Source organism: Burkholderia sp. AU28863, assembly GCF_002223195.1.
In the GTDB taxonomy this organism is placed as follows: domain Bacteria; phylum Pseudomonadota; class Gammaproteobacteria; order Burkholderiales; family Burkholderiaceae; genus Burkholderia; species Burkholderia sola.
The window spans coordinates 1,481,911-1,537,496 of the sequence record NZ_NKFE01000003.1 but is presented as its reverse complement, the minus strand read 5'-3'; the positions used below and the strand labels follow the sequence as shown (position 1 = coordinate 1,537,496).

Here is a 55,586-nt window from a genome sequence, read left to right as displayed (position 1 = left end):
TCAGGCCGGGATCGGCAAGCTGCAGTTCGCGCAGCATCTCGCGCAGGGCTTCCTGTGCGAATCGCCGCAGCCGAACGGCGAGCCGTGCGGTACCTGCGCGGCCTGCAACTGGTTCTCGCAGGGCAACCATCCGGACTACCGGATCGTGCTGCCCGAGGCGCTGGCGGGCGAGGCGCCGGGCGCGGCCGACGATGCGAAGCCCGCCGACGCGGACGAAGGCGGCAAGAAGACGCGGGCGCCGAGCAAGGAAATCAAGATCGAGCAGGTGCGCGCGCTGCTCGACTTCTGCGGGGTCGGTTCGCACCGCGGCGGCGCGCGCGTCGTCGTGCTGTATCCGGCCGAGGCGCTCAATGTCGCCGCGTCGAACGCGCTGCTGAAAACGCTGGAGGAGCCGCCACCGGGCGTCGTGTTCCTGCTCGTGTCGGCGCGCATCGACCGCCTGTTGCCGACGATCATCAGCCGCTGCCGGCAGTGGCCGATGACCGTGCCGGCGCCGGAGGCCGCCGCCGCGTGGCTCGCGGCGCAGGGCGTGGACCACGCCAGCGCGCTGCTCGCCGAAGCCGGCGGCGCGCCGCTCGCCGCGCTGGCGCTCGCGAGCGACGAGAACCGCCCGCTGCGCGATTACACGCTGGGGCAACTGGCCGCCGGCGCGGGCTGCGATCCGTTCGCCTGCGGTGAAGCGCTGCAGAAGCTGCCGGTGCCGCTGGTGCTCGGCTGGCTGCAGCGCTGGCTGTACGATTTGCTCGCGCAGCGGATGGCCGGCGCGCCGCGCTACTTCCCGACGCACGCGGCTGCCCTGGCGCGCTGCGCGGAAGCGGTCGACGCGAATGCATTCGCGCGCTTCATGAAGGCCGTGACGCGGCAGCGGACGGTCGAGAACCATCCGCTCAACGCGCGGCTCGTATTCGAGGAATTGTTTCTCGGATATCGGGAAATGTTTGCTTGATCCGATATTGTTTCCGATGGGTTGCGAAACGATGAGCGGATCACGCGGCGGCGCGACCGTGGCCGGCCGGCCCGCCTGCGTCGCCCGGTGCCGCATGCCGGCGGGCGCATGAGCGCCCGTCTCACGTATTCAGGAAACACGATGTTCGTCGACTCTCACTGCCACATCAATTTCAAGGGCCTGGCCGACCGCCTGCCGGCCGTTCTCGATAACATGCGCGAGCACGACGTCACGCACGCGCTGTGCGTGTCGGTCGATTTCGAGACGCTGCCCGACGTGCTCGCGATCGCCGAAGCGCACGACAACGTGTACGCATCGGTCGGCGTGCATCCCGATCACGAGGACGCGTGCGAGCCGACGCTCGCGGAGCTGGTCGAGCTGGCCGCGCATCCGAAGGTCGTCGCGATCGGTGAAACCGGCCTCGACTACTACCGTCTGGAAGGCCGCTCGATCGCCGACATGGAATGGCAGCGCGACCGCTTTCGCACGCATATCCGCGCGGCGACCGCGACGATGAAGCCGCTGATCATCCACACGCGTTCGTCGTCGGAAGACACGCTGCGCATCATGGCCGAGGAGCGCGCGGACGTGCCGGGCGGCGTGATGCACTGCTTCACCGAGCCGTGGCCGGTCGCCGAGCAGGCGCTCGCGCAGAACTTCCATATCTCGCTGTCGGGCATCGTCACCTTCAAGAACGCGACCGACGTGCAGGACGTCGCGCGGCGCGTGCCGCTCGACCGGCTGCTGATCGAGACCGACTCGCCGTACCTCGCGCCGGTGCCGTATCGCGGCAAGCCGAATGAACCTGCGTACGTCAGCCATGTCGGACGCTTTATCGCATCGGAGCGCGGGATCGCCGTCGAGACGCTCGCCGATGCGACGACGCAGAACTTTTTCCGGCTGTTCAAGATCGCCCGCTAACGACGCGCGCGCAGCCGACAACCCAGGGAAGGAGCCCACAACAATGACGAAGCCGACCAACCATCTGCCCAAACGCGCACTCGTTGCAGCCGCATTCGTCGCGAGCGGCCTGTTCGCCGCCGCCGGCGCGCATGCCGAGTCGCTTGACGCGATCGTCAAGGCCGTCAAGTTCGACGACATCGCCGATATCGGCAAGCAGCTCAAGAGCGGCAAGCTCGACCCGAACACGATCGCGCCGAACGGCGACCCGATCCTCGTGATCGCCGCACGCGAGAAGTCCGACAAGGTCGCGGCGGCGATCGCCACGACGCCGAACGTCGATCTCGAGAAGGAAGACAAGGCCGGTGAAAACGCGCTGATGCTCGCGTCGCTGAACGGCGACCTCGGCCTCGTCAAGCTGCTGATCGACAAGGGCGCGGAAGTGAGCAAGAAGGGCTGGGCGCCGCTGCACTACGCGGCGACCAACGGCCAGGACGCGGTCGTCAAGGTGCTGCTCGACCACGACGCGTACATCGACACCGCCTCGCCGAACGGCACGACGCCGCTGATGATGGCCGCGCGCGGCAACCATGCGTCGACGGTCACGCTGCTGCTCGACCAGGGCGCCGATCCGCAGGTGAAGAACCAGCTCGGCATCACCGCGCTCGAGTTCGCGAAGCACTACAACGCGCCGGACGCGATCGAGATTCTGAGCAAGCGGACGACGCGTATCGGTGCGGCGACGCCGGCAGATGCTCAAAAGAGTGCAAAATAACGGTTTTTGGTGCGGCGGCGCGTGTCCGCCCGGCCGGCTTTCCGGCCGGAGCAGGGCATCCGGCGCCGCACCGGCCAAGGCAGCAGGCGGTCTCCGGCCGCATTGACATAAGAAGGAACACCATGTTGCGCGCAATGTTTTGTGCCGCGGCGTTTGCCGTGCCGTTGTCGGCGGCGGCTTTCACGGGCGCGGATCTCGACCGGCTGTGCGCGAAGACGGACGTCAAGTCGCGGGCGTCGTGCGCGGCCTATATCGAAGGCGCCGCCGACGGCGTCTATAACACGATCGATGCGATCGGCGGCACCACGGGGCCGCGCGTCGGCCAGTACTTCTGCCTGCCGCCCGACATCCGGGCGCAACAGATGACGGACGCGGTGCGCAAGTACATCGCGGAAAATCCGAAGCTGGCCGACTACAACGCGAGCACCGCGGTGTCGCTCGGTCTCGGCAAGGCGTTTCCCTGCAGGAGCGGAAACTGATCTGACGCCGTGTCCGGGCGCGTGCGTGGCCCGGACGTCGCCGACGCATCCAGGACGAAGCCTGTGCGCTTCATCACTCGAGGGCGCCGATGATTTCAATCGAGGAACTGCAGCGCATCGCCGATGCGCCGTTGCATTCGTGGCTCGGCACGCTGGGCGTGTCGGTCATCGTCATACTGGTCGTCACGGTCGTGCACCGCCTCGGCGCACGCATCGTGAAGCGCATCGCGCAGCCGTATCCGCTGATGAGCGCGATCCTGCGCTACATCGACAAACCGTCGCTCGTCGTGCTGGCGCTGCTGGCGCTCGAGTTCCTCTGGGTCCAGGCGGACGACGGCATGTCGTTCGTGCGCGGCATGCGCACCGCGGCCGCGGTCGGCTCGATCGTGTCGCTCACGTGGCTGCTCGTGCGGCTCGCGGCCGGCGTCGGCGACGCGATCATCCAGGCCCATCCGATCGATACGGCCGACAACCTCCAGGCGCGGCGCGTCCATACGCAGGCCAAGGTGCTCGTGCGGACCGTGATGGTGCTGATCGTGATCATCGGCACCGGCGCCGCGCTGATGACGTTTCCGAACGTACGCCAGATCGGCGCGAGCCTGCTGGCGTCGGCCGGTGTGGCCGGGCTGGTCGCCGGTATCGCTGCGCGACCGGTGCTCGGCAACCTGATCGCGGGCTTGCAGATCGCGCTCACGCAGCCGATCCGGCTCGACGACGTGGTCGTGATCCAGGGCGAGTGGGGGCGCATCGAGGAAATCACCGGCTCGTTCGTATCGGTGCGGCTGTGGGACCAGCGGCGTCTCGTCGTGCCGCTGCAGTGGATCATCGAGAACCCGTTCACGAACTGGACGCGCAGCAGCGCGGAAATCATCGGCACCGTCTATCTGTCGGTCGACTACCGCACGCCGCTCGCGCCGCTGCGCGAGGAACTCGCGCGGCTCGTCCATGCCGCGCCCGAATGGGACGGCCGCGTGCAGGTGCTGCAGGTGACCGACGCGACGGAGCGCACGATGCAGCTGCGCGCACTCGTCAGCGCGGCCGATTCGTCGTCGTGCTGGGATTTGCGCTGCCGCGTGCGCGAAGGGCTGATCTCCTATTTGCAGAACCGCTATCCGCAATGCCTGCCGCGCAGCCGGATGGAACTGTATCCGCACGAATCGGCGCCGGACGCGCCGAATCCCGAACGGCCGCATGCGCGGTCGCCTGCCGCCAGCACGGCGGCCAACACCGCAGCCGATCCGCAGGCTGTCGACGGCCGCTGAGCGCGGCCCGGCGCCTGCTGCGATTCCCCGTTTCCCATTCCCATGACCGCGCTGAAGACGCTCGCCATCGCCAATTACCGCTCGCTGCGCGAGCTGATCGTGCCGCTCGCGGCGCTCAACGTCGTCACGGGGCCGAACGGCAGCGGCAAGTCGAGCGTGTACCGCGCGCTGCGGCTGCTCGCCGATACCGCGCAGGGTCGCGTGATCCCGTCGCTCGCGCGCGAGGGCGGCTTGCCGTCGACGTTGTGGGCCGGCCCCGAGCGCTTTTCGCGCGCGATGCTGGCCGGCGAGGCGCCGGTGACGGGCACCGTGCGCAGTGGCCCGGTGAGCCTGAAGCTCGGCTTCGCGTGCGACGATTTCGGCTATTCGATCGATCTCGGCCTGCCGCTGCCGAGCCATTCGCAGTTCGCGCTCGATCCGGTGATCAAGCGCGAATGCATCTGGGGCGGCGCGGTGCCGCGCCCGTCCACGCTGCTGGTCGACCGGCAGGGCGCGCAGATCCGTGCGCGCACTGCATCGGGCGACTGGCAGACGATTCCACAGCCGGTCGCGAGCTTCGACAGCATGATGACCGAATTCGCCGACCCGACCGGCGCGCCCGAGATGATCGCGATGCGCGAACGGATCCGTTCGTGGCGCTTCTACGACCATTTCCGGACCGATGCGCAGGCGCCGGCGCGCCAGTCGCAGATCGGCACCCATACGCCGGTGCTCGCCGATGACGGGGCCGATCTGGCCGCCGCGCTGCAGACGATCCGCGAAATCGGCGACGCGGCGGCGCTCGACGCGGCGATCGACGACGCGTTTCCCGGCGCGTCGGTCGAGATCGACAATCCGGGCGGCCGCGGCCGCTTCGACGTGCTGATGCGCCAGCCGGGGCTGCTGCGGCCGCTGGCGGCGGCCGAGCTGTCCGACGGCACGTTGCGGTACCTGCTGCTCGCGGCTGCGCTGCTGACGCCACGGCCGCCCGCGCTGATGGTGCTGAACGAGCCGGAGACGAGCCTGCATCCCGATCTCCTGCCGGCGCTCGGCCGCCTGATCGCGCAGGCGGCCCGGCACTCGCAGGTGCTGGTCGTGTCGCACGCGGCGAGGCTCATCGCGACGCTCGAGCGCGAGGCCGGCTGCGAATCGCTGGTGCTCGACAAGCAACTCGGCGCGACCGCGCTCGTCGATGCCGATTCGCGCGACCTGCCGGCGTGGAAGTGGCCGTCGCGTTGACAGGCCGATCGCGTGCTGGGGGGGCGGGATCCGGCGTCCGGCGGCGCCGGATCGGCCCCGGTCGGCCCCGGTCGGCCCCGGTCGGGCCCGCGGGGAAGCGGCCCGGGGCCGATCGGTCGAATGTATCCGGTCTGTAACAACCCCCAAAAAATGCAAGACCTGCGGTTCCGCTTCCCGGGATCGCGAATAATAATGAGATATCCGGCTGGCGCCACGCCGGCCGGTACGGCAGGGACAGGGAACGGCGCGCGAGTGCGGCCCGGCCGGGCCGTAACGGACAGGACACAGGAGACGTGGACCATGAGAATTGCCCAGATCGCCCCGCTGACCGAATCCGTGCCGCCGAAGCTGTACGGCGGCACGGAGCGCGTCGTGTCCTACATCACCGAGGCGCTCGTCGAGCTCGGCCACGACGTGACGCTGTTCGCGAGCGGGGATTCGACGACGCGGGCGAAACTCGAGCCCGTGTGGCCGCGCGCGCTGCGGCTCGATTCGTCGATCCGCGACCGCGTCGCGCCGCACATGCTGCTGATGGAGACGGTCGCGCGCCGCGCGAAGGATTTCGACGTGCTCCATTTCCACATGGACTATTACTCGTTCTCGGTCTTCAACCGGCAGGAAACGCCTTACGTGACGACGCTGCACGGCCGGCTCGACCTGCCCGAGCAGCAACCGGTGTTCGACACGTTCAACACGGCGCCGGTGATCTCGATTTCCAATTCGCAGCGCCAGCCGTTGCCGCAGGCGAAATGGCTGACGACCGTCTATCACGGGCTGCCCGATACGCTGTACATGCCGCAGCCCGTCGAGCCGCGCTATCTCGCGTTCCTCGGCCGCATCTCGCCGGAAAAACGCGTCGACACCGCGATCCGCATTGCCCGCCAGTGCGGGCTGCCGATCCGGATCGCCGCGAAGATCGACACGGCCGACCAGGAATACTTCGAGCGCGAGATCAAGCCGCTCTTCGCGTTGCCGCACGTCGAATACATCGGCGAGATCGCCGATCACGAGAAGGCCGAATTCCTGTCGGGCGCGCATGCGCTGCTGTTTCCGATCGACTGGCCGGAGCCGTTCGGCCTGGTGATGATCGAGGCGATGTCGTGCGGCACGCCGGTGATCGCGTTCAACCGCGGCGCGGTGCCCGAAGTGGTGGACGAGGGCGTCTCGGGTTTCATCGTCGAGGATGAAATCAGCGCGGTGGCCGCCGTGAACCGGCTGCACCTGCTGCCGCGTGCGCGCGTGCGGCAGCGTTTCGAGGAGCGCTTCACGTCGCGCCGGATGGCGCAGCAGTACGTCGACGTGTACCAGTCCGTGATCCGCGCGCAGAAACGCTCGCGCTTCAAGGTGATCGACTCGACGACCTGATCGGCCTGGCCAACCTGACCGACGTGGCGCGCGGCGCCGGCGGATAAAAAAACGGCGATGCCCGCAAGGACATCGCCGTTTGCGCATGCCCCGCGCGCAATGCGCGCCGGCAGTGCGTCGACGTCAGATCTTGAGCTTCGTGACCTTCGTGCCGTTGATCGACACATCGCCCATCAGACCGGCGTTGGTCAGCACGACGACCTGGATCGGCGCCGTGGCCGTGTTGGAGTCGACCGCACCGTTCGCGCCCATCTTCACGAGTGCGACCGATGCGCCGGCGCCGGCTGCCCAGCCGTCCGAGTTGCGGAATTCGTCGAGCGCCTGCTGCGTCATGAACAGGAACACGACCGCCTTCGACTGCGCGCCGGCCTGCAGGCCGACCGACAGCGACGACGTGTTGTAGTAGCCGACGGTGCTGCCGCCGACGCGCAGCGCGCCGTTGCCGGACTGGGCGCCGACGATGAAGCCTGCCTGGAGCACTTCGGGGAAGACCAGCACGCCGCGCGATTTCGCGACGAGCTCGCGCGAACCCTTGACGGTGGAGTACATGCGCGACAGCGTGGCGTCGACGCTCGCATCGATCGACTGGCGTTTGGACGCGTTGGTCGCGGCGTTGTCCGGCTTGTCCGGGGTGGTGGTGCAACCGGTGAGCGCGAGGCTACCGACGATCAGCGCGGCGGCGGCTTTGAGCACAAGAGTCCGTTTTTGCATCGTTGTTCTCCATCGGATGATGTTCGGAGTGAGTCTCGCTCAAGGAGCGGATCACGTCGGCAGTTATATCACAGCGGATTAGGGCCTCTTTTCGTTGCCGTGTGAAAAAGCGTCAAATCGCGCGGGGGTGTCGCGGCGCGCCAACGGACGAAGCGGCGCCAACGCGCGCCCGGCGCGGGGTCGGCGTGCGGCGAACGCGCGCGGCGAACGCGAGCGGAGAGCGGCGGCGCTTGCAGTGTGCGTCGGTGTCAGTGCGTGACGGGCGGAACGGGCGGCTTGATCGGCGGGCGGCGCAGCGCGCGGCGGATCAGCGCGATCACGACGCCGCATGCGAACAGGAACGCGGCCGGGACGACCCAGTAGCCGACGAACGCATGCCACAGGTAACCGGCGAGCGTATTGCGGCGCACCACGTATTCGTCGCGGGCCGCCTGCTGGCGCGGCGCGTTGGCGGCGAGCACGTCGGCCGGGCAGCCGGCCGCGCGCGCTTCGTCAGGATCCCCGTGGCACTTCGCGGCGGCGCCGGCGGCCTGCTGCGCGTCGGTGAGCTGCCAGGTGGTCAGCGCAAGCTGCAGGTCCGCCTTGTTGTACGCCATTTCCTCGCGGATCTCGCGCACGGCGATGATCGCGACGGGCACCGCCCAGAACACGATCACGATCAGCCAGCGGCGGAACCAGCGGTGTTGTCTCCATGCCATCCAAGCCTCCGTTTGACGCGCGTGCGCGTCTGTCTCGAGGGCGGCCCGATGGCGCTTCTTGGTCTTGGGTGGGCCGCGTTGCAGCCATCATAGAAGAAAACGCGGCGAATTGCCGCACCATGTGGCGCCGCCGCGGCGGCGGACCGGAAAAACGGGGTGGGAAGGGCAGGAATGCGTCGGTCGATGCGCGTGCAACGAAAACGAAAAATGCCGCGCCCGCCGAAGCGGGGCGCGGCATCCGAGACGGGAGCGCCGGAATTCAGGCGGCCGGCTGGTTGCTCAGGCAGCTCTTCATGAACGCCTTGCGATCGTCGCCCTTCTTGCCGGTGGCCTGCGTGTTGCACGCCTTCATCTTTTCCTGCTGCGTCATCGCCTTCGCGGGCTTCGCCGACAGGCAGTCCTTCATGAACGCCTTGCGTTCGTCGCCCGTCTTGCCGGCTGCCTGCGTGTTACAGGCCTTCATCTTGTCCTGCTGGCTGTTCGCCGCGAATGCGGGGGAAGCCAGCATGCCGCCGAGAAGCACTGCGGCTACGAGCGATTGGATTTTCATTTCGACACTCCCATGGGGTGAATTGCGTGTGATCGACGCCGTCATGAAGCACGACGCGATGAGGACAGGGCCACATCGCACCACACGTTCCGATTATGGCAAATCAAGGTGAAAACACCAGAACGGCACTTTCTATAACGTTGCGGACGCCATGCCCGTTGACGGCGCACGCGGCCGGCAGGTCGGGACAAACCATGATGCGGGGCGGCCGGCACCGGCCGCCGCGCCGGAACCTGCCGGCACATGGCCGGGAGCCATTACAATCGCGGCCATGAATACACCGAACACCGCATCCCCTTCGTCCGCGGCGGCGCTGCCGCGCATCGCCGTACTCGCCACCGGCGGCACGATCGCCGGCGCCGCGCCCGACGCGGCCAGCACGGCCGGCTATCAGGCCGGCGCGCTCGGCGTCAATTTTCTGGTCGACGCCGTGCCGGCGCTCGCGTCGGTCGCACGCATCGACGCCGAGCAGGTGGCCAGCATCGACAGCAAGGATCTCGCGCTGCCGCTGTGGAATACGCTCGCCGCGCGGATCGACGCGCTGATGGCCGATCCGGCCATCGACGGCATCGTGATCACCCACGGCACCGATACGCTCGAGGAAACCGCATACGCGCTGCATCTGGTCGTCCGGGGCGACAAGCCCGTCGTGCTGACGGCCGCGATGCGGCCGGCGACCGCGCTGTCGTCCGACGGCCCGCTGAACCTGTTGAACGCGGTGACGGTGGCCGCCCATCCGGCCGCGCGCGGGCAAGGCGTGCTGGTCGCGTTCAACAACCGGATCCATGGCGCGCGCGACGTCGTGAAGACGAGCACGTATGCGGTCGACGCGTTCCAGTCGCCGGAGCTTGGTGCGCTCGGTTGGGTGCAGGACGGTCGCGTCGAATTCGCGCGCCGCGTCACGCGCGCGCGCGACGCGCAACTGGCGATTGCCGTGACCTGGCCGACGGTCGAAGTCGTCGCGAGCTATGCGGGCGTGACGCGCACGGCCGTCGACGCGCTCGTCGCGGCCGGCGTGCGCGGCCTCGTCGTCGCGGGCACCGGCAACGGGTCGATCCATGCGACGCTGCAGACGGCGCTCGCCGATGCGGTGAGCGCGGGCGTGGCGGTGGTCCGTGCATCGCGCGTCGGTTCGGGGCACGTGATGCGCAACGGCGCCGCGAGCGACGATGCGCTCGGTTTCGTGAGCGCGGGCTCGCTCCATCCGTTCAAGGCGCGCGTGCTGCTGATGCTCGCGCTCGCGAACGGCATTCACGATCGCGACGCACTGCAACGCGCATTCGACACGCTGTGACCGATGGCCGCCGCTCGGGCGGCGCGCGGCGCGCATAAAAAAATGGCAGGCCAAGGGCCTGCCATTTTTGCGTCAGTGCTGCGCGAACGCTCAGGACTGCGGCGGAATCACGAGCTTCTGGCCCGGGTAGATCCGGTCCGGGCTCGACAGCATCGGCTTGTTCGCCTCGAAGATCGCCGGATACTTGTTCGCGTCGCCGTACACTTCCTTGGCGATCGCCGACAGCGTGTCGCCCGGCTTCACGTCGTGGTATCGCACTTCCGGATCGTCCGGCTGCAGATTGTCGTCGTTGACGCCCGCGACACCCTGCACGTTGCCGGCCGCGACCTTGACCTTCGCCTTCGTGTCGAGATCGGCGACGCTGCCCGACAGCGTGACCGTGCGCGATGCGCCATCGAATGCGACGGTCAGGTTCGACGTGTCGAGACCTTGCGAGTTGATGTAATTCTTGATCGCATCGGCCGCGGTCTGGTTCGCGGCATTCGGATCTTCCGCTGCCTGTGCATCGGCGTGACCCAGCAGTTTTTCACCCGCCTCCTTGATAAACGAAAGAAGACCCATCGTTGCACTCCTTAGGTGGTTGAAAAGAAAACGCGCCGTGAAGTGGCGAAAAAAACACCGCGCTGGATGCGGACCCCGGACGGGAACGCAGGCGCGGCGGTTTTCTCGAAAGGCGTGGCGAAAGTGTAGGCGTTCATCGCGACGAATGCATGAAAAATCGCACGCTCGAACGTAAAGAAATGTAATACGCGAAATCCGACAGGCGGACACCCGACGACGACGTCTGACCGACCAAGGCTTCCCCGGCGCCGCCGGGTGCCGCTGCGGACCCCACCACGCCGCTCTCAGCCCAGAGCGGCGTTTTTCGCCCCGTCCCGCATGCCGTTGGCGATGCAGGGCGGGGCGCCCCACCGTGATGCGCGTGATGTCGCGCACCGATGCGACCGGCCGCGGCCGGGTCGCGTGCATGCGTCGCGCGCGGCCGCCATCGCAGCACAAGCGCGCGTTGCTGCCTCCGCGTTACGCGGCCGGCGTCTGGCCGATCTCGAAGTTCGACATGATCTCGAGCGCGCGGACGAGCGCCGAGTGATCCCACGCCTTGCCGCCGTGCGATGCGCACACGCTGAACAACTGCTGCGCGCTCGCGGTGTGCGGCAGTGCGAGGCCGAGCTTGCGCGCGCCGTCGAGCGCGAGGTTCAGGTCTTTCTGGTGCAGCTCGATGCGGAAGCCCGGATCGAACGTGCGCTTGGTCATCCGCGCGCCGTGCACTTCGAGGATGCGCGACGCGGCGAAGCCCCCCATCAGCGCCTGGCGCACGCGCTCCGGATCGGCGCCCGAGCGCGCGGCGAACAGCAGCGCTTCGCCGACCGCTTCGATGTTCAGCGCGACGATGATCTGGTTCGCGACCTTGCAGGTCTGCCCCGCGCCGTTGTCGCCGACGAGCGTGATGTTCTTGCCCATCTTCTCGAACAGCGGCTTCGCGCGCTCGAACGCCTGTTCCGGCCCGCCGACCATGATCGTCAGCGTCGCTTCGCGTGCGCCGACTTCGCCGCCGGACACCGGCGCGTCGAGGTAGTCGCAGCCGAGCGCGTTGATCTGCTTCGCGAATGCCTGCGTGTCGAGCGGCGAGATCGAACTCATGTCGATCACGAGCTTGCCGGCCGTCAGGCCCTTCGCGACGCCGTCGTCGGCGAACAGCACGTTACGCACGTCGGGCGTGTCCGGCACCATCGAGATGATGATGTCCGCGTGCTGCGCGACTTCGGTCGAGTTCGCGACGACCTTCGCGCTGCCGCGCAGATCCTCCGGAATCGGGAACGCGCCGTTCACGACGAGCCGATGATCGCCCTTGAGCAGGTTGCGCGCCATGTGCGCGCCCATGATGCCGAGGCCGATGAAACCGATGGTTGCCATGTGAATGTCTCCTATAGGGCTGAAAACGGGAAGGGCGCGACTCAGGCGGCGCGACGCGCCGAGGCCGGTGCGCAGCCGGCCACGCTTTGCAGCCAGCCGAGGCCTTCCGTCGTGGTGGTGCGGGGCTTGTATTCGCAGCCGACATAGCCGGCATAGCCGAGCCGGTCGAGCAGCGCGAACAGGAACGCATAGTTGATCTCGCCGGTGCCCGGCTCGTTGCGGCCCGGGTTGTCCGCGAGCTGGACGTGGCCGATCGATGCGAGGTTGCGTTCGATCGTCGCGGCCAGTTCGCCTTCCATGCGTTGCATGTGATAGATGTCGTACTGCAGGAACAGGTTGTCCGAACCGACCGCGCGGATCACGTCGAGCCCTTCCGACGAGCGGTTCAGCGCGAAGCCGGGGATGTCGAAGCGGTTGCACGGCTCGACGAGCAGGCGGATGCCTTCGCGCTTGAGCGCATCGGCCGCGAAGCGCAGGTTGTCGACGATCGTCACGAAAGTCTTGTCGCGCGCGGTGCTCGCCGACGGGATGCCGACGAGGCAGTTCAGCTGCGGCACCTTCAGCGCCTTCGCGTAGTCGATCGCACGGCCGACCCCTTCCTGGAACTCGCCGACGCGATCGGGCAGGCACGCGATGCCGCGCTCGCCCTGATCCCAGTTGCCGGCGGGCAGGTTGTGCAGCACGAGACGCAGGCGGTGCGACTCGAGCCGCTCGGCGAGGGCCTCTTTCGCGTACGGGTAGGGGAACAGGAACTCGACGGCGTCGAAGCCCGCGTCCGCGGCCGCCTTGAAGCGGTCGAGGAACGGCACTTCGTTGAACAGCATGGTCAGGTTTGCAGCAAACTTCGGCATGAGCTAAGCCTCTTCGGTCGGTCAAGAATGTCGTGCGGTTCAGTCGAGCATCGAGATCGCAGTCGGTGCGTGCGCGGCCTTTTCGGCGAGATCCTCGAATTCGTTGATCGCGTCGATTTCGGTACCCATCGAGATGTTCGTCACGCGTTCGAGAATCACCTCGACGACCACCGGTACGCTGAACTCTTCCGCGAGCGTTTGCGCCTGGCGCAGCGCCGGCTCGATCTCTTCCGGCTTGAACACGCGCAGCGCCTTGCAGCCGAGGCCTTCGGCAACCGCCACGTGGTCGACGCCGTACCCGTTCAGTTCCGGCGCGTTCACGTTGTCGAACGCGAGCTGCACGCAGTAGTCCATGTCGAACGCGCGCTGCGCCTGTCGGATCAGCCCGAGGTACGAGTTGTTCACGACGACGTGCACGTACGGCAGCTTGAATTGCGCGCCGGCCGCGAGCTCCTCGATCATGAACTGGAAGTCGTAGTCGCCGGACAGCGCGACGATCGGTCGGCTCGGGTCGGCCGCACGCACGCCGAGCGCGGCCGGGATCGTCCAGCCGAGCGGGCCGGCCTGGCCGCAGTTGATCCAGTTGCGCGCCTTGAACACGTGCAGGAACTGCGCGGCGGCGATCTGCGACAGGCCGATCGTGCTGACGTAGCAGGTATCGCGGCCGAACACCTTGTTCATCTCTTCGTACACGCGCTGCGGCTTGACCGGCACGTTGTCGAAGTGCGTCTTGCGCTGCAGCGTGCGCTTGCGTTCCTGACATGCCGCGACCCACGCGCTGCGATCCTTCAGCTTGCCGGCGGCCTTCCATTCCCGAGCGACCGCGACGAACAGCTCGAGGGCGGCCTTCGCGTCGGACACGATGCCGAGATCCGGGCCGAACACACGGCCGATCTGGGTCGGTTCGATATCGACGTGCACGAACTTGCGGCCCTTCGTATAGACGTCGACGCTGCCCGTGTGGCGGTTCGCCCAGCGGTTGCCGATGCCGAGCACGAAGTCGGCCGCGAGCAGCGTCGCGTTGCCGTAGCGGTGCGACGTCTGCAGGCCGACCATGCCGGCCATCAGCGGGTGGTCGTCGGCAATCGCGCCCCACGACATCAGCGTCGGGATCACCGGCACGCCGACCGTTTCCGCGAACTGCACGAGCAGCTCTTCGGCCGCCGCGTTGAGCACGCCGCCGCCCGACACGATCAGCGGCTTGTCCGCGTCGTTGAGCATCGCGAGCGCCTTCTCGATCTGCGCGCGGGTGGCCGCGGGCTTGTAGACCGGCAGCGGTTCGTACGTGTCGATGTCGAATTCGATTTCGGCGAGCTGCACGTCGATCGGCAGGTCGACCAGCACCGGGCCCGGACGGCCCGAGCGCATCAGGTGGAACGCCTGCTGGAACACGCGCGGCACGAGCGCCGGTTCGCGCACGGTGACGGCCCACTTCGTGACCGGCTTCGCGATCGATTCGATGTCGACGGCCTGGAAGTCTTCCTTGTAGAGACGCGCGCGCGGCGCCTGGCCGGTGATCGCGAGGATCGGAATCGAGTCGGCGGACGCGGAGTAGAGGCCGGTGATCATGTCGGTGCCGGCGGGGCCCGACGTGCCGATGCACACGCCGATGTTGCCCGGCGTTGCCCGCGTGAAACCTTCGGCCATGTGCGATGCGCCTTCGACGTGGCGCGCCAGCACGTGGCTGATGCCGCCCGACTTGCGCATGGCCGAATAGAACGGGTTGATCGCGGCGCCCGGCACGCCGAACGCGGTCTGGATGCCTTCCTTCTCGAGCACGAGTACGGCTGCGTCGACGGCTCTCATCTTGGCCATGAATGTCTCCTTGGATAGTCGGATCTTGCGAATCGGTCTGTTGGGAACACTGTAGGGATGCAGGAAAGGTTTGATAAGATCAGCCGAAGTTGCTTATTTCGAAACTAAAAGTATGGAATGACGGCCGGACGGGCTTCGCGCCGGTGTCGGAGCCGGGACGGAGGCAGCAAATGGATCGTTTCAAGCAGATCGAGACGTTCGTGCGGGTCGCGGACGCGGGTAGCCTCGCGGCGGCCGCGCTCGAGGAGGGCGTGTCGCCGGTGGTGCTCGGGCGGCGCATCGACGCACTGGAGAAGCGCCTCGGCGTGAAGCTGATGTATCGCTCGACGCGGCGGCTGGTGGTGAGCGAAGAGGGCGCCGCGTTTCTCGAACGCTGCCGCGGGCTGCTGTCCGAATGGGATCAGGCCGAGAACGAGCTGGCCGCCGGGCGGCGCGCGGTCAGCGGGCACCTGATCGTGTCGGCGCCGGCCGCGTTCGGGCGCAAGCACGTCGCGCCGCACGCGCCCGGCTTCCTGGCCGACAAACCGGAGATGCAGCTGTCGTTCAACCTGACCGACCGCGTCGTCGATCTCGTGCGCGAGGGTTATGACCTGTCGATCCGGATCGGCGGCGCGGTCGATCCGAACTTCGTCGCGGTGAAACTCGCGTCGAACCGGCGCGTGGTGTGCGGCACGCCCGGGTATTTCCGCCAGCACGGCCGGCCGAAATCGCTCGACGACCTGCTCAGGCACAACTGTCTCGCGTTCAACCTGCAGGGCGGGCAGAACCGCGGCTGGTATTTCCAGCGCCACGGCAAGATCGCGACGATCCGCGTGACCGGCAATCTCGACTGCAACGACGGCGAGCTGCTGCACCGCTGGGTGGCCGAAGGGCTCGGGCTCGGCTGGCGCTCGACGTGGGAAATCGCCGCGCAGCTCGAAACGGGCGAACTCGAGACCGTGCTCGACGAGTACGCGCTGCCCGACTACGACATCCTCGCGGTCTACCCGCAGCAGCGCTACGTGCCGGCGCGCGTGCGCTATTTCATCGACTATCTGCGCGAAGCGTATGCGCGCCCCGGCTATTGGAGCACCACGCCGTAACGCGACGGGCCGCCCGGCCATTCGGCGATTTTTTACGCTTCATGCGCGCGGCGCGGGAATAAACTCGACGCAGCAGCGGTAAGGTCATCGAGCGCGCACGTTGCCGGTCTGTCCGGGCGCCGTGCGCGCAACGGGCGCGGCGTCGGCCGCCGGGACCAGGGAGGCCATGTGGGGCAAGCCGGACAGGCGGTCGATGACCGGGCGGCGGACGATGCACTCGCGCGCGGCGAGCGGTTTCGCGCGCTCGTGCTGCCGCATCTCGACGCCGCGTACAACCTCGCGCGCTGGCTGAGCGGCAGTGCCGGCGACGCGGACGACGTCGTGCAGGACGCGTGCATGCGCGCGCTGCGTTTCGTCGACTCGTGTCGCGGCGACAACGCGCGGCCGTGGCTGCTGACGATCGTGCGCCACACCTGGTACACCGAATGGCGGCGGCGCACGCATGCGCACGAGGTCGCGCTGCCCGACACGCTCGACGACGCCGACGTGCCCGACGACTGGCAGCCGTCGACGGAGGACCCGCTCGCGCACGTGCTGCGCGGCGAGAACGTGCGGCTCGTGAACGCGGCGCTCGCGAAGCTGCCGCCCGAATACCGCGAGGTGCTCGTGCTGCGCGAGATGGAGGACCTGAGCTACCGCGAGATCGCCGCGATCGCGGACGTGCCGGTCGGCACGGTGATGTCGCGGCTCGCGCGCGGCCGGCGCAAGCTTGCCGCGCTGCTGGGCGGGGCGCCGGCGACCGAAGGCCGGCCGGGCCGTGCGCCGGCGGGCGGAACCGCATCGGAGGCTATCGATGGACTGTAACGAAGCGCGAGCGTTGCTGGACGCGGACGTCGACCGCGAGCTGTCGGCGCCTGATGCGTTGCGGGTCCAGCAGCATGTCGAAGGGTGCGAGGCGTGCCGCCGCGAACGCGCGCGGATCGTCACGCTGGTGCAGGCGGTGCGCCAGGCCGACTATCACCGCGCGCCGGACGCGCTGCGGGCGAGCCTCCTCGCGAGCCTGCCGGCAGCGGCCGACGCGCCTGCCCGTGAGCCGTCGCGGGCCGCGACGTGGCCTGAACGGCAGTCGGCGCCGCCCCGGCGGCCGCGTGGACGCGACTGGTTCTCCTGGCTGACCGGGCGGGGCGGGCCGGCACGCCCTGGATCGACCGGCGCCGGGCCGCGCGTGGCCGCGTGGCCGGGCCTCGGCTGGGGCGTCGCGCTGCTGATGGCGGTCGCGGCGGCGGGCGGAATGGCATGGTCCGGCCGGCACGCCGACACCGACCGGACGGTCGACGAGCTCGTCGCGAGCCATGTGCGGGCCGACCTGTCGGCGCGCGACATCGACGTGATCTCGACCGACCAGCACACGGTCAAGCCGTGGTTCAACGGCCGGCTCGACTACGCGCCGCCGGTCGAGGATCTCGCCAAGGACGGCTTCGCGCTGGTCGGCGGCCGGCTCGACTACGTCGGGCGGCGCCGCGTCGCGGTGCTCGTCTACCGCCACCGCCAGCACGTGGTCGACGTCTACGTGCAGCCGGACGGCGAACGGCCGGCGGCCCCGTACGCGACCGTGTCGCAGGGGTACGCGCTGGACCGCTGGAACGCGGCCGGAATGACGTGGTGGGCGGTGACCGACGCCGAGCCGTCGGCGCTCGCGGCGTTCCGGACGGCGCTCGACGCGCGGCTTGCCGGCGCGCGCGGCGAATGACCCTGCGGGCCAGGGCGCGGCGCGCCTGTGTTCCGACCCCGGCCGCGGAAGGGGGCCAGGGCGGTCACGGGCCCGCATACCGTTCAAGTCTTTGAAAACACGGCCGAATCAGTCGGCGAATCGTCGATTGGCCTTGCATGCGCCCCGTAACCGGGTTAGAATCTCCGGCTTCTCACTTGCCACACCGGTTCAGACGCCCGGGTGGCTTTAATCCACAAGGAGTGTGTATGCGTCATTACGAAATCGTATTCATCGTGCACCCGGATCAAAGCGAGCAAGTGCCCGCGATGATCGAGCGCTACAAGTCCACGATCACGTCGCACGGCGGCCAGATCCACCGTGTCGAAGACTGGGGCCGTCGCCAGCTGGCCTACATGATCGAGAAACTCGCGAAGGCTCACTACGTCTGCATGAACATCGAGTGCGACCAGACGACGCTCGACGAACTCGAACACGCGTTCAAGTTCAACGACGCCGTGCTGCGTCACCTCATCGTCAAGATGAAGAAGGCCGAAACCGGCCCGTCGCCGATGATGAAGGAAGTTCAGCGCGAAGAAGCCAAGAAGGCGGCTGCCGCTCAGCCGGCCGAAGCGCAGGCTTAAGTTCGTCACTTATTAAGCCATCAAGGAGCGCGCCACTCACGTGAACAGGTTGCAATTGACGGCGAGCGTCGTCGAACGCGCACCGGTGCGATACACGCCGGCCGGCGTTCCGATCGCAAGCGCCACGTTGCATCACCGCACGGAAGTCGTCGAAGCAGGCATTCCCCGTCAGGTCGAAATGACGATCGAGGCGGTGGCGGCCGGTGAGGCGAGCGGCAAGCTGGAAAGTCGTGAAATGGGCGTCGAAACGCTGTTCACGGGCTTCCTGGCCAAGAAAAGCCGCAACGCGAGAACCTTGGTGTTTCACATCACTGCATTGCAGGACACAGGAAAGGACTGAAATCATGGCCCGCCCGACTGGTAAGAAATTCGACAAGCGTCGTCAGCAACAAAACCCGCTCTTCAAGCGCAAGAAGTTCTGCCGTTTCACGGCTGCCGGCGTCGAGCAGATCGACTACAAGGACACGGAAACGCTGAAGGACTTCATCGGCGAAAACGGCAAGATCACGCCGGCTCGCCTGACGGGTACGAAGGCGCACTATCAGCGTCAGCTGGATACGGCGATCAAGCGTGCGCGTTTCCTCGCGCTGCTGCCGTACACCGATCAGCACAAGGCGTAATCAGGCGACGCAATAAGGAGAATTCGAATGCAAATCATTCTGTTGGAAAAAGTCGCCAATCTGGGCAACCTCGGCGACATCGTCAAGGTCAAGGACGGTTACGCTCGCAACTTCCTGATCCCGAACCGCAAGGCTCGCCGTGCAACGAAGGAAGCGATCGCCGAATTCGAAGTGCGCCGCGCTGAACTCGAAAAGATCGCGGCTGAAAAGCTGGCGGCATCGCAGGCAGTCGGCGAGAAGCTGAACGGCCAGTCGTTCGAAATCACGCAGAAGTCGGGCGTGGACGGCCGTCTGTTCGGCTCGGTCACGAACGGCGACGTCGCGGAACTGCTGAAGAAGGCAGGCTACGAAGTCGAGAAGCTGCAAGTGCGCATGCCGGAAGGCCCGCTGAAGATGATCGGCGAGCACAACGTGCAAGTCGCGCTGCACACGGACGTCGTCGTCGACGTCACGATCAACGTGATCGGCGACCACGCGTAAGCGTGCGCAAGCTTGCCGGGCGGCTTCCGCCGTCCGGACAAGGGCAGGCGCCCGGGTAACCGGGGCCTGCCTTTTTTATTGCCCGCTCGCCGGCAAGCGGTGGTAGCGCTGCCGCCATCTATTCGCGATAATCCCAACCCATGAACGCGCCGCAAGATCCCCAAATCGAATCGCTGAAAGTCCCGCCGCATTCGGTGGAAGCCGAGCAGTCGGTGCTCGGCGGCCTGTTGCTCGACAACGCGGCCTGGGACCGGATTGCCGATTTCCTGTCGCAAGGCGACTTCTACCGCTACGACCACCGGATCATCTACGAGCACATCGGCCGCCTGATCGCGTCGACGCGCCCGGCCGACGTCGTGACCGTGTACGAAGCGCTGACCACGTCCGGCAAGGCCGACGACGTCGGCGGGCTCGCTTACCTGAACGCCCTCGCGCAGAACACGCCGAGCGCGGCGAACATCCGCCGCTACGCGGAAATCGTGCGCGACCGCGCGGTGCTGCGCCGGCTGGTGTCGGTCGCCGACGAGATTTCGGCCGACGCGTTCAATCCGCAGGGCAAGGAAGTCCGCCAGCTGCTCGACGAGGCCGAATCGAAGGTGTTCTCGATCGCCGAAGAGGGCGCGCGCGGCAACCAGGGCTTCCTCGAGATCGGCCCGCTGCTCACGCAGGTGGTCGAGCGCATCGACACGCTGTACCACACCGCGAACCCGAGCGACGTCACCGGCACGCCGACGGGCTTCGTCGACCTCGACCGGATGACGTCCGGGATGCATGGCGGCGAACTGATCATCGTGGCGGGGCGCCCGTCGATGGGTAAGGCGCAGCCGCTCGACGCGCGCGTCAGGACGTTGACGGGCTGGAAGCCGATGGGCGAGCTGGCGGTCGGTGATGCGCTCGCTTCGGTCGACGGCGCACCGTCGATCGTGACCGGCATCTACCCGCAGGGCGAACGCCAGGTGTATCGGGTCCGCTTTTCGGATGGGCGTTCGGCCGAATGCTGCGACGAACACCTGTGGTGCGTCCATTTCCGCGAGTGGGAAAAGCCCCGTGTGCTGTCGACCGCGGAGATTCGCACGTTGCTGACGCGCGAACGCTACCGGAACCGGTTGTGGATCGACATGCCGAGCGGCGAGTTTGGTCATCGCGAGGCGCTGCCGGTTGACCCGTGGGTACTCGGCGCGCTGCTGGGCGACGGTGCGCTCGGCGGGACTGCCGTGCGTTTCAGCGTGAAGGCCGAGGAAACGTTGAACCGGATGCGCGAGCGTGTCGACGCGTCGCTCGAACTTGAATACGCGGGCCAGTACGACTGGCGCATCAAGCGCCGGCCGTCGACGGCCACCGCGGCCCGGCCGTCCGCCAACCCGCTCAAGGCTGCGCTCGAGCAACTCGGTGTGTGGGGAAGGACGAGCTACGACAAGTTCATCCCGCGTCTCTACCTCGATGCGGACAAGGACACGCGGCTGGATGTGTTGCGCGGGCTGCTCGACACGGATGGCTGGGTCGAATCGTGGGGTACGGTGCGTTATTCGACCGCCAGTGCGCAGTTGGCGAGCGACGTGCGCGAACTGGCGCGTTCGCTCGGTGCGTGGTGCCAGGTTGCCGAAAAGGCGACGAGCTTCACGGTCGACGGCGAACGCAAGGCCGGTCCGACGGCTTACATTTGCATGATCAGTCATCCGGATCCGCAGAACCTGTTCCTGTTCGAGGGCAAGCGCGAGCGGCTGACGGCCGGGCGGACGCGCCGCAAGCTGCCGGTGATTACGGGTATCGAGCCGTCGCGCCGGACCGCCACGCAGTGCATCTCGGTTTCGCATCCGTCTCGGCTGTACGTGACCGACGATTACGTCGTCACGCACAACACGGCCTTCTCGATGAACATCGGCGAATATGTCGCGGTCGAGTACGGGTTGCCGGTCGCGGTGTTCTCGATGGAAATGCCGGGCACCCAGCTCGTGATGCGTATGCTTGGCTCGATCGGCCGGCTCGATCAGCACCGGATGCGCACGGGCCGCCTGACGGACGAGGACTGGCCGAAGCTGACGCACGCGGTGCAGAAGATGAGCGAGGCGCAGCTCTTCATCGACGAGACGGGCGGCTTGAACCCGATGGAGCTGCGCTCGCGCGCGCGACGCCTGGCGCGTCAGTGCGGCAAGCTCGGCCTGATCATCGTCGACTACCTGCAGCTGATGTCGGGTTCGTCGCAGGGCGAGAACCGCGCGACCGAAATTTCGGAAATCTCGCGCTCGCTGAAGAGTCTCGCGAAGGAGCTCGACGTGCCGGTGATCGCGCTGTCGCAGCTGAACCGCGGCCTCGAACAGCGCCCGAACAAGCGCCCGGTGATGTCGGATTTGCGCGAATCGGGCGCAATCGAACAGGACGCGGACGTGATCCTGTTCATTTATCGCGATGAGGTCTACAATCCGGACAGCCCCGACAAGGGGACGGCCGAAATCATCATCGGCAAGCAGCGTAACGGTCCGATCGGGCCCGTTCGGCTCACGTTCCTGGGGCAATACACGAAGTTCGACAATTTTGCCGGGGCGCAGACCTTCTACGGCGAGTAAAGCCGGTTGTAAACACCTATTTCGCCAATTGTTGTATCCAATCCCGGCGTGCGCATATGCGCACGTCGCGTCGGGACCGAAACCGGTACAATGTCGCCCGTTTTCGTGACAGTAGTTTGACAATCTCTCAGGAATCCCATGTTCGGTCGATTCATGCCCACCGAGGGCAAGTTCTTTGAACTCTTCAACGCGCACGCGAAGCACATCGTTTCCGGTGGCCGCGAACTCGAACTGCTGATCGACAATCTCGCCGACGCCGAGATTCACAAGCAAAACGTGCAAATTGCCGAGAAGGCCGCCGACAAGCTCACGCACGAGGCGATCGATCTGCTGCACAAGACCTTCATCACGCCGCTCGATCGCGACGAGATCCATAAGCTCATCACGACGATGGACGACATCCTCGACCTGATGGAAGACGTCGCGACGGCCGTGTCGCTGTACGACGTGCAGTCCGTCACGTCCGAGGCGAGCCAGCTTGCGCACATCGTCACGCAGTCGGCACAGCACGTGCAGCAGGCCGTCGGCTTGCTGTCCGACATGAAGCAGTCGGCACAGATCCTCAAGCAGTGCGAGGAAATCGACCGCTGGGAGTCGGAGGCCGATCGCGTGCTGCGCGCGGCAATGTCGAAGCTGTTCCGCGAGGAAGACGACGTGAAGACGCTCATCAAGCTTAAGGCGATCTACGAGCTGCTCGAAGAGATCACCGACAAGTGCGAAGACGTCGCGAACATCATCGAAGGCATCGTGCTGGAAAACGCCTGAGCGGACCACGATGCATTCGATACAACTCGCCCTATGGATGGTCGCGACGCTGGTGCTCGTCGCGCTCGTATTCGACTTCATGAACGGCTTTCACGACGCGGCGAACTCGATCGCCACCGTCGTGTCGACCGGGGTGCTGAAGCCCCAGCAGGCCGTGGTGTTCGCGGCCGCGTTCAACGTGATCGCGTACTTCATCTTCCACCTGAAAGTCGCGCAGACCGTCGGTAAAGGCACGATCGATCCCGAGATCGTCGACCATTACGTCGTGTTCGGCGCGCTGGTCGGTGCGATCGGCTGGAACGTGATTACCTGGTATTACGGGATTCCGTCGAGCTCGTCGCACGCGCTGATCGGCGGCCTCGTCGGCGCGGCGCTCGCGAAGTCCGGCTGGGGTGCGCTGAACGTCGACGGTCTCCTGAAGACGATCGCGTTCATCTTCATTTCGCCGCTGCTCGGTTTCATCCTCGGTTCGCTGTTCATGCTCGGCGTGTCGTGGCTGTACTTCCGTACCGCGCCCAGCAAGGTCGACCGGCGCTTCCGCCGGCTGCAGCTGCTGTCGGCCGGCCTGTACAGCCTGGGCCACGGCGGCAACGACGCACAGAAGACGATCGGTATCATCTGGATGCTGCTGATCGCGAGCGGCTACGCGTCGGCTGCCGCCGATGCGCCGCCGGCTTGGGTGATCGGCGCATGCTATCTGTCGATGGGCCTCGGCACGCTGTTCGGCGGCTGGCGTATCGTGCGCACGATGGGCCAGAAGATCACGAAGCTCAAGCCGGTCGGCGGCTTCTGCGCGGAAAGCGGCGGGGCGATCACGCTGTTCGTCGCGTCGTTCCTCGGCATTCCGGTGTCGACCACGCACACGATTACCGGCGCGATCGTCGGTGTCGGCGCGACGCAGAAGCTGTCGGCCGTGCGCTGGGGCGTCGCCGGCAACATCGTGTGGGCGTGGGTGCTGACGCTGCCGGCAGCCGCGCTGTTCGCGGCCGGCGGGTGGTGGCTCGGGCATCAGATCTTCTGATCGACGACGCTGTCGGGTCGACATGAAATGCGCCGCAAGCCGAAAGGCTGCGGCGCATTTTTTTTGGGGGGGGGCCAAAGCGCGCTGCGACGCGGATGGGCCGACTGCGAATGCCGTCGACGTCACCGTCGCTCGGTAAGCAACAACCGGTCAGTAACTGCCGTTCGCGAACCGCGCGATCGGATCGTCGGCCGTACTCGTGCGCGGGCTGACGGGTGCGGACTGCGTCGACGCGCGCCATACCTGCACGGGCGCGGGCTCGATACTGCGTGGGGGCGCCGACGCGGCGGCGGGCGGCGGTTCGGCATCGAACGCGGCGGCCTGGGCGGCCGTCAGCGCGGTCGTCGGAATCTGCGTGCCGACTTCCGCCGGCGCGGCCGGTGCGGCATTGGCCGTCATCGCGGCCGCGTCGTCATTCACCGACGTGGCCTGCTGCTGGGCCGCCCGCATCCGCGGTGGCGGCGGTTCGTACGGATCGGCGGTCGAGGTTGCCGGTGCGGCTGCGGCAGCCGTCACGACGGGCGTGCTCGGCGCGGCCGGAGCGGGAGCCTGCGCCGGCGTCGCTCTCGCTTGCGACGGCGCAGGCTGCCGCGGCATGGCCGCAGCCGTCACGACCACCGGAGCGGCCGCGACCGCCGGCGAATTGCGCGGCTCGTCGCGCTTGGCCTCGTAGGTCGGCGCATCGAACGGCGTCGGGGCCGAGCGCGGCGGCGCGACACGGCGAATGCCGTCGAATCGCTTGGCCCAGTACGGGTTCGTCAGATAGTCGAGCCGCACGGTGCCGCCCGTCGACGGCGCGTTGACGAAGCGCAGCTTGCCGACATAGATGCCGACGTGCGAATGCGGCCGTCCGGTCGTATTGAAGAAAATCAGGTCGCCCGGCGCGATCTCGTCGGGTTCGATCGACACGCCGCGGCCGCTCATGTCGGCGGTCGTGCGCGGCAGGTTCACGTCGGCCGCGCGGCCGATCACGTAACGCACGAGCCCGCTGCAGTCGAAGCCGCTCGTCGGCGTGTTGCCGCCCCAGCGATACGGCACGCCGACGAGGCTCATCGCCTGGATCGAGATTTCTTCCTGACCGACGCTGTGGTCGACGAATTTCGGGAAATTGGCGGGCGCCGGGAAGGCGCGCGGCGTCGTGATCTTCATGCCCGACGCGGAACGCGATGCCGACTGCGGCGGCACGCTGGAGCAGGCCGCAAGCAGGGAGACGACGGCGACGGGAACCCAGATTCGAAGCATGGCAAGGCGGGCGAGCGCGACCGCTCGCGAATCGTATGACAACAGACAGACCCGATGGTAGACGCTCCGGCGGGGCTTAAGCAACCATTCTTGAGAATTTACTTGAAGTTTCGCGCGTAAACTGCATGGTTGCGTGACGAAGCGTTACCTTTGTCTTCGACCCCAAATAAAAACGGCGCTCCGAAAACGGAGCGCCGCGTGGCGTCGAAAGCCGGCCGACGGGCCGGCGTGCGCGTTACAGAATGTCCGACGCGTAGTCGGCGAGCCGCGAGCGTTCGCCGCGCGCGAGGGTCACGTGGCCGCTGTGGCCCCAGCCCTTGAAGCGGTCGACGACGTAGGTCAGGCCCGAGCTGCCTTCGGTCAGGTAGGGCGTGTCGATCTGCGCGATGTTGCCGAGGCACACGATCTTCGTGCCCGGGCCCGCGCGCGTGACGAGCGTCTTCATCTGCTTCGGCGTCAGGTTCTGCGCCTCGTCGATGATCAGATACTTGTCGACGAACGTGCGGCCGCGCATGAAGTTCATGCTCTTCACCTTCAGACGCGAGCGGATCAACTCCTGCGTCGCCGCACGGCCCCATTCGCCGGCCGCGTCGTCGGTCTTCTGCAGCACTTCGAGGTTGTCGTCGAACGCGCCCATCCACGGCTGCATCTTCTCTTCCTCGGTGCCCGGCAGGAAACCGATGTCCTCCCCGACGGGCACGGTCGCGCGCGTCACGATGATCTCGTTGTAGCGCTTGTCGTCGAGCACCTGCGCGAGGCCGGCCGCGAGCGCGACGAGCGTCTTGCCGGTGCCGGCCTGGCCGAGCAGCGTGACGAAGTCGATCTCGGGGTTCATCAGCAGGTTCAGCGCGAAATTCTGCTCGCGATTGCGCGCGGTGATGCCCCACACGTTGTTCTTGTGGTGGCTGTAGTCGCGCAGGGTCTGCAACAGCGCCGTCTTGCCGTTCAGCTCGCGGACGATCGCATGGAACGTCGGCTCGCCGTTCTGCGGCTCGAGATAGACGAACTCGTTGACGAGCATCGACGCGACGAGCGGGCCGGTCACGCGGTAGTACGTGGTGCCCGTCTTCGTGTCCTGCCAGCTCTCCATGCCCTTCGCATGCTTGGTCCAGAAATCCTGCGGCAGTTCGCGCACGCCGTTGTACAGGAGATCCGAATCCTCGAGCACCTGGTCGTTGAAGTAGTCTTCCGCCGGCAGGCCGAGTGCGTGCGCCTTGATCCGCATGTTGATGTCTTTCGACACCAGCACGACCTGGCGATCGGGCCGGTCGCGCTGCAGCGCGCGCACGACGCCGAGGATCTGGTTGTCGGCCTTGCCTTCGGGCAGGCCTTCGATGGGCGCGATGTCGGCGAGCTTCGTCTGGAAGTACAGGCGGCCGAGCGCGTCGCGGCTGCCGAGGCGCGACAGCGGAATGCCGGCCGAGATCGGGCCGCCGTCGGCGACGAGCGCGTCGAGCGTACGGCTGACCTGACGGGCGTTACGCGCGACTTCGGACATCCCCTTCTTGTGGTTGTCGAGTTCCTCGAGCGTCATCATCGGCAGATAGACGTCGTGTTCCTCGAAGCGGAAGAGGCTGCTCGGGTCGTGCATCAGCACGTTGGTGTCGAGCACGAACAGCTTCTGCAGTTCGGCTTCGGCGGGCTTGCGGCTGCGCGACTTCGTCGCGGCGCCTGCATCGCGCGCGGGCGCGGCGGCCGGTTTGTCGGCAGCCGGCTTGTCGTTGCGTGCGACGACTGGCGCCGCGGGTTCGGCCGGCGCCTGCAGCGGCTGCAGCAGCGCGGCCGTCTGCCTCGTCTTGCGGCCGCGCGCGGGGGCGCTCGCGGCCTCGGGCGCCGAAGACGCGACGGCGCGCAGCGGCGCGGCCGTGTTCGCGGCTTCGATCATCGGTTGGGCCACGCTGGCCGGACCATAGTCACCGGCTGTGGATGCGTCCCCTTCGGCGGATTTCTTCGCGGCTTTCGCGGGCCGCGCTTTCGCCTTGTATTCGTCGGGCGGCAGCAGGCTGCCGAGCTTGCTGGGGGGGGTAGGCAAAGGCATGGTGTCCCTCGGGAGGAATCGTGTCGCATGGCGTGCGCCGCTGATCGCATCCTGCGTGACGTAGACGCATGCAGTTTGCGCGCGGTGGCGCACAGGAATTTCGTCTAGCCGGTTCGCCTAAGTGTCGATCAGCTCCTCGATGCGGTAAGGGCCGGACCGGGGTGGGCCGGCGCGCGTTCCATAAAAAAAGCCGCTGCCCCGTCGACAGGGGCATGCGGCTCGGCTGATGCCGTCGTGATGCGCGTCAGGTGCCGGGAAGCAATGCAACGGGCACCGGCGCAGCTACGAGAAATATGGGGCGAACTGGCATTCATTGCGGCCCAATATAACGCGCCTCAAAGCGCTTGTACAGCCTTTAGCACGTCGTCCACGTGACCCGGTACCTTGATGCCGCGCCATGCCTGGCGAAGCACGCCGTCGGCGTCGATCAGGAACGTCGAGCGCTCGATTCCGCGCACTTCCTTGCCATACATTTTCTTCATCTTGATGACATCGAACAACGCGCACAGCGCTTCGTCGGCATCGGAGATCAGCGGGAACGGCAGTTCGAGCTTGGCCTTGAAATTGTCGTGCGAGCGCAGGCTGTCGCGCGACACGCCGATGACTTCCGCACCGGCTTTCTTGAACTTCGGATAGAGATCGCGGAACTGCAGCCCTTCGGTCGTGCAGCCCGGCGTGTTGTCCTTCGGATAGAAGTACAGCACGAGCTTCTTGCCCTTCAGGCCGGACAGCGAAATGTCGCCGCCCGTGGCCGGTGCGGTGAAATCGGGAACTTGACGGTCAACTTCGACGGACACGTGCTTCTCCTGTTGTTATGGAATGGCGCCGCTGCGGCGGCGCGGTTCGGCGGGGCGTCGCGGCAGCGCGCCGCAAGGGCGGAGCGGCGACGCCGGCTCGCGGCGAATTCAATCAGGCTGGACGACCAGTTCGCCGGAGCGGCCGGGGATTTCGCCCCACGCGACAGGGTACGATGGCAGCGAGTCGCGGTCCAGCGTCGCGTAGTAGTCGCCCATCGTCGCAAACGTGTGACCTTGCGCCCGCCAGCCGGCGAGCAGTTGCTCGAACACCGGCGCGAGCTTCTGGCCTTCCAGCTCCGCATGCAGCGTGAATACCTGGTCGTGCGGATTGGTTTCGGTGAACTTGAGGATGTGCGCGGCGACGTTGTGCACATCGACGCCGTCGACGCCGAGCACTTCGTCGAGCGTCGGCAGCGTGGTCGGCATCTGCACGTGCGACAGCGTGCGGCCGCCGACGACGGGCAGGTACGGCGAATGGCCGCGACCGTCGGATGCGTAGCGCATCCCCCATGCGTCGATCTGCTCGAATGCGGCGTCGTTCATCTGCCAGCCGGCCGCGCCGTGCGTGACGGGCGACGCGCCGAAGATCTCGATGAAGCGCGCGTGACTCTTCTGCATTTCACGCGCGGTCCAGTCGCGATCGCGCACGCGCACGTTGTCCTGCCAGACCACGTGATCCCACGTGTGGATCCCGCATTCGAAGCCGGCCTCGTGAATCGCGCGCATGTCGGCGATCGCGCGGCGGCCGATGTCGGGGCCGGGCAGCAGCACGCCGTACATCAGCTGCTTCACGCCGTAGTGTTCGACCACCGACGTGCGCGACACCTTCTTCAGGAAGCCCGGGCGGAACACGCGCCGCAGCGCCCAGCCCGTGTGATCGGGCCCGAGGCTGAAGAGGAAGGTCGCGCGCGCGTTGAAGCGCTCGAAGATGCGCGCGAGGTTCGGCACGCCTTCGCGCGTGCCGCGCAGCGTGTCGACGTCGATCTTGAGGACGATGCGAGCCAAGCGAACGTCCCGGTCAGCCTTGCTGTTCGACGAGCGCGCGCGCGTCGGCGACGTGGCTGCGATACGCTTCGAAGATGTTGCGCAGCGCGTCGTCGAACGTCGCCTGCGGCGCCCAGCCGAGTTCCTGCATCGTGTTGTCGATCTTCGGCACGCGGTTCTGCACGTCCTGGTAGCCGTTGCCGTAGTAGGCGCCGGACGTCGTTTCGACGAGCTTCACCTGCTTGGCCGAATCGGCGTACTCGGGGAATTCCGCGGCCAGTTCGAGCATCTTGTGCGCGAGCTCGCGAACCGAGAAGTTGTTCTTCGGATTCCCGATGTTGTAGATCTTGCCCGACGCGACGCCGCCCTTGTTCTCGATGATCTTCATCAGCGCGCTGATGCCGTCGCCGATGTCGGTGAACGCGCGCTTCTGCGAGCCGCCGTCGACGAGGCTGATGTTCTCGCCGCGCACGATGTGGCCGAGGAACTGCGTGACCACGCGCGAGCTGCCTTCCTTCGGCGTGTAGATCGAGTCGAGGCCCGGGCCGATCCAGTTGAACGGACGGAACAGCGTGAAGTTCAGGCCTTCCATCCCGTAGCCCCAGATCACGCGGTCCATCAGCTGCTTCGAGCACGCATAGATCCAGCGCGGCTTGTTGATCGGGCCGTAGGTGAGCGCCGACGCGTCCGGGTCGAACTGCTCGTCCGAGCACATGCCGTAGACCTCGGAGGTCGACGGGAACACGAGGTGCTTGCCGTACTTGACGGCCGAACGCACGATCGGCAGGTTCGCCTCGAAGTCGAGTTCGAACACGCGCAGCGGCTGCTGGACGTAGGTCGCCGGCGTCGCGATCGCGACGAGCGGCAGGATCACGTCGCACTTCTTCACGTGATACTCGACCCACTCCTTGTTGATCGTGATGTCGCCTTCGAAGAAATGCATCCGCTCGTGGTTGACGAGGTCGCCCAGCCGGTCGGTCTGCATGTCCATGCCGAACACTTCCCAATCGGTGGTTTCAAGAATGCGCTTCGACAGGTGATGGCCGATGAAGCCGTTCACACCCAGGATCAGGACTTTTTTTGCTTTCATGAATGACGGGAAGAATGAATGAACTGCGCGAATTCCGCGGGCGTCACGACGGTTTCGCTGCCGTCGCGTTGCTGCCGGAGCTCGAGAATGGATAGGGCACGGCTGTCGCCGCAGACGCCGAATAGCGCATTATCGCTTACGTGCAGGCCGGGCGGCAAATCTGCCGCGGCGGCCGCTGCCGCGCTGCCGGGCGCCGCGAGGCGCGCGCGCGCGATCACGAAGCGGGCGCCATCGACGTCCGTGAATGCGCCCGGATACGGGGGCGCGACCGCGCGCACCAGGTTGTAGACCTGCGCGGCCGGTTTCGACCAGTCGATGCGGCCGTCCTCGGGCTTGCGCCCGCCGTAGTAGCTGCCGGTCGCGAGATCGTTCGGCAGGTGCGGCGCCTCGCCCGCGAGCAACGCGGGCAGCACGCGCCACAGCGTCTGCTCGGCGGCCACCGTGACCTTGTCGAACACCTGCGCGGCCGTGTCGTCCGGCAGGATCGGCACCGCCGTCTGGCCGATGATCGCGCCCGCGTCGGGCTTCGCGGCCATCTCGTGCAGCGTCGCGCCGGTCTCGGTCTCGCCGTTCAGCACGGCCCAGTTGGTCGGCACCCGACCCCGGTATTTCGGCAGCAGCGAACCGTGCATGTTGTATGCGCCGCGCGGCGCGATCGCGAGCAGGTCCACCGGCAGCATGTGCCGGTAGTAGAACGAGAAGATGAAATCGGGCCGCGCGTCGGACACCGCGCGGCGCAGCGCCGGATCGGCGGGGTCGGCTGGCGCGAGCACCGGAATGCCGTGCTCGGCCGCGACGGATGCGACGCTGCCGAACCAGATGTTCTCGTTCGGATTGTCCTCGTGCGTGACGACCAGTGCGACGTCGACGCCGCGCGCGAGCAGCACCTGCAGGCACCGCACGCCGACGTTGTGATACGCGAAGACGACCGCGCGCGGCTTCATTGCGCGGCTCCCGGGCGGTTCGCGCCGGCGGGCACCGGCGGCATGCCGTCGTGCTGCTCGAGCACCGCCTGGATCAGGTAGCGGGGACGCGCGCGCACCTGCTGGTAGATGCGGCCGACGTATTCGCCGAGCAGGCCGAGCGCGAAGATGATCACGCCGAGCAGGAAGAACGTGATCGCGAACAGCGTGAACACGCCTTGCACTTCCGCGCCGACGATGAAGCGGCGCACGAGCAGCAGCACGAACAGCGCGGCGGAGCCGAGCGACAGGATCACGCCGATGAACGACAGCCACTGCAGCGGCACGACCGAGAAGCCCGTCACGAGGTCGAAGTTCAGCCGGATCAGGCTGTACAGCGAATACTTCGATTCGCCCGCGAAGCGTTCCTCGTGCGCGACCTCGATTTCGGTCGGGTTCTGCGCGAACGTGTACGCGAGCGCGGGGATGAACGTGTTGACTTCGCCGCACACGTTGATCGTGTCGATGATGCGGCGGCTGTACGCGCGCAGCATGCAGCCCTGGTCGGTCATCTTGATGCGCGTGATGCGCTCGCGCAGCCGGTTCATCATCTGCGACGCCTTGCGCCGCCACAGGCTGTCCTGGCGCTGCTTGCGGATCGAGCCGACGTAGTCGTAGCCCTCGCGCATCTTCGCGATCAGCTTGCCGATTTCCTCGGGCGGGTTCTGCAGGTCGGCGTCGAGCGTGATGACGATCTCGCCGCGCGACTGCGCGAAGCCCGCGAGGATCGCCATGTGCTGGCCGTAGTTGCCGTTGAGCAGCACGACGCGCGTCGTGTCGGGCCGTACGTGGAACTGGTCGGCGAGCATCGCGGCCGAGCGGTCGCGGCTGCCGTCGTTGATCAGGATCACTTCGTACGACGCGTCGAGTGCGTCGAGCGCCGGATACAGTCGCGCGAACAGCGCGGCGAGGCCGTCTTCCTCGTTGTACACGGGGATGATGACCGAGACTTCGGGTCGGCCGGCGTCCAGGTGCGCGGCGCCCGGGTGCCCGGCGCCCGGATGCCCGGCGCGTGCTTCAAGGTGACTCATGTACGCTTATTTTCCGTATTGTTCGCAAATCTGATTGACGGCGTCGGCCACGCGACGCACGTCGCCTTCCGTCATCTGCGTAAACAGCGGCAGCGTGACGGTCGACGCGCCGTACCGTTCGGCGTGGGGGAACATCCCCTCCTTGAAACCGCGCGCACGGTACAGCGTGAAAAGATGGATCGCCGGGTAGTGGATGCCCGTGCCGATGCCGCGTTCCTTCATCTGCGCCATGAATTCGGCGCGCGAGATCGTCAGTCGCTCGAGCGGCAGCGTGACCAGGAACATGTGCCAGTTGCCGTTCTCGAATTCGGCGACCGGCAGGCCGAGGCCCAGCTTCACGGCCGAGCCGCCGTCGAACGCGGCGAAATACGCGCGGGCGAGCGCGCGGCGCTGCGCGGTGAAGCGCTCGATGTGCGGCAGCTGGCCGAGGCCGACGCGCGCGGCGACGTCGGTCAGGTTGTACTTGCCGCCGAGCACGTCGCAGTCCATCCCGTCGAAGCCGGTGCGCGTGATGCCCTGCAGCCGGTACTTCTGCGCGAGCACGGCTTCGTCCTCGTTGTTCAGCACGAGCGCGCCGCCTTCGATCGTCGTCAGGTTCTTGTTCGCGTGGAAGCTGAACGACACGATGTCGCCGATCGCGCCGATGCGCTTGCCGTGCCACGTCGAGCCGAACGCCTGCGCGGCATCCTCGATCACGCGCAGGTGGTGCGCGCGGGCGATCGCGTACAGGCGGTCCATGTCGACCGGCAGGCCGGACAGGAACACGGGGATGATCGCCTTCGTGCGCGGCGTGATCGCCTGCTCGAGCTTGTCGAGGTCGATGTTGCGCGTGACGGGATCGATGTCCGCGAACACGGGCGTCGCGCCGGTTTCGATGATCACGTTGCTGGTCGAGACCCACGACGCCGGCGTCGTGATCACCTCGTCGCCGGGGCCGACGCCCGCGATGCGCAGGCCGATCTCGAGCGTGCAGGTGCCCGAATTGAACGCGCGGACCGGACGGCCGCCGCAGTACTCGGACAGCGAGGCTTCGAATTTCTGGCACTGCGGGCCGGTGGTGATCCAGCCCGAGCGCAGCACGTCGACGACGCCCTGGATGGTTTCCTCATCGATCTCGGGGCGGGTGAACGGCAGAAACGGAGCGGTAGTCTGGCTCATGAACGCGTTGGGCCTGTAATGGCGTGTAATAAAAGGGTCGGGCGATCCGTCCGAAACCGGCATTAAACACCGGTTGGCCGATTCGTACCGTGATTTTTTGTAGGCGGACGCTTAACGAACGCCGGGGCCGCGGCCGTGCTCAGCTGCGCGCGAGCACGACCACGCCGATCAGGATGATGCCGATGCCGACGAGCCGCTGGACCGACAGCACCTCGCCGAACAGGTACCACGCCGCGAACGCGTTGACGACGTAGCCGAGCGACAGCATCGGGTACGCGATCGACACGTCGACCCGCGACAGCCCGAGGATCCATACGACGACGCTCAGCACGTAGCAGCCGAGCCCGCCGATGATCGGCAGCTGGGTCGCGATCTTGAACCCGACCGGGATGATGTTCGCACGGCTGAATTCGAAGTGTCCAACGGCGTTGACGCCGGCTTTCAGCAGAAGTTGCGCACAGGCGTTGAGCATCACGCCGGTGATGATGCAGACGAACGAAACGGGGTTCATGCGAAGGACGTCCTTACGATTGCGGTTTCTCGACGATCACGCGGCGGTTGTCGCGCGCGACCACGCGCATCGGCACGCCTTCCTTGACCAGCGCGTCGTACTGGCCGGGCGGCATGATCGCGAGCGCGTGGGTGTCCTGCTTCCAGCGCGTGATCCATTCGCCGACGGTCGGGATCCACTTGTTCGGCTCGACCGAGATCCCGAACGCAAGCTCGTCCTGACGCTGGACCATGATCGTCGTGTGACCCACGTAGAACGGGAACGTGTGATCGAGCATTTCGATCGAGTAGAACGGCGTGTCGGGTGGCAGCTTCGCCAGTTCGGCGCGTACGGCCGGCGCGAGCAGCGCGCCCGAGCTGTAGCGGCCGAATTCGTCGTGCCCGGTGCCGCCGATCGTGCCGAACGCGAGCCACGCGGCGCCGAACGCGGCGAGCGCGGCGGCCACGCCCGCGCGGCGGTTCAGCCACGCGGCCGCGAGCGTCAGCGCGGCCGAGACCGCGAGACCGGCGTACAGCCACATCTGGAACGCGCGGTACAGCGCGTTCGGCGTGCGGGCGTCGCCCTGGTAGGCGAGGAAGATGATCCCGAACGCCGCGGCGACGAAGAACACGAGATAGCCGAGCAGGTGGCGGCGGAAGCGGTCGGCCGTCATCAACGGCAGATACGCGCCGATGATCAGCGCGAGCGCCGGCGCGACCGGCAGCACGTACGAGATCAGCTTCGAATGCGACGCGCTGAAGAACAGGAAGATGAATGCGCTCCAGATCAGCAGCACGAGCATCGGCGAGAAGCCGTTCGGCTGGCGCGGCATGCGCAGCGCATGGCGGATGCTCTGCCACGCGACCGACAGCCACGGCAGGAAGCCGACCAGCAGCACCGGCACGAAGTAGTACAGCGGGCCCGGGCGGTTCTGCTCCGGGGTCAGGTACCGGCGGAACTGCTGGACGACGAAGAAGAAGTTGAAGAACTCGGGGTTGCGCTGCTGGACGAGCACGAACCACGGCGTGACGATCGCGAAGAAGATCACGAGGCCGCTGACGAGGTACAGGCGCTTCCACAGCGCCCAGTCGCGCGCGATCAGCGTATACAGCACGAGCACGGCGCCGGGCAGGATCAGCCCGACGAGGCCCTTGGACAGCACCGCGAACGCCATCGCGGCCCAGCACGCCCACATCCAGCCGCGCACCGCGGCCGGGCGCAGCCCCGGCCGCTGCGCGAGCAGCAGCGAGCACAGCGACAGCGCCATCCAGAACGCGAGTCCCATGTCGAGCGCGTTGAAGTGGCCCATCAGGTTCCAGTAAGGGGCGCTCGCCAGCACGACGGCCGCGAGGAAGCCCGACAGCGGGTTGAACAGGCGCGCGCCGGTGTAGCCGACGAGCAGTACGCCGGCGAAGCTCGCGACGGCGGTATACAGGCGCGCCTGCCATTCGCCGATGCCGAACCATGCGAACGTCAGCGCGTTCAGCCAGGTTTGCAGCGGCGGCTTCTCGAAGTACTTGTAGCCGTTGTAGCGCGGCGTGATCCAGTCGCCGGTGACGAACATCTCGCGCGCCATTTCCGCATAGCGGCCTTCGTCGCTCGGGATCAGGTGGCGCAGCCCGAGCGGCGCGAACCAGACGATCGCGAATGCGACGAGCAGGAGGACGAGCGTGATGCGATTGAGCGGTAGCCTCGACGGCGTATCGTTCATGGATTTTCAGCCTGTTGATTGTTGTGACGGGCCGCCGGCGGGGTGCGCCGGGGGCGGGGCGGCCTGGCCGGGCGATCCGGGGATCGACCCGCTGCGCCGGCCCGTGTTTTACCGCATCGGCGATTAACGTTCAATTAAGAGCGCGGCGGCGACTTTGCGGCCTTCGGCCATCAGGATGTTGTAGGTGCGGCAGGCGGCCTGGAAATCCATCGTCTCGACGCCGATCCGCTTCGCGGCGAGCGCCGCGACGAGCCGCGGGTGCGGGAAGCGCAGCCGCGCGCCGCTGCCGAAGATCACGAGTTCGGGCGTCGGGTCGAGCAGCATCGCGAAATGCTCGGGCGCGAGCGCGTCGAACGACGACACGGGCCAGGCCTGGACCGGCGCGCCGGGCAGCACGATGACGCTCGTTTCATGGCGTTCGAGATTGACGTCGACATAATCGGGGCCGTAGCCGGTGACGGTGTTGAGCGCGCCGCTCGTGTCCTGGTGCAGTTTCAAATCGGTATTCCGCGGTTCCGTAGGGGAATGGGTTGGCCGGGGCGTACGGGCCCGGCGGGCCGGTTTCGCGCGCGGACGCCCGACGGCGCGGGCCCGGCGCGGCTATGGTGCATTGCGAAAGTCGGCCAAAATCCGCTAAATTATAACTTTTTGGCCGCCTGCGGGCGCCACTTGCGTCGTGCGTCGCCACAAGCCGCGTCCGACCGCCGCTTTTTCCCAGTCTAGACAGCGTGCACAGACCGGCCGCTTTCCAGTTTTGATCCCGTCCCCCCGGCCGCAAGGCCAACCCAGGAACCGTGTCGTCGTGAAACCGATTCAGAAGTCGAACAAGCTGCTCAACGTCTGCTACGACATCCGTGGCCCGGTGCTCGAGCACGCGAAGCGCCTCGAGGAAGAAGGCCACCGCATCATCAAGCTGAACATCGGCAACCTCGCGCCGTTCGGTTTCGACGCGCCGGACGAAATCATCCAGGACATGATCCGCAACCTGCCGGCGTCGTCCGGCTATTCGGATTCGAAGGGCGTGTTCTCGGCGCGCAAGGCCGTGATGCACTACACGCAGGAAAAGGGCGTCGTCGGCGTCGGCCTCGACGACATCTACATCGGCAACGGCGCGTCCGAGCTGATCGTGATGGCGACCCAGGCGCTCCTGAACGACGGCGACGAAGTGTTGCTGCCCGCGCCCGACTATCCGCTGTGGACGGCGGCCGTGAGCCTGTCGGGCGGCACGCCCGTGCACTACGTGTGCGACGAGCAGAACGCGTGGATGCCCGATCTCGACGACATCCGCAGCAAGATCACGCCGAACACGAAGGCGATCGTCGTGATCAACCCGAACAACCCGACCGGCGCGCTTTATTCCGACGAATTGCTGCTGGAGCTGCTCGAGATCGCGCGCCAGCACGGGCTGATCGTGTTCGCGGACGAGGTCTACGACAAGATCGTCTACGACGGCCTCGAGCACACGGCGCTCGGTGCGCTGTCGGAGGACGTGATCACCGTCACGTTCAACAGCCTGTCGAAGAGCTATCGGTCGTGCGGCTATCGCGCGGGCTGGATGGCCGTGTCGGGCCTCGGCGGCGACAACCGCCGGCGCGCGAAGGATTACCTGGAAGGGCTCGGCATCCTGTCGTCGATGCGCCTGTGCGCGAACGTGCCCGGCCAGTTCGCGATCCAGACGGCGCTCGGCGGCTACCAGAGCATCAACGAGCTGATCGTGCCGAGCGGGCGCCTGTACAAGCAGCGCGAACTCGCGTATGACATGCTGACGTCGATCCCGGGCGTGACCTGCGTGAAGCCGCAGGCCGCGCTGTACATGTTCCCGCGCCTCGACCCGAAGCTCTACCCGATCCAGAACGACCAGCAGTTCATTCTCGACCTGTTGCTCGAGGAGCGCGTGCTGCTGGTGCAGGGCACGGGTTTCAACTGGGCGACGCCGGACCACTTCCGCGTGGTCTTCCTGCCGAACCTCGACGACCTGACCGATTCGATCAACCGGATCGCACGCTTCCTCGACGGCTACCGCAAGCGCCATTCGGTCTGAGCGGGCAGGGCCACACGGAACTCACTACTTCTTACTCATCGATCACACGCAGCATGGAACCGATCAAAGTTGGCCTGTTGGGCTTCGGCACCGTCGGCAGCGGCACCTTCACGGTGCTGCACCGCAACCAGGAAGAAATCAAACGACGCGCGGGGCGCGGCATCGAGGTCGCGCGCATTGCCGTGCGCAACCCGGCCAAGGCGCAGGCCGCGCTCGGCGCCCAAGCCGGCACCGCGCAGATCACCGACGATTTCAACGCGGTCGTCGACGATCCGTCGATCGCGATCATCGCCGAGATGATCGGCGGCACGGGCATCGCGCGCGAGCTCGTGCTGCGCGCGATCGCGAACGGCAAGCACGTCGTGACGGCGAACAAGGCGCTGCTCGCGGTGCACGGCACCGAGATCTTCGAAGCCGCGCGCGAGCAAGGCGTGATGGTCGCGTTCGAGGCGGCCGTCGCCGGCGGCATCCCGATCATCAAGGCGCTGCGCGAAGGCCTGACCGCGAACCGCATCCAGTACATCGCCGGCATCATCAACGGCACGACGAACTACATCCTGTCGGAAATGCGCGACCGCGGGCTCGACTTCGCGACCGCGCTGAAGGCCGCGCAGGAACTCGGCTACGCGGAAGCCGATCCGACCTTCGACATCGAAGGCGTCGACGCCGCGCACAAGGCGACGATCATGAGCGCGATCGCGTTCGGCGTGCCGGTGCAGTTCGACCGCGCGTACGTCGAGGGCATCAGCAAGCTCGACGCGACCGACATCCGCTACGCGGAAGAACTCGGCTACCGGATCAAGCTGCTCGGCATCGCGCGCCGCGCCGCTAACGGCATCGAGCTGCGCGTGCATCCGACGCTGATCCCGGAAAAGCGGCTGCTCGCGAACGTCGAGGGCGCGATGAACGCGGTCGTCGTGCACGGCGACGCGGTCGGCACGACGCTGTACTACGGCAAGGGTGCGGGCGCGGAGCCGACCGCATCGGCGGTCGTCGCGGACCTCGTCGACGTCACGCGCCTGCATACGGCCGACCCCGAGCATCGCGTGCCGCATCTCGCGTTCCAGCCGGACAGCCTGTCGAACACGCCGATCCTGCCGATCGAGGAAGTGACGAGCGGCTACTACCTGCGCCTGCGCGTCGCCGACCAGACCGGCGTGCTCGCCGCGATCACGCGCATCCTCGCCGAATCGGGCATCTCGATCGACGCGCTGCTGCAGAAGGAGTCCGAGCAGATCGACGGCGCGAACGGCGAAACCGACATCATCCTGATCACGCACGAGACGATCGAGAAGAACGTCAATGCGGCGATCGCGCAAATCGAGAGCCTCGCGACCGTCGTGTCGAAGGTGACGAAGCTGCGCATGGAAGCGCTGAACTGAGGCTGACGACATGAACTACATCTCCACGCGCGGCGCCGGCATCGGCGAGCGCCATACGTTCTCCGACATCCTGCTCGGCGGTCTCGCGAAGGACGGCGGGCTCTACCTGCCGGCCGAATATCCGAAGGTGTCCGCCGACGAGCTCGCGCGCTGGCGCACGCTGCCGTACGCGGATCTCGCGTTCGAGATCCTGTCGAAGTTCTGCGACGACGTGCCGGCCGACGACCTGCGCGCGATCACGCGGCGCACGTACACGGCCGCCGTGTACAGCAACACGCGCCACGGCGAGAACGCGTCCGACATCACGCCGCTGAAGACGCTCGGCGCCGAGCACGGCGCGGCGCTGTCGCTGCTCGAACTGTCGAACGGCCCGACGCTCGCGTTCAAGGACATGGCGATGCAGCTGCTCGGCAACCTGTTCGAGTACACGCTCGCGAAGCACGGCGAAGCGCTGAACATCCTCGGCGCGACGTCGGGCGACACCGGCAGCGCGGCCGAATACGCGATGCGCGGCAAGGCCGGCGTGCGTGTGTTCATGCTGTCGCCGCACAAGAAGATGAGCGCGTTCCAGACGGCGCAGATGTTCAGCCTGCAGGATCCGAACATCTTCAACCTCGCGGTCGAAGGCGTGTTCGACGACTGCCAGGACATCGTGAAGGCCGTGTCGAACGATCACGCGTTCAAGGCGCAGCAGAAGATCGGCACGGTCAACTCGATCAACTGGGCGCGCGTCGTCGCGCAGGTCGTGTACTACTTCAAGGGCTATTTCGCGGCGACGCAGTCCAACGACGAGCGCGTGTCGTTCACGGTGCCATCGGGCAACTTCGGCAACGTGTGCGCGGGCCACATCGCGCGGATGATGGGGCTGCCGATCGCGAAGCTGGTGGTCGCGACCAACGAGAACGACGTGCTCGACGAATTCTTCCGCACCGGCGCATACCGCGTGCGCAGCGCCGAGAACACCTATCACACGAGCAGCCCGAGCATGGACATCTCGAAGGCGTCGAACTTCGAGCGCTTCGTGTTCGACCTGCTCGGCCGCGATCCGGCGCGCGTGATGCAACTGTTCCGCGACGTCGAGGAGAAGGGCGGTTTCGATCTCGCGGCGAGCGGCGATTTCGCGCGCGTCGCCGAATTCGGTTTCGTGTCGGGCCGCAGCAGCCATGCCGACCGCATCGCGACGATCCGCGACGTGTTCTCGCGCTACGACACGATGATCGATACGCATACGGCCGACGGCGTGAAGGTCGCGCGCGAGCATCTGGAGGCCGGCGTGCCGATGGTCGTGCTCGAGACGGCGCAGCCGATCAAGTTCGGCGAGACGATTCGCGAAGCGCTCGATCGCGAAGCCGAGCGGCCGGCCGCATTCGACGGGCTCGAGGCGCTGCCGCAGCGTTTCGAGGTCGTGAAGGCCGACGCGCAGCAGGTGAAGGACTTCATCGCCGCCCATACGCGCGCATGACGCACGGCCGGGCCGCGGGCCCGGTCGCGTAGGACGGCCGGAATGCCGATTCGTCGAACGGATCGGGGTTCCGGCCGTTTCGTTTGGCCCGCGGGTTTTGGCCCCGGACCTCGCATGTGGTGCGAAACAAGTGCCAGACCTGCGGGCTCGTGCCGATCACAGTCTTCGCATGTGCGCCATATCGCGCGTGCGCACGGCGGCGTCGCTACAATGACGTATTGATTCCAACGATCCCCGATTCCATCGATGTCGAACCCGAATCCCGCGGCGCCGCGCGCGCCGATGCTGTCGACCGCCGAAGCGCTCGCCGCGCTGCTCGATGCCGCGAAGCCGCTGCCCGGCGCCGAAACCGTCGCCACGCTCGACGCGCTCGGCCGCGTGCTCGCAGCTGACGTGAGCTCGCCGCTCGACGTGCCGCCGATGCATACGAGCGCGATGGACGGTTATGCGGTGCGCGTCGCCGACCTGCTGCACGGCGATCGGCGTTTGCCGGTGTCGCAGCGCATCCCGGCCGGGCATCCGGCGCAACCGCTCGCGGCCGGCACGGCCGCGCGGATCTTCACCGGCGCGACGGTGCCGCCCGGCGCCGACGCCGTCGTGATGCAGGAGCAGACGTCGGCCGACGGCGACGCGGTCGAGATCCTGCACACGCCGAAGGCCGGCGAATGGATCACCGCGCAGGGTGCGGATATCCGTCAAGGTTCGGTGATCCTGTCGGCCGGCACGCGGCTCACGCCGCAGGCGCTGGGTCTCGCCGCATCGGTCGGCTGTGCGCAACTGTCGGTCGCGCGGCGGATTCGCGTGGCGGTGTTCTTCACCGGCGACGAATTGACGATGCCCGGCGAGCCGCTGAAGCCCGGCGCGATCTACAACTCGAATCGCTTCACGCTGCGCGGGCTGCTCGAGCGGCTCGGTTGCCACGTGACCGACTACGGAATCGTGCCCGACTCGCTGGCCGCGACGCGCGACACGCTGCGCGAGGCCGCCCGCGACCACGACGTGATCCTGACGAGCGGCGGCGTGTCGGTCGGCGATGAGGATCACGTAAAGCCGGCCGTCGAGGCCGAAGGGCGGCTCGCGCTGTGGCAGATCGCGATGAAGCCCGGCAAGCCGCTCGCGTACGGCGCGGTGCGTCGCGGCGACGAGCGCGCCGACGCGCATTTCATCGGGCTGCCCGGCAACCCCGTCTCGAGTTTCGTCACGTTCCTGCTGTTCGTCCGGCCGTTCCTGTTGCGGCTGTCCGGCGTGCGCGACGTCGCGCCGCGCGCGTTGTCGCTGCGTGCCGATTTTTCGCAGAGCAAGGGCGACCGGCGCAACGAATTCCTGCGCGCACGCGTCAATGCGGCCGGCGGCCTCGACCTGTTCCCGAACCAGAGCTCGGCCGTGCTCACGTCGACGGTCTGGGGCGACGGCCTGATCGACAATCCGCCGCAGCACGCGATTAGCGCAGGCGAGACCGTGCGTTTCATTCCGTTTTCCGAATTGCTGTCGTAACGCGGCGGCGTCCGAACCATGAAGATTCAGCTGAAATTTTTTGCAAGCGTGCGTGAAGCACTGGGCGTGGCCGACGAAGAAGCCGACGTGCCGGACAGCGTGACGACCGTCGGTGACGTGCGCGCGTGGCTGCGCGTGCGCGGCGGCGCGTGGGCCGACACGCTCGCCGAAGGGCGCGCGTTGCGCATGGCGTGCAACCACGAGATGACCGATCCCGACACGCGGCTCACCGAAGGCTGCGAGGTCGCGTTCTTCCCGCCGGTGACGGGCGGCTGAGGCGGCGCATGGCGACGATACGAGTCCAGACCGACGATTTCGACCTGAATGCCGAAGTGGCGGCATTGCGGGCGCGCAACCCGAAGATCGGCGCGCTCGCGTGCTTCGTCGGCACGGTGCGTGACCTCAACGAAGGCGATGCGGTTGCCGCGATGGAGCTCGAGCACTATCCGGGAATGACCGAGAAGGCGCTCGAGAAGATTGCGGCGGAGGCTGGCCGGCGCTGGCCGGGCATCGACGTCGCGATCGTGCATCGCGTCGGCAGGCTGCTGCCGCTCGACCAGATCGTGATGGTCGCGACGGTCGCGTCGCACCGCGGCGATGCGTTCGCGTCGTGCGAGTTCGTGATGGACTATCTGAAGACCGAAGCACCGTTCTGGAAGAAGGAAACGACGCCGGACGGCGAGCGCTGGGTCGATGCGCGCAGTACCGACGACGCCGCGCTCGCGCGCTGGGGCGTCGAGTCGGGCAACACGCGGCGCTGAGCACGGCTGAGGGCGGCGCGTGGACGATGCGGCGATGGGCCGCATGTGCGCCGTCGTCGCGCGTGACAAGCGTTACGCGTCCGGGTCGACGCCGCGCCCGACGATCTTCGTCGGAAACGGCTCGCCGCGGGCGCGCGACGGCAACGCGTGCGGATCCTCGCCCGTGTCGCGGCGGCGCGGCGCGATCGCGTCGAGCAGCGCCTGTTGTTCGGGCGGAATCCGGTAGTCCCAGCCGAACCGGCTCAGCTGCAGGCTCTGCGCGATCCGCAGCGCGGGCTCCATGAAACGGATCGCCGCGGCCGGCGCATAACGCGCTTCGACGGTGTTCAGGAACAGCGACAGCCAGCGGCTGAAATGGGCCGGCTCGATGCCGTCGAGCGGCTGGTGCGCCTGCTGCACGTTGCCGCGATAGCCCTTGGTGCCGAGCACGAGGCTCGACCAGAACGTCACCATCTTCGGCAGATGATCGTCCCAGCGGCCGGCGAGCTTCGCGTCGAACACGGGCCCGAGCAGTGGATCGGCGCGCACGCGGTCGTAAAACGCGTAGACGAGATCGCGGATGTTGTCTTCGGTCGGCTCGGCGTCGCGGGGGCGGGCCGGTACGGTATCGGGCGAGGCGGGCAGGGCAGTCATGACAAAAAGGGCCGGTGGAGCAGGGCAGCGACGGGGCGCCGGCGCGGGCAACGAGCAGGACGCCGGCCGGATTTTGACGCAAAATAACGTCCTGTAACCCCTGGAAAACGTGTAGGTATCACGCATCTTATTGCGCGCGCCCGATCCCGGCAACCCGGGGCCGCGCCGCAGGGCGCTCGATCGGCCCTGCGCGCCTCGTGATCGGCCCGACTCACATCATTGGGGCACGATCGATATTTTCCGTATTCGCTCATGAGACTCACCGACTACACCGACTATTCGCTGCGCGTGATGCTGTACCTGGCCGTGCGCGGCGAGGGGCTCGCGACAATCCAGGAGATCTCGGACGCCTACGGCATCTCGAAGAACCATCTGATGAAAGTCGTCCAGCAGCTTGGCGAGCTGGGCTGGGTCGACACCGTTCGCGGCCGCAACGGCGGGCTGCGGCTGTTCGCCGACTCACTGCGGCTGACGGTCGGCCAGGTCGTGCGGGCAACCGAAAACGACTTCGCGCTGGTTGGCTGCTTTTCGCCCGACGGCGGCGAGTCGCGCGGCTGCGCGATCGAGCCGCAGTGCCGGCTGAAGGGCGTGCTGGCGGCCGCACGCGATGCGTTCTTCGCGGAGCTCGATCGTCACACGCTCGGCGAACTGGCCGAGCCCGCGTCCCCGCTCGCGGCGCTGCTCGGCATCCGTCCGGTCGCGCTCGTGCGCGCCGCGCCGACGCCGGACCAGGCACCGGCGCTCGCCGAGCCGTCGTCGAAGGCCCGCTGACACGCAGGCGCCGCGGCTCCTCGCGCCCACCCCATCACGCCGCCGGGCCGTTTTCAGGGTATCCGGCATTTTTTGCGCTGAATCAACCCGAATTTCGCTTGAAAGCCGCATAACCATCCTCATCTTGGTGTTAATCGAAAATTGGAGGTCTCAACCAAATGAGAATCGACAAGCTCACCACCAAGTTCCAGGAAGCACTCGCGGACGCGCAAAGCCTCGCGGCAGGCCGCGACAATCAATACATCGAACCCGTTCACGTGCTCGCGGCGCTGGTTGCGCAGCAGGACGGGTCGGCCCGCTCGCTGATGTCGCGCGCGGGCGTTCACGTGCAGGCGCTGCAAGGCGCGCTGAACGAAGCCATTTCGCGCCTGCCGCAAGTGACGGGCACGGGCGGCGACATCCAGATCGGCCGCGAGTTGGCCGGCCTGCTCAACCAGGCCGACAAGGAAGCGCAGAAGCTCAACGACACGTTCATCGCGAGCGAAATGTTCCTGCTCGCCGTGTCCGACGACAAGGGCGACGCCGGCAAGCTCGCGCGTCAGCACGGCCTCACGCGCAAGGCGCTCGAAGCCGCGATCGCCGCGGTGCGCGGCGGCTCGCAGGTGCACAGCCAGGACGCGGAAAGCCAGCGCGAGGCACTGAAGAAATACACGGTCGACCTGACCGAGCGCGCCCGTGCGGGCAAGCTCGATCCGGTGATCGGCCGCGACGACGAAATCCGCCGCTCGATCCAGATCCTGCAGCGCCGCACCAAGAACAACCCGGTGCTGATCGGCGAGCCGGGCGTGGGCAAGACCGCGATCGTCGAAGGGCTCGCGCAGCGGATCGTCAACGGCGAGGTGCCCGAGACGCTGAAGGGCAAGCGCGTGCTGTCGCTCGACATGGCCGCGCTGCTCGCCGGCGCGAAGTACCGCGGCGAGTTCGAGGAACGCCTGAAGGCGGTGCTCAACGACATCGCGAAGGACGAAGGCCAGACGATCGTCTTCATCGACGAGATCCACACGATGGTCGGCGCGGGCAAGGCCGAAGGCGCGATGGATGCGGGCAACATGCTGAAGCCGGCGCTGTCGCGCGGCGAGCTGCACTGCATCGGCGCGACCACGCTCGACGAATACCGCAAGTACATCGAGAAGGACGCCGCGCTCGAACGCCGCTTCCAGAAGGTGCTCGTCGACGAGCCGAGCGTCGAGGCGACGATCGCGATCCTGCGCGGGCTGCAGGAGAAGTACGAACTGCACCACGGTGTCGACATCACCGACCCGGCGATCGTCGCCGCGGCCGAGCTGTCGCATCGCTACATCACCGACCGCTTCCTGCCCGACAAGGCCATCGACCTGATCGACGAAGCCGCTTCGAAGATCAAGATGGAAATCGATTCGAAGCCCGAGGAGATGGACAAGCTCGACCGTCGTCTGATCCAGCTGAAGATCGAGCGCGAAGCCGTGAAGAAGGAGCAGGACGAAGCGTCGCAGAAGCGCCTGCAGCTGATCGAGGAGGAGATCGACCGCCTCGGCCGCGAATATGCGGACCTGGAAGAGATCTGGACCGTCGAGAAGGCTGCGGTGCAGGGCAGCGCGCAGCTCAAGGAAGAGATCGAGAAGGTGCGGGCGGACATCGCGCGCCTGCAGCGTGAAGGCAAGCTGGAGAAGGTCGCCGAGCTGCAGTACGGCAAGCTGCCGCAGCTCGAGTCGCAACTGAAGCAGGTCACGCAGGCCGAAGAGCAGGAGCAGCACAACCCGACGCGTCCGCGCCTGCTGCGCACGCAGGTCGGCGCCGAGGAAATCGCGGAAGTCGTGTCGCGTTCGACCGGCATTCCGGTGTCGCGGATGATGCAGGGCGAACGCGAGAAGCTGCTGCACATCGAGGAAAAGCTGCACGAGCGCGTGGTCGGCCAGGATGAGGCAATCAGCGCGGTGGCCGACGCGATCCGTCGTTCGCGCGCGGGTCTCGCCGATCCGAACCGTCCGTACGGCTCGTTCCTGTTCCTCGGCCCGACGGGTGTCGGCAAGACCGAGCTGTGCAAGGCGCTGGCGTCGTTCCTGTTCGATTCGGAAGAGCATCTGATCCGCATCGACATGAGCGAGTTCATGGAGAAGCACAGCGTCGCGCGGCTGATCGGTGCGCCGCCGGGCTATGTCGGCTACGAGGAAGGCGGCTACCTGACGGAAGCCGTGCGCCGCAAGCCGTACAGCGTGATCCTGCTCGACGAGATCGAGAAAGCGCATCCGGACGTGTTCAACGTGCTGCTGCAAGTGCTCGACGACGGTCGCATGACCGACGGGCAGGGGCGCACGGTCGATTTCAAGAACACGGTGATCGTGATGACGTCGAATCTCGGCTCGCAGGTGATCCAGGCGATGACGGGTGCGCCGCAGGACGAGATCAAGGACGCGGTGTGGCTCGAGGTGAAGCAGCATTTCCGCCCCGAGTTCCTGAACCGGATCGACGACGTCGTCGTGTTCCATGCGCTCGACCGCAGCAACATCGAGTCGATCGCGAAGATCCAGCTCGCACGCCTGCACGACCGGCTCGCGAAGCTCGACATGGCGCTCGACGTGTCGCCGTCGGCGCTCGAGCAGATCGCGAAGGTCGGCTACGATCCTGTGTTCGGCGCGCGGCCGCTGAAGCGCGCGATCCAGCAGGAGATCGAGAACCCGGTCGCGAAACTGATCCTCGCCGGCCGCTTCGGTCCGAAGGACGTGATCCCGGTCGACGTCAACGACGGCCAGTTCGTGTTCGACCGCGTCGTTCACTGATCGCCTGCCGTCGGCAGCGTGTGCCCGGTTCGCACCGGGTGCGCAAAAACGAACACCCCGCCTCGGCGGGGTGTTTGCTTGTGAAGCGGCCGAACGGGCCGCCCGGTGGTGGTGGTCAGCCCTGCTTGTTGCCGCCGAACATGCCGGCGAGCTGCGTGAGCGCGCCGAGCACGTTCGACGTGTCGACCTGGCCGCCGGCCGGCACTTCGCCGTTCGGCGTCGCGCCGTTGACGACGTGCGGCAGCACCTGCGCGAGGATCGACGACGCCTGCGACGGATCGATGCCGACCTTGCTCGCGAGCGAGCCGACGACGTCCGAGCCGAGCACGTTTTGCAGCGTATCCGGCGAGATCGGCTGGTTTTCGCCGGTGCCGACCCACGAACCGATGATCTCGCCGGCGCCGCCGGCCTTGAACTTCTCGATCAGGCCGTTCAGGCCGCCCGGCTGGTTGTTGATGAATTCGAGCGCGGTCGCGATGAGCGCGCTTTGCGAGTTGCCGCCGGCCTGGCCGCCGATCAGACCGCCAACGATGTCGAGGAGACCCATGGTTCTTCACCTTCACTGAAAAGGGCGCCGTGACGACGGCGCCCGTTGAACGAATGCCGCGCGCACGCCGTCGCGCGCGCGGCGCACATCAGGCGCCCGACGCCGCGGCGGCGGAGGCGGCCTTGTCCTTCTTGCTCTTCTTCTTCGAACTCTTCGTCGCCTTCGCGGACGACGCGGCGGCCGGTGCGCTCGCGCCGGCGTCGGCGGATGCCGCGGCAGCCGCTGCCGCTTTTTCCTTCTTCGATGCGCGCTTGGTCTTGGCCGGCTTGCTCGCCGCTTCCGGTGCGCTCGCCGTCGGCGCGGGCGCCGCGGTCGTCGTGCCGGCCGTCGCGGTCGTGGACGTCGAGGCGGTACCCGCCGACGTCGTGGTCGATGTGCCCGCCGACGTCGTCGCGGCCGGCTTCGACAGCTTCACGCCCTTCGGCGGTGTCGACGAGCCGCCGATCGTCAGGCCGTTTTCCTCGAGATGCCCGACCGATTTCGTGCCGAGACCCTTCACGCGGTTCGCGAGATCGTCGGCGTCCTTGAACGGGCCGTTCTTGGTGCGTTCGTCGATGATCGCCTTCGACTTCACGGGCCCGAGCCCCTTCACGGATTCGAGCGCGGCCTGGTCGGCCGTGTTGACTTCGACGGCCGCGGCAAGGCCGGCGGCGAGTGACAGCGACAGCGCGACGAACAGCATCAGCAGCTTTTTCAGCATGGCAAGGGCTCCCTGGTTCTGACGGATGAATGGCTGTTGCAACGGACGGCGGCGCGCGAGCTGGCCGGGCGTCGCCGTTAAGCATAGGACAAATGCGTGCCCTTTTTGAGACAGGCTGACCGAATCTTGCTGAAGGCTGGTGGTGCTGTAAAGGCCGAAACCGGTGCCGGGGGGCGATTTTGACCATTCTTTACGGTGTCGCCGGGAATCGCGGGTGAACGCGGCACTGGCCGTCAGACAATGCTTGACTTAGAGTGAACTCTAACTCCTAACCTTGTTCCTGCCATGTCGAAAACCGTATCCCAACCCTCCGCCGCCGGTCCGCTGACGATCGGGCAAGTCGCCGAACTGACGGGCGTGTCGACGCACACGCTGCGGTATTACGAGCAGGCCGGCCTGCTGCGCGCGATTTCGCGCACGGCGGCCGGACACCGGCTCTACGCGCCGGCCGATCTTGACTGGCTGGCCTTCGTGATGCGCCTGAAGGCGACCGGCATGCCGATCGCGCAGATGCAGGCGTTCGCGGTGCTGCGCGAGCAGGGCGCGTCGACGTTCGGCGCGCGGCGCGACTTGCTGGTCGCGCATCGCGACGCGGTGCGTGCGCATATCGCGGAGCTGCAGGCAAGCCTCGATGCGATCGGCGACAAGATCGCGTACTACGAGGCGCAGGAACGGGAAACGGAACGACGGGCGACGCCTTCTCACTCTTTATCGGAACAGGACGGACACGATGGAACGACTCGCTGAGGATCGCTACACGCGCGGCTGGAACAAACTGAAGGAAATCGACGGCGAAGCAGGCGAACGCGTGATCGCAGCGCTTGCGCCGATCGCGCCGGACTTCGCGCGGCTCCTGGTCGAATTCAGCTTCGGCGACATCTACAGCCGGCCGCAGCTCGACCTGAAGGCGCGCGAAATCGCGACGATCGCGGCGCTGGCCGCGCTCGGCAACGCGCAGCCGCAACTGAAAGTGCACATCGAGGCCGCGCTGAACGTCGGCTGCACGCGCGACGAGATCGTCGAGGTGTTCATGCAGATGGCCGTGTATGCGGGGATGCCGGCCGCGCTCAACGCGCTGTTCGCCGCGCGCGAGGTGTTCGCGCGGCGCGACGAAGCGGCCGGCGCGACGGACGACGCGAACGAGGCGGCAGGGCAGCCCGCATGACGGAGCGTGCGGCCGTGCGTCACGCGCGGTGCGGCGCGACGATCCGGTACTTCGCGATGCGCCGGTACAGCGTCGCGCGCGACATGCCGAGCGCCCGGGCGGCCGCGTCGGGACGCCAGCGATGCGCGGTGAGCGCGGCGACGATGCGGCCGCGTTCGTCGTCGGGCGGCGCGCCCGGCGGCGTGCCGCCGAGTTGCGCGGCGAGATCGGCCGGCAGGTCGCGCCGCGTCACGCGCGCGGCGTCGCACACCGCGCACGCATAGCGCAGCACGTTGCGCAGTTGCCGCACGTTGCCCGGCCATGCATACGTGGCGAGCTGTTCGGCGAGCGTCGCGTCGAGCGTGAGCACGTGGCCGGTCGCCTGCGCTTCCTCGGCGAACACGGCGGCGATCACGTCGCGCACGTCCGCGCGTTCGCGCAGCGGCGGCAACTCGAACGTCGCGCCACTCAACCGGTAGTACAGATCTTCGCGGAACGCGCCGTCGGCGACCATCCGTGCAAGATCGCGGTGCGTCGCGCAGATCACGTCGAGATCGACGCGCACGGGCGTATCGCTGCCGAGCGGCACGACCTCGCCGTCGGCCAGCACGCGCAGCAGGCGCGTCTGCAGCGCGAGCGGCATGTCGCCGATTTCGTCGAGAAACAGCGTGCCGCCGTCGGCGAGCGCGATCTTGCCGCGCGCGCCGTGCTTGCGTGCGCCGGTGAACGCGCCGGCCGCATAACCGAACAGTTCGCTCTCGATCAGCGCTTCCGGCAGCGCGCCGCAGTTCACGGCGACGAACGGCCGCGCGCGCCGCGCGCCGGCGTCGTGGATCGCGCGGGCGAACACTTCCTTGCCCGCGCCGGTTTCGCCGAGCACGAGGATCGGCAGCCGCTTGCTCGCGACGCGCAGCGCAAGTTCGGCCTGTTGCGCGATGCGCGCGTCGCTGCTGTGCAGGAACGGCGTCAGCGCGCCGACGTGACGCGGCGCGGTGCCCGGGCGCCGCGAGGCCGCGCCGGGTTCGCGGCCGGCGCGCCGTAGCGGCGCACGCAGCCGCGCGTAGAGCGGGGCGCCGGTCGCGCGCACGCGCAGCGCGATGATCGTATCGAGCCGCGCGGCGTCGCGCAGCGGCATCTCGGTCGCATCGAATATCTCGTCGATATGGCGCGGCTCGCGCAGCGCCGGCAGCGCGTCGCGCGCCTGCCGGTTCGCGGCGACGATGTTGCCGCATTCGTCGAATGCGATCAGCCACTCGGGCTGCGCCTCGACGTAGTGACGGTTCGGATGCCCGAACAATATCCAGTGCTGCGCGGTGCTGTGCACGAAATAGCCGTCCTCGATCAGCGCCGCGCTCTGCCGCACGAGCTGGTAGACGAGGCGCTGGCTGTCGCGGCCGTCGGGCGAATGCACGGCCGACGCGTCGAGCACGCCGATCAGCTCGCCGCCCGGCGAGAAGATCGGCGCCGCGCTGCACGTGAGCGTCGTGAACGCCGCGCGAAAGTGATCGGTCTTGTGCACGGTGATCGGCGCGAGATCGGTCAGCACGCTCGCGACGCCGCACGTTCCTTCCTCGCTTTCCGACCAGCACGAGCCGATGTGCAGCCCCGCATGGCGGAAGTCGTTGCGGCGCTCGCGGTCGATCCGGTAGTCGATCGTCACGCCGTGCGCGTCGGTCAGCATCACGCAGTAGTCGGCGACGCGAATCATGTCGTGCAGCCGCGTCAGGCACTGGCCCGACGCGCGCAGGAACGCTTCCTCCTTGTCGCGCACCTCGCGCAGCTCCGCCGCGGTCAGCACGCGCGGGCCGATCGACGACGCGGGGTCGAGACGGTAGCGCTCCAGCGACCGTTGCCACGACGACACGAGGCGCGCGGAATCCGCCGGCGCGGGCAGGCGTCCGGCGAGCGCGCCGAGTACACGGTCGGCGTGCTGGGCCTGGGGGACGGCGTAGGGCATGGTCGGCTCCGGTTCCGTACGGCGGGGATGTCGCTGTTCTTGTAGCACATCCGGTTCGGCGAATCACATTGCATCGCAGCACGCGGCGCGCATGAGACGGTCGTCTCACCGGTATCGCGTCGTGTCTCGCGCAGTTGAGACGGCCGTATGCGCGGCGTGCGGCGGCCGTCCGGCGCGGCGTCGCGTGCACGGCGCCGCGCGAACGCTGGGTTTGCGGGCGCAACGCCGGGCATGCGCGCGCGCCGCGGCAATCGCGTCGTCGTATCGACGACGTGAGACGTCTGCGCGAATTCGACGCGCGCTGCGTCGTCACGGTCGCGCATCCGGAACCCGCGCATGCCCGCCGCGCCCGTGCGGACGCGGGTTTCGCGGCGATCGCACGGACGATGGCACGCCGCTTGCAGAGATGACGGGCAAGCCGCCGCGATCGCGTCGGCGACGACGATCCGCCGCTCGTCGATGGCAGCGGACGAAACAGGCGGGGCCGGCGCGTGCGTCAATGCGCCGGCTCCGTCGACTGGATGGAGACAAACCCGTGACGACGCCCGTTACCGTCGGCGTGATCGCGAACCCTGCATCGGGGCGCGACATCCGCCGCCTCACGACGCATGCATCCGTGTTCCCGACCGCGGAGAAGGCGAACATGATCGTGCGCCTGCTGGCCGGCCTCGGCGCGATGGGCGTCGAGCGCGTGCTGACGCTGCGCGACCGCACGGGCATCGCGACGCTGCTGCTGCGCGCGATCGACACGCATCGCGCGATCGCGCCGCACGAGCGCTGGCCCCAGGTCGAATTCGTCGACCTGCCGATCACCGACAGCGTCGCCGACACGCAGGCGGGCGCGGCCTATCTGCACCGGATGGAAGTGTCGCTGATCGTCGTGCTCGGCGGCGACGGCACCCATCGCGCGGTGGCCGCGCATTGCGGCGCGACGCCGCTCGTCGCGCTGTCCACCGGCACCAACAACGCGTTTCCCGAACATCGCGAGGCGACCGTCGCGGGCGTCGCCGCGGGGCTCGCCGCGACCGGCGCCGTGCCGGCCGAGGTCGCGTTCGTGCGCAACAAGCGGCTCGTCGTGCGCTGCGTCGCGGGCGCGCAGCCGGGGCGCGAGGAGATCGCGCTCGTCGACGTCTGCGCCGCGCGGCAGCGCTTCATCGGCGCGCGCGCGATTTCCGGCTCCGACGACATCGACTCGCTCTACCTGACGTTCGCCGAACCGGACGGCATCGGGCTGTCCGCGCTCGGCGGCGCGTGGGCGCCGCTCGAACGCAGCGCGCCGCACGGGCTCGCGATGCGTTTCGCGGAAGCCGGCAATGCGGCCGGCACGCCGCTCGTCGCGCCGATCGCGCCGGGGCGCGTCGACCGTGTCGTGATGCGCAGTTGCGAGCGGCTCGAACCGGGCACGTGGCACGCGATTCCGTTCGAGCGCGGCACGCTCGCGTTCGACGGCGAGCGCGAGATCGAGGTCGTGCAGGGCGATCGCTACGAGATTGCGCTCGACTGGCGCGGGCCGTTGACGGTCGACGTCGGCCGCACGCTGCGCTACGCATCGTCGCGGCAGCTGCTGCGCGACGCCGGCGCGTGGCACGACTGATACACCGGTTTGACGAAGCCGCTTCGGCATCCATCACGATCATCAAGGAGACATCGCATGACAGCCCCCCTCGAAGGACAGGTCGCCATCGTCACGGGCGGCGCGCGCGGCATCGGCCGCGGCATCGCGCTGACGCTTGCCGGCGCCGGCGCGGACATCCTGCTGGCCGACCTGCTCGACGACGCGCTCGACGCCACCGCGCGCGAGGTGCGCGCGCTCGGCCGTCGGGCCGCGATCGCGAAGGTCGACGTCACGCAGGCCGCGCAGGTCGACGCGATGGTCGCGCAGGCGCTCGCCGACCTCGGCCGGCTCGACATCCTCGTGAATTGCGCGGGCGTGATCAGCATTCATCCGGTCGCCGAACTGACCGAGCGCGACTGGGATTTCGTGATGGACGTGAATGCGAAGGGCACCTTCCTCGGCTGCCGGGCGGCACTGGCCCACCTGAAGGCGCAGGGTCGCGGCCGGATCATCAACGTCGCGTCGATCGCGGGCAAGGAAGGCTTTCCGAATCTCGCGCATTACAGCGCATCGAAATTCGCGGTCGTCGGCTTTACCAACGCGCTCGCGAAGGAGCTCGCGCGCGACGGCGTGACCGTCAATGCGATCTGCCCCGGCATCGTCCGTACCTACATGTGGGACCGGCTGTCCGACGAATGGAAGACCGACGGCGAATCGGTCGAGCAATCGTGGCAGCGGCACCAGTTGACGCTGATTCCGCAGGGCCGCGCGCAGACGCCGGAAGACATGGGCCGGCTCGCGCTGTTCTTCGCGACGATGGACAACGTGACGGGCCAGGCCGTGAACGTCGACGGCGGCTTCACGTTCCACTGACGGCCGCATGGCCGTGCAATCCGCCGCCACGGCTCGGCCGGGGCGGCATTCGCAGTCAGACCTAACCAGGAGACACACATGACCGCTTCGACACAGCTCGGCAGGGACAAGCTGCTGGACGCCTATCGGCTGATGCGCACGATCCGCGAATTCGAGGAACGCCTGCACGTCGAATTCGCGACCGGCGAGATTCCCGGCTTCGTTCACCTGTACGCGGGCGAGGAGGCGTCCGCCGTCGGCACGATCCTGCACCTCGGCCTCGACGACTACGTGGCCACCACGCACCGCGGCCACGGCCATTGCATCGCGAAGGGCGTCGACGTGCACGGGATGATGGCCGAGATCTACGGCAAGAAGACGGGCGTTTGCCGCGGCAAGGGCGGCTCGATGCACATCGCCGACCTGTCGATGGGGATGCTCGGCGCGAACGGGATCGTCGGCGCGGGCGGCCCGCTCGTGTGCGGCGCGGCGCTCGCGGCCAAGCACAAGAAGACGGGCGGCGTCGGCGTGTGCTTCTTCGGCGACGGCGCGTCGAACCAGGGCGTGATCTTCGAATCGATGAACCTCGCGTCGGTGTGGCGGCTGCCCGCGATCTTCGTCGCCGAAAACAACGGCTATGCGGAAGCGACGTCGTCGAGCTGGTCGGTCGCGACCGACAACATCGCCGATCGCGCGAACGGGTTCGGGATGCCGGGCGTGATCGTCGACGGCTTCGACTTCTTCGCGGTGCACGAGGCGCTCGGCGAGGCCGTCGAACGCGCGCGCAACGGCGGCGGCCCGACGCTCGTCGAGGTGAAGTTCACGCGCTATTTCGGCCACTTCGAGGGCGATGCGCAAACCTACCGCGCGCCGGGCGAAGTGCAGAAGCTGCGCGACGAAAAGGACTGCCTGAAGCATTTCGAAACGCGTGTCGTGCGCGCCGAAGCGCTGACGACCGACGACCTGCGCGCGGTCGATGCGCAAGTGAAGGCGCTGATCGACGACGCGGTCGCACAGGCGAAGGCCGCGCCGCTGCCGGATGCCGCCGACCTGCTGGCCGACGTCTACGTGTCGTATCCGTGAGCGCCGGCTGACCCGGCAGCCGGCACGGCAACCCAACATTCCAGGAGACAGACATGGCAAGGAAGATCACTTATTCGCAGGCGATCAACGAGGCGCTCGCGCAGGAAATGGCGCGCGACGACAGCGTGATCGTGATGGGCGAGGACAACGCGGGCGGCGCGGGCGCGCCGGGCGAGGACGACGCATGGGGCGGCGTGCTCGGCGTGACGAAGGGGCTGTTCCACAAGTTTCCGGGCCGCGTGCTCGATACGCCGCTGTCGGAGGGCGGCTACATCGGCGCGGCGGTCGGCGCGGCCGCGTGCGGGATGCGCCCCGTCGCGGAGCTGATGTTCATCGATTTCATGGGCGTGTGTTTCGACCAGATCTTCAACCAGGCCGCGAAATTCCGCTACATGTTCGGCGGCAAGGCCGTGACGCCGGTCGTGATCCGCGCGATGTACGGCGCCGGCCTGCGCGCGGCCGCGCAGCACTCGCAGATGCTCACGTCGCTGTTTACGCACATTCCGGGGCTCAAGGTCGTATGCCCGTCGACGCCGTACGACGCGAAGGGGCTCCTGATCCAGGCGATTCGCGACAACGATCCCGTGATCTTCCTCGAACACAAGCTGCTCTATACGCGCGAGGGCGACGTGCCTGAGGAATCCTATGCGATTCCGTTCGGCGAGGCGAACGTGCTGCGCGACGGCGACGACGCGACGATCGTCACGTACGGCCGGATGGTGCATCTCGCGATGGACGCGGCCGCGACGCTTGCGAAGGACGGCATCCAGTGCGACGTGATCGACCTGCGCACGACGTCGCCGCTCGACGAGGAAACGATCCTCGAAAGCGCCGAACGCACCGGGCGCGTGGTGGTCGTCGACGAAGCAAACCCGCGCTGCTCGATCGCGACCGACATCGCCGCGCTCGTCGCGCAGCGTGCGTTCCGTTCGCTCAAGGCGCCGATCGAACTCGTGACCGCGCCGCATACGCCCGCGCCGTTCGCCGGCGTATTGGAAGACCTGTACATCCCGTCCGCCGATGCGATCGCGCAGGCGGTACTCAAGACGAGGAGCTGACACGATGTCGATTCACATGATCACGATGCCCAAGTGGGGGCTGTCGATGGAGCAGGGGCAGGTCAACGGCTGGCTGAAGGCGATCGGCGAACGCGTGGCGAAGGGCGACGAGGTGCTCGACGTCGAGACGGACAAGATCTCGTCGGGCGTCGAATGCGCGTTCGACGGCACGCTGCGCCGGCAGGTCGCGCAGGAGGGCGAGACGCTGCCCGTCGGCGCGCTGCTCGGCGTGGTCGCGGCCGCCGATGCGAGCGACGCCGACATCGATGCGGCGATCGCCGACTT

General features: G+C 67.3%; 55 protein-coding genes and 1 pseudogene (2 of these 56 only partly in view). 34 read left to right on the top strand and 22 right to left on the bottom strand.

Annotated features, from left to right (window positions below; all coding sequences use genetic code 11):
• From CFB81_RS09490 to CFB81_RS09460, 7 genes are all read left to right on the top strand, one after another.
• Window positions 1–946, top strand: the 3' portion of a protein-coding gene (locus CFB81_RS09490) for a DNA polymerase III subunit delta' (RefSeq protein ID WP_089435150.1). 83 nt of this gene lie to the left of the window's left edge; only the last 946 of its 1,029 coding nucleotides appear in the window; the start codon falls outside the window, past its left edge; its stop codon occupies window positions 944–946.
• 141 nt (window positions 947–1,087) lie between these two features.
• Window positions 1,088–1,867 (top strand): TatD family hydrolase, encoded by a 780-nt coding sequence (locus tag CFB81_RS09485; RefSeq protein ID WP_089435149.1) that lies wholly within the window; start codon window positions 1,088–1,090, stop codon window positions 1,865–1,867.
• Between the two features lie 43 nt (window positions 1,868–1,910).
• A complete protein-coding gene (locus CFB81_RS09480) occupies window positions 1,911–2,621 on the top strand; it encodes an ankyrin repeat domain-containing protein (protein WP_069617846.1) in 711 nt (236 codons plus the stop codon).
• Window positions 2,622–2,743: 122 nt separating this feature from the next.
• Window positions 2,744–3,100 (top strand): Rap1a/Tai family immunity protein, encoded by a 357-nt coding sequence (locus CFB81_RS09475; RefSeq protein WP_006485939.1) that lies wholly within the window; start codon window positions 2,744–2,746, stop codon window positions 3,098–3,100.
• A gap of 89 nt (window positions 3,101–3,189) precedes the next feature.
• Window positions 3,190–4,362: a mechanosensitive ion channel family protein gene (locus tag CFB81_RS09470; protein ID WP_089435148.1), complete on the top strand. Its 1,173-nt coding sequence runs from the start codon at window positions 3,190–3,192 to the stop codon at window positions 4,360–4,362.
• A gap of 42 nt (window positions 4,363–4,404) precedes the next feature.
• Window positions 4,405–5,580 (top strand): AAA family ATPase, encoded by a 1,176-nt coding sequence (locus tag CFB81_RS09465; protein WP_089435147.1) that lies wholly within the window; start codon window positions 4,405–4,407, stop codon window positions 5,578–5,580.
• 300 nt (window positions 5,581–5,880) lie between these two features.
• Complete coding sequence (locus tag CFB81_RS09460) at window positions 5,881–6,945, top strand: glycosyltransferase family 4 protein (protein ID WP_089435146.1); 1,065 nt, start codon at window positions 5,881–5,883, stop codon at window positions 6,943–6,945.
• 123 nt (window positions 6,946–7,068) lie between these two features.
• Here the strand turns inward: CFB81_RS09460 and CFB81_RS09455 are convergent, their stop codons facing one another.
• The 3 genes from CFB81_RS09455 to CFB81_RS09445 all read right to left on the bottom strand — a co-directional run bounded on the left by CFB81_RS09455 (window position 7,069) and on the right by CFB81_RS09445 (window position 8,904).
• Window positions 7,069–7,656 (bottom strand): YSC84-related protein, encoded by a 588-nt coding sequence (locus tag CFB81_RS09455; RefSeq protein ID WP_050013250.1) that lies wholly within the window; start codon window positions 7,654–7,656, stop codon window positions 7,069–7,071.
• A gap of 248 nt (window positions 7,657–7,904) precedes the next feature.
• Window positions 7,905–8,354: a membrane protein gene (locus CFB81_RS09450; RefSeq protein WP_012328676.1), complete on the bottom strand. Its 450-nt coding sequence runs from the start codon at window positions 8,352–8,354 to the stop codon at window positions 7,905–7,907.
• Between the two features lie 259 nt (window positions 8,355–8,613).
• The gene (locus CFB81_RS09445) at window positions 8,614–8,904 is read right to left on the bottom strand and encodes a PsiF family protein (protein WP_011549641.1); all 291 of its coding nucleotides are present in this window, start codon (window positions 8,902–8,904) and stop codon (window positions 8,614–8,616) included.
• Window positions 8,905–9,175: 271 nt separating this feature from the next.
• On the opposite strand from CFB81_RS09445, the gene CFB81_RS09440 reads away from it, so the two are divergent.
• Window positions 9,176–10,198 (top strand): asparaginase, encoded by a 1,023-nt coding sequence (locus CFB81_RS09440; RefSeq protein WP_089435145.1) that lies wholly within the window; start codon window positions 9,176–9,178, stop codon window positions 10,196–10,198.
• Window positions 10,199–10,288: 90 nt separating this feature from the next.
• Here the strand turns inward: CFB81_RS09440 and lysM are convergent, their stop codons facing one another.
• From lysM to gcl, 4 genes are all read right to left on the bottom strand, one after another.
• Complete coding sequence (gene lysM, locus CFB81_RS09435; protein ID WP_069617851.1) at window positions 10,289–10,759, bottom strand: peptidoglycan-binding protein LysM; 471 nt, start codon at window positions 10,757–10,759, stop codon at window positions 10,289–10,291.
• Window positions 10,760–11,218: 459 nt separating this feature from the next.
• Window positions 11,219–12,112, bottom strand: a complete 894-nt coding sequence (locus CFB81_RS09430; RefSeq protein ID WP_089435144.1) for a 2-hydroxy-3-oxopropionate reductase — start codon at window positions 12,110–12,112, stop codon at window positions 11,219–11,221.
• 41 nt (window positions 12,113–12,153) lie between these two features.
• On the bottom strand, window positions 12,154–12,963 hold the full coding sequence (gene hyi, locus CFB81_RS09425) for a hydroxypyruvate isomerase (protein WP_069617853.1): 810 nt from the start codon (window positions 12,961–12,963) through the stop codon (window positions 12,154–12,156).
• A gap of 39 nt (window positions 12,964–13,002) precedes the next feature.
• A complete protein-coding gene (gene gcl, locus CFB81_RS09420; RefSeq protein ID WP_089435143.1) occupies window positions 13,003–14,778 on the bottom strand; it encodes a glyoxylate carboligase in 1,776 nt (591 codons plus the stop codon).
• 170 nt (window positions 14,779–14,948) lie between these two features.
• Here gcl and CFB81_RS09415 point away from each other — a divergent pair, with 170 nt between their 5' ends.
• The 10 genes from CFB81_RS09415 to CFB81_RS09370 all read left to right on the top strand — a co-directional run bounded on the left by CFB81_RS09415 (window position 14,949) and on the right by CFB81_RS09370 (window position 23,602).
• On the top strand, window positions 14,949–15,860 hold the full coding sequence (locus CFB81_RS09415) for a LysR family transcriptional regulator (protein ID WP_069617855.1): 912 nt from the start codon (window positions 14,949–14,951) through the stop codon (window positions 15,858–15,860).
• A gap of 168 nt (window positions 15,861–16,028) precedes the next feature.
• On the top strand, window positions 16,029–16,664 hold the full coding sequence (locus CFB81_RS09410) for an RNA polymerase sigma factor (protein WP_069617856.1): 636 nt from the start codon (window positions 16,029–16,031) through the stop codon (window positions 16,662–16,664).
• Complete coding sequence (locus CFB81_RS09405) at window positions 16,654–17,550, top strand: anti-sigma factor (protein ID WP_089435142.1); 897 nt, start codon at window positions 16,654–16,656, stop codon at window positions 17,548–17,550. The genes CFB81_RS09410 and CFB81_RS09405 overlap by 11 nt, the downstream gene beginning before the upstream one ends.
• Window positions 17,551–17,777: 227 nt before the next feature.
• On the top strand, window positions 17,778–18,152 hold the full coding sequence (gene rpsF, locus CFB81_RS09400) for a 30S ribosomal protein S6 (RefSeq protein ID WP_006486255.1): 375 nt from the start codon (window positions 17,778–17,780) through the stop codon (window positions 18,150–18,152).
• A 40-nt stretch (window positions 18,153–18,192) separates the two neighbouring features.
• Window positions 18,193–18,492 carry a primosomal replication protein N gene (gene priB, locus CFB81_RS09395; protein ID WP_011549649.1) on the top strand — a complete coding sequence of 100 codons (300 nt, stop codon included), beginning with the start codon at window positions 18,193–18,195 and terminating at the stop codon, window positions 18,490–18,492.
• 4 nt (window positions 18,493–18,496) lie between these two features.
• A complete protein-coding gene (gene rpsR, locus CFB81_RS09390; protein WP_004193360.1) occupies window positions 18,497–18,772 on the top strand; it encodes a 30S ribosomal protein S18 in 276 nt (91 codons plus the stop codon).
• Window positions 18,773–18,799: 27 nt separating this feature from the next.
• A complete protein-coding gene (gene rplI, locus CFB81_RS09385) occupies window positions 18,800–19,252 on the top strand; it encodes a 50S ribosomal protein L9 (RefSeq protein WP_006486256.1) in 453 nt (150 codons plus the stop codon).
• Window positions 19,253–19,392: 140 nt separating this feature from the next.
• Complete coding sequence (gene dnaB / locus CFB81_RS09380; protein WP_089435141.1) at window positions 19,393–21,816, top strand: replicative DNA helicase; 2,424 nt, start codon at window positions 19,393–19,395, stop codon at window positions 21,814–21,816.
• Between the two features lie 138 nt (window positions 21,817–21,954).
• On the top strand, window positions 21,955–22,581 hold the full coding sequence (locus tag CFB81_RS09375) for a DUF47 domain-containing protein (protein WP_006478627.1): 627 nt from the start codon (window positions 21,955–21,957) through the stop codon (window positions 22,579–22,581).
• A gap of 10 nt (window positions 22,582–22,591) precedes the next feature.
• Window positions 22,592–23,602 (top strand): inorganic phosphate transporter, encoded by a 1,011-nt coding sequence (locus CFB81_RS09370; RefSeq protein WP_069617859.1) that lies wholly within the window; start codon window positions 22,592–22,594, stop codon window positions 23,600–23,602.
• A 150-nt stretch (window positions 23,603–23,752) separates the two neighbouring features.
• Here the strand turns inward: CFB81_RS09370 and CFB81_RS09365 are convergent, their stop codons facing one another.
• Window positions 23,753–24,844, bottom strand: coding sequence for a C40 family peptidase (locus CFB81_RS09365; RefSeq protein ID WP_069617860.1), 1,092 nt, complete (start codon window positions 24,842–24,844; stop codon window positions 23,753–23,755).
• A 235-nt stretch (window positions 24,845–25,079) separates the two neighbouring features.
• Window positions 25,080–26,882, bottom strand: coding sequence for a PhoH family protein (locus tag CFB81_RS09360; protein ID WP_069617861.1), 1,803 nt, complete (start codon window positions 26,880–26,882; stop codon window positions 25,080–25,082).
• Between CFB81_RS09360 and CFB81_RS36785 the strand changes: the two are divergent.
• Window positions 26,778–27,019: pseudogene (locus tag CFB81_RS36785) on the top strand (hypothetical protein); the annotation flags it as partial. The gene CFB81_RS09360 and the pseudogene CFB81_RS36785 sit on opposite strands and share 105 nt — an antisense overlap.
• A 198-nt stretch (window positions 27,020–27,217) precedes the next feature.
• Here the strand turns inward: CFB81_RS36785 and CFB81_RS09350 are convergent.
• The 9 genes from CFB81_RS09350 to CFB81_RS09310 form a co-directional block, all read right to left on the bottom strand.
• Window positions 27,218–27,679, bottom strand: a complete 462-nt coding sequence (locus tag CFB81_RS09350) for a peroxiredoxin (RefSeq protein ID WP_050013237.1) — start codon at window positions 27,677–27,679, stop codon at window positions 27,218–27,220.
• A gap of 108 nt (window positions 27,680–27,787) precedes the next feature.
• The gene (locus tag CFB81_RS09345) at window positions 27,788–28,684 is read right to left on the bottom strand and encodes a polysaccharide deacetylase family protein (protein ID WP_089435140.1); all 897 of its coding nucleotides are present in this window, start codon (window positions 28,682–28,684) and stop codon (window positions 27,788–27,790) included.
• Window positions 28,685–28,697: 13 nt separating this feature from the next.
• Window positions 28,698–29,753, bottom strand: a complete 1,056-nt coding sequence (locus tag CFB81_RS09340) for a bifunctional UDP-4-keto-pentose/UDP-xylose synthase (protein ID WP_089435139.1) — start codon at window positions 29,751–29,753, stop codon at window positions 28,698–28,700.
• Complete coding sequence (locus CFB81_RS09335) at window positions 29,750–30,697, bottom strand: formyltransferase (protein WP_069617865.1); 948 nt, start codon at window positions 30,695–30,697, stop codon at window positions 29,750–29,752. Before CFB81_RS09335 ends, CFB81_RS09340 begins: the two co-directional genes overlap by 4 nt.
• Window positions 30,694–31,746 carry a glycosyltransferase gene (locus CFB81_RS09330; RefSeq protein WP_069617866.1) on the bottom strand — a complete coding sequence of 351 codons (1,053 nt, stop codon included), beginning with the start codon at window positions 31,744–31,746 and terminating at the stop codon, window positions 30,694–30,696. The genes CFB81_RS09335 and CFB81_RS09330 overlap by 4 nt, the downstream gene beginning before the upstream one ends.
• A gap of 6 nt (window positions 31,747–31,752) precedes the next feature.
• Complete coding sequence (locus CFB81_RS09325; RefSeq protein ID WP_089435138.1) at window positions 31,753–32,904, bottom strand: DegT/DnrJ/EryC1/StrS aminotransferase family protein; 1,152 nt, start codon at window positions 32,902–32,904, stop codon at window positions 31,753–31,755.
• A 139-nt stretch (window positions 32,905–33,043) separates the two neighbouring features.
• The gene (locus CFB81_RS09320; RefSeq protein WP_069617868.1) at window positions 33,044–33,415 is read right to left on the bottom strand and encodes an EamA family transporter; all 372 of its coding nucleotides are present in this window, start codon (window positions 33,413–33,415) and stop codon (window positions 33,044–33,046) included.
• A 13-nt stretch (window positions 33,416–33,428) separates the two neighbouring features.
• Window positions 33,429–35,105: a glycosyltransferase family 39 protein gene (locus CFB81_RS09315; protein WP_089435137.1), complete on the bottom strand. Its 1,677-nt coding sequence runs from the start codon at window positions 35,103–35,105 to the stop codon at window positions 33,429–33,431.
• A gap of 123 nt (window positions 35,106–35,228) precedes the next feature.
• The gene (locus CFB81_RS09310) at window positions 35,229–35,603 is read right to left on the bottom strand and encodes an Mth938-like domain-containing protein (protein WP_069617870.1); all 375 of its coding nucleotides are present in this window, start codon (window positions 35,601–35,603) and stop codon (window positions 35,229–35,231) included.
• A gap of 304 nt (window positions 35,604–35,907) precedes the next feature.
• On the opposite strand from CFB81_RS09310, the gene CFB81_RS09305 reads away from it, so the two are divergent.
• The 6 genes from CFB81_RS09305 (at window position 35,908) to CFB81_RS09280 (ending at window position 42,245) form a co-directional block, all read left to right on the top strand.
• Entirely contained in the window at window positions 35,908–37,146 is a 1,239-nt protein-coding gene (locus CFB81_RS09305) for a pyridoxal phosphate-dependent aminotransferase (protein ID WP_069617871.1), read from the top strand.
• Window positions 37,147–37,199: 53 nt separating this feature from the next.
• Window positions 37,200–38,528 (top strand): homoserine dehydrogenase, encoded by a 1,329-nt coding sequence (locus tag CFB81_RS09300; RefSeq protein ID WP_089435136.1) that lies wholly within the window; start codon window positions 37,200–37,202, stop codon window positions 38,526–38,528.
• Between the two features lie 10 nt (window positions 38,529–38,538).
• Complete coding sequence (gene thrC / locus CFB81_RS09295) at window positions 38,539–39,990, top strand: threonine synthase (protein WP_069617873.1); 1,452 nt, start codon at window positions 38,539–38,541, stop codon at window positions 39,988–39,990.
• A gap of 246 nt (window positions 39,991–40,236) precedes the next feature.
• Window positions 40,237–41,484 carry a gephyrin-like molybdotransferase Glp gene (gene glp, locus CFB81_RS09290; RefSeq protein ID WP_089435135.1) on the top strand — a complete coding sequence of 416 codons (1,248 nt, stop codon included), beginning with the start codon at window positions 40,237–40,239 and terminating at the stop codon, window positions 41,482–41,484.
• Between the two features lie 18 nt (window positions 41,485–41,502).
• Window positions 41,503–41,760, top strand: a complete 258-nt coding sequence (moaD, locus tag CFB81_RS09285) for a molybdopterin converting factor subunit 1 (protein WP_050013225.1) — start codon at window positions 41,503–41,505, stop codon at window positions 41,758–41,760.
• A gap of 8 nt (window positions 41,761–41,768) precedes the next feature.
• A complete protein-coding gene (locus tag CFB81_RS09280) occupies window positions 41,769–42,245 on the top strand; it encodes a molybdenum cofactor biosynthesis protein MoaE (protein ID WP_089435134.1) in 477 nt (158 codons plus the stop codon).
• 72 nt (window positions 42,246–42,317) lie between these two features.
• On the opposite strand, the gene CFB81_RS09275 is transcribed toward CFB81_RS09280, so the two are convergent.
• Entirely contained in the window at window positions 42,318–42,878 is a 561-nt protein-coding gene (locus CFB81_RS09275) for a group III truncated hemoglobin (protein ID WP_089435133.1), read from the bottom strand.
• 252 nt (window positions 42,879–43,130) lie between these two features.
• Between CFB81_RS09275 and CFB81_RS09270 the strand changes: the two genes are divergently transcribed.
• Together CFB81_RS09270 and clpB are read left to right on the top strand one after the other, a co-directional pair.
• Window positions 43,131–43,649, top strand: coding sequence for an Rrf2 family transcriptional regulator (locus CFB81_RS09270; RefSeq protein WP_069621245.1), 519 nt, complete (start codon window positions 43,131–43,133; stop codon window positions 43,647–43,649).
• A 158-nt stretch (window positions 43,650–43,807) separates the two neighbouring features.
• Entirely contained in the window at window positions 43,808–46,405 is a 2,598-nt protein-coding gene (clpB, locus tag CFB81_RS09265) for an ATP-dependent chaperone ClpB (protein WP_069621246.1), read from the top strand.
• A 115-nt stretch (window positions 46,406–46,520) separates the two neighbouring features.
• Here clpB and CFB81_RS09260 read toward each other — a convergent pair whose 3' ends face one another.
• Window positions 46,521–46,952, bottom strand: coding sequence for a YidB family protein (locus CFB81_RS09260; RefSeq protein WP_069621247.1), 432 nt, complete (start codon window positions 46,950–46,952; stop codon window positions 46,521–46,523).
• 88 nt (window positions 46,953–47,040) lie between these two features.
• Complete coding sequence (locus CFB81_RS09255; protein WP_089435132.1) at window positions 47,041–47,652, bottom strand: helix-hairpin-helix domain-containing protein; 612 nt, start codon at window positions 47,650–47,652, stop codon at window positions 47,041–47,043.
• Window positions 47,653–47,937: 285 nt separating this feature from the next.
• On the opposite strand from CFB81_RS09255, the gene CFB81_RS09250 reads away from it, so the two are divergent.
• The gene (locus tag CFB81_RS09250) at window positions 47,938–48,399 is read left to right on the top strand and encodes a MerR family transcriptional regulator (protein WP_069621249.1); all 462 of its coding nucleotides are present in this window, start codon (window positions 47,938–47,940) and stop codon (window positions 48,397–48,399) included.
• Window positions 48,383–48,817, top strand: a complete 435-nt coding sequence (locus CFB81_RS09245; RefSeq protein WP_089435131.1) for a carboxymuconolactone decarboxylase family protein — start codon at window positions 48,383–48,385, stop codon at window positions 48,815–48,817. The genes CFB81_RS09250 and CFB81_RS09245 overlap by 17 nt, the downstream gene beginning before the upstream one ends.
• A gap of 19 nt (window positions 48,818–48,836) precedes the next feature.
• Here CFB81_RS09245 and CFB81_RS09240 read toward each other — a convergent pair whose 3' ends face one another.
• A complete protein-coding gene (locus CFB81_RS09240; protein WP_089435130.1) occupies window positions 48,837–50,753 on the bottom strand; it encodes a sigma-54-dependent Fis family transcriptional regulator in 1,917 nt (638 codons plus the stop codon).
• A 535-nt stretch (window positions 50,754–51,288) separates the two neighbouring features.
• Here CFB81_RS09240 and CFB81_RS09235 point away from each other — a divergent pair.
• The 5 genes from CFB81_RS09235 to CFB81_RS09215 all read left to right on the top strand — a co-directional run.
• Window positions 51,289–52,347 (top strand): ATP-NAD kinase family protein, encoded by a 1,059-nt coding sequence (locus tag CFB81_RS09235; protein WP_089435129.1) that lies wholly within the window; start codon window positions 51,289–51,291, stop codon window positions 52,345–52,347.
• A gap of 57 nt (window positions 52,348–52,404) precedes the next feature.
• Complete coding sequence (locus CFB81_RS09230; RefSeq protein ID WP_069621254.1) at window positions 52,405–53,181, top strand: SDR family NAD(P)-dependent oxidoreductase; 777 nt, start codon at window positions 52,405–52,407, stop codon at window positions 53,179–53,181.
• 78 nt (window positions 53,182–53,259) lie between these two features.
• On the top strand, window positions 53,260–54,243 hold the full coding sequence (locus CFB81_RS09225) for a thiamine pyrophosphate-dependent dehydrogenase E1 component subunit alpha (protein ID WP_006478652.1): 984 nt from the start codon (window positions 53,260–53,262) through the stop codon (window positions 54,241–54,243).
• Between the two features lie 53 nt (window positions 54,244–54,296).
• On the top strand, window positions 54,297–55,301 hold the full coding sequence (locus CFB81_RS09220) for an alpha-ketoacid dehydrogenase subunit beta (protein ID WP_069621255.1): 1,005 nt from the start codon (window positions 54,297–54,299) through the stop codon (window positions 55,299–55,301).
• Window positions 55,302–55,305: 4 nt separating this feature from the next.
• Window positions 55,306–55,586: the start of an acetoin dehydrogenase dihydrolipoyllysine-residue acetyltransferase subunit gene (locus CFB81_RS09215; protein ID WP_089435128.1), read on the top strand. It continues 835 nt past the right edge of the window; the window shows 281 of its 1,116 coding nt (coding positions 1–281); it begins with the start codon at window positions 55,306–55,308; its stop codon lies beyond the right edge, outside the window.

What these genes read in the sequence shown, in the direction of transcription:
- CFB81_RS09220 (WP_069621255.1), top strand. Translation starts at nt 54,297, where the DNA reads ATGGCAAGGAAGATCACTTATTCGCAGGCGATCAACGAGGCGCTCGCG.
- CFB81_RS09260 (WP_069621247.1), bottom strand. Translation starts at nt 46,952, where the DNA reads ATGGGTCTCCTCGACATCGTTGGCGGTCTGATCGGCGGCCAGGCCGGC.
- CFB81_RS09370 (WP_069617859.1), top strand. Translation starts at nt 22,592, where the DNA reads ATGCATTCGATACAACTCGCCCTATGGATGGTCGCGACGCTGGTGCTC.
- CFB81_RS09325 (WP_089435138.1), bottom strand. Translation starts at nt 32,904, where the DNA reads ATGAGCCAGACTACCGCTCCGTTTCTGCCGTTCACCCGCCCCGAGATC.
- CFB81_RS09450 (WP_012328676.1), bottom strand. Translation starts at nt 8,354, where the DNA reads ATGGCATGGAGACAACACCGCTGGTTCCGCCGCTGGCTGATCGTGATC.
- CFB81_RS09470 (WP_089435148.1), top strand. Translation starts at nt 3,190, where the DNA reads ATGATTTCAATCGAGGAACTGCAGCGCATCGCCGATGCGCCGTTGCAT.
- CFB81_RS09225 (WP_006478652.1), top strand. Translation starts at nt 53,260, where the DNA reads ATGACCGCTTCGACACAGCTCGGCAGGGACAAGCTGCTGGACGCCTAT.
- CFB81_RS09480 (WP_069617846.1), top strand. Translation starts at nt 1,911, where the DNA reads ATGACGAAGCCGACCAACCATCTGCCCAAACGCGCACTCGTTGCAGCC.
- CFB81_RS09250 (WP_069621249.1), top strand. Translation starts at nt 47,938, where the DNA reads ATGTCGAAAACCGTATCCCAACCCTCCGCCGCCGGTCCGCTGACGATC.
- rpsF (WP_006486255.1), top strand. Translation starts at nt 17,778, where the DNA reads ATGCGTCATTACGAAATCGTATTCATCGTGCACCCGGATCAAAGCGAG.
- CFB81_RS09460 (WP_089435146.1), top strand. Translation starts at nt 5,881, where the DNA reads ATGAGAATTGCCCAGATCGCCCCGCTGACCGAATCCGTGCCGCCGAAG.
- CFB81_RS09440 (WP_089435145.1), top strand. Translation starts at nt 9,176, where the DNA reads ATGAATACACCGAACACCGCATCCCCTTCGTCCGCGGCGGCGCTGCCG.
- gcl (WP_089435143.1), bottom strand. Translation starts at nt 14,778, where the DNA reads ATGGCCAAGATGAGAGCCGTCGACGCAGCCGTACTCGTGCTCGAGAAG.
- CFB81_RS09230 (WP_069621254.1), top strand. Translation starts at nt 52,405, where the DNA reads ATGACAGCCCCCCTCGAAGGACAGGTCGCCATCGTCACGGGCGGCGCG.
- CFB81_RS09315 (WP_089435137.1), bottom strand. Translation starts at nt 35,105, where the DNA reads ATGAACGATACGCCGTCGAGGCTACCGCTCAATCGCATCACGCTCGTC.
- CFB81_RS09360 (WP_069617861.1), bottom strand. Translation starts at nt 26,882, where the DNA reads ATGCCTTTGCCTACCCCCCCCAGCAAGCTCGGCAGCCTGCTGCCGCCC.
- lysM (WP_069617851.1), bottom strand. Translation starts at nt 10,759, where the DNA reads ATGGGTCTTCTTTCGTTTATCAAGGAGGCGGGTGAAAAACTGCTGGGT.
- CFB81_RS09485 (WP_089435149.1), top strand. Translation starts at nt 1,088, where the DNA reads ATGTTCGTCGACTCTCACTGCCACATCAATTTCAAGGGCCTGGCCGAC.
- CFB81_RS09445 (WP_011549641.1), bottom strand. Translation starts at nt 8,904, where the DNA reads ATGAAAATCCAATCGCTCGTAGCCGCAGTGCTTCTCGGCGGCATGCTG.
- moaD (WP_050013225.1), top strand. Translation starts at nt 41,503, where the DNA reads ATGAAGATTCAGCTGAAATTTTTTGCAAGCGTGCGTGAAGCACTGGGC.
- CFB81_RS09270 (WP_069621245.1), top strand. Translation starts at nt 43,131, where the DNA reads ATGAGACTCACCGACTACACCGACTATTCGCTGCGCGTGATGCTGTAC.
- CFB81_RS09240 (WP_089435130.1), bottom strand. Translation starts at nt 50,753, where the DNA reads ATGCCCTACGCCGTCCCCCAGGCCCAGCACGCCGACCGTGTACTCGGC.
- glp (WP_089435135.1), top strand. Translation starts at nt 40,237, where the DNA reads ATGTCGAACCCGAATCCCGCGGCGCCGCGCGCGCCGATGCTGTCGACC.
- CFB81_RS09330 (WP_069617866.1), bottom strand. Translation starts at nt 31,746, where the DNA reads ATGAGTCACCTTGAAGCACGCGCCGGGCATCCGGGCGCCGGGCACCCG.
- CFB81_RS09320 (WP_069617868.1), bottom strand. Translation starts at nt 33,415, where the DNA reads ATGAACCCCGTTTCGTTCGTCTGCATCATCACCGGCGTGATGCTCAAC.
- CFB81_RS09455 (WP_050013250.1), bottom strand. Translation starts at nt 7,656, where the DNA reads ATGCAAAAACGGACTCTTGTGCTCAAAGCCGCCGCCGCGCTGATCGTC.
- hyi (WP_069617853.1), bottom strand. Translation starts at nt 12,963, where the DNA reads ATGCCGAAGTTTGCTGCAAACCTGACCATGCTGTTCAACGAAGTGCCG.
- CFB81_RS09430 (WP_089435144.1), bottom strand. Translation starts at nt 12,112, where the DNA reads ATGGCAACCATCGGTTTCATCGGCCTCGGCATCATGGGCGCGCACATG.
- CFB81_RS09300 (WP_089435136.1), top strand. Translation starts at nt 37,200, where the DNA reads ATGGAACCGATCAAAGTTGGCCTGTTGGGCTTCGGCACCGTCGGCAGC.
- CFB81_RS09280 (WP_089435134.1), top strand. Translation starts at nt 41,769, where the DNA reads ATGGCGACGATACGAGTCCAGACCGACGATTTCGACCTGAATGCCGAA.
- CFB81_RS09475 (WP_006485939.1), top strand. Translation starts at nt 2,744, where the DNA reads ATGTTGCGCGCAATGTTTTGTGCCGCGGCGTTTGCCGTGCCGTTGTCG.
- CFB81_RS09335 (WP_069617865.1), bottom strand. Translation starts at nt 30,697, where the DNA reads ATGAAGCCGCGCGCGGTCGTCTTCGCGTATCACAACGTCGGCGTGCGG.
- clpB (WP_069621246.1), top strand. Translation starts at nt 43,808, where the DNA reads ATGAGAATCGACAAGCTCACCACCAAGTTCCAGGAAGCACTCGCGGAC.
- rplI (WP_006486256.1), top strand. Translation starts at nt 18,800, where the DNA reads ATGCAAATCATTCTGTTGGAAAAAGTCGCCAATCTGGGCAACCTCGGC.
- CFB81_RS09405 (WP_089435142.1), top strand. Translation starts at nt 16,654, where the DNA reads ATGGACTGTAACGAAGCGCGAGCGTTGCTGGACGCGGACGTCGACCGC.
- CFB81_RS09245 (WP_089435131.1), top strand. Translation starts at nt 48,383, where the DNA reads ATGGAACGACTCGCTGAGGATCGCTACACGCGCGGCTGGAACAAACTG.
- dnaB (WP_089435141.1), top strand. Translation starts at nt 19,393, where the DNA reads ATGAACGCGCCGCAAGATCCCCAAATCGAATCGCTGAAAGTCCCGCCG.
- rpsR (WP_004193360.1), top strand. Translation starts at nt 18,497, where the DNA reads ATGGCCCGCCCGACTGGTAAGAAATTCGACAAGCGTCGTCAGCAACAA.
- CFB81_RS09275 (WP_089435133.1), bottom strand. Translation starts at nt 42,878, where the DNA reads ATGACTGCCCTGCCCGCCTCGCCCGATACCGTACCGGCCCGCCCCCGC.
- CFB81_RS09340 (WP_089435139.1), bottom strand. Translation starts at nt 29,753, where the DNA reads ATGAAAGCAAAAAAAGTCCTGATCCTGGGTGTGAACGGCTTCATCGGC.
- CFB81_RS09375 (WP_006478627.1), top strand. Translation starts at nt 21,955, where the DNA reads ATGTTCGGTCGATTCATGCCCACCGAGGGCAAGTTCTTTGAACTCTTC.
- CFB81_RS09415 (WP_069617855.1), top strand. Translation starts at nt 14,949, where the DNA reads ATGGATCGTTTCAAGCAGATCGAGACGTTCGTGCGGGTCGCGGACGCG.
- thrC (WP_069617873.1), top strand. Translation starts at nt 38,539, where the DNA reads ATGAACTACATCTCCACGCGCGGCGCCGGCATCGGCGAGCGCCATACG.
- CFB81_RS09465 (WP_089435147.1), top strand. Translation starts at nt 4,405, where the DNA reads ATGACCGCGCTGAAGACGCTCGCCATCGCCAATTACCGCTCGCTGCGC.
- CFB81_RS09255 (WP_089435132.1), bottom strand. Translation starts at nt 47,652, where the DNA reads ATGCTGAAAAAGCTGCTGATGCTGTTCGTCGCGCTGTCGCTGTCACTC.
- CFB81_RS09365 (WP_069617860.1), bottom strand. Translation starts at nt 24,844, where the DNA reads ATGCTTCGAATCTGGGTTCCCGTCGCCGTCGTCTCCCTGCTTGCGGCC.